Origin of the sequence: Alicyclobacillus contaminans DSM 17975, assembly GCF_000429525.1 — a bacterium.
Taxonomy (GTDB): Bacteria; Bacillota; Bacilli; order Alicyclobacillales; family Alicyclobacillaceae; genus Alicyclobacillus_A; species Alicyclobacillus_A contaminans.
The window spans coordinates 1-57,671 of the sequence record NZ_AUCA01000003.1; the positions used below are offsets into that span (position 1 = coordinate 1).

Annotated in this window: 54 protein-coding genes (1 of these 54 running past the window's edge); 16 read left to right on the plus strand and 38 right to left on the minus strand. The window is 60.3% G+C overall.

The features are described 5' to 3' along the window. Together G463_RS23100 and G463_RS0102030 are read left to right on the plus strand one after the other, a co-directional pair. Positions 1-259 (plus strand): hypothetical protein (locus G463_RS23100; protein ID WP_211227374.1); only part of this gene is annotated, 259 nt, incomplete at its 5' end. A gap of 27 nt (positions 260-286) precedes the next feature. Beyond that, a complete protein-coding gene (locus G463_RS0102030) occupies positions 287-1,822 on the plus strand; it encodes a recombinase family protein (RefSeq protein WP_026973864.1) in 1,536 nt (511 codons plus the stop codon). Here G463_RS0102030 and G463_RS18210 read toward each other — a convergent pair. Continuing rightward, complete coding sequence (locus G463_RS18210) at positions 1,730-2,842, minus strand: YheC/YheD family endospore coat-associated protein (protein WP_084171136.1); 1,113 nt, start codon at positions 2,840-2,842, stop codon at positions 1,730-1,732. The genes G463_RS0102030 and G463_RS18210 overlap by 93 nt on opposite strands. A 95-nt stretch (positions 2,843-2,937) precedes the next feature. Here G463_RS18210 and panD point away from each other — a divergent pair, with 95 nt between their 5' ends. After that, a complete protein-coding gene (gene panD, locus G463_RS0102040) occupies positions 2,938-3,336 on the plus strand; it encodes an aspartate 1-decarboxylase (protein WP_026973865.1) in 399 nt (132 codons plus the stop codon). A gap of 36 nt (positions 3,337-3,372) precedes the next feature. Here panD and queF read toward each other — a convergent pair whose 3' ends face one another. Next, positions 3,373-3,735: a preQ(1) synthase gene (gene queF, locus G463_RS0102045; protein ID WP_026973866.1), complete on the minus strand. Its 363-nt coding sequence runs from the start codon at positions 3,733-3,735 to the stop codon at positions 3,373-3,375. A gap of 221 nt (positions 3,736-3,956) precedes the next feature. On the opposite strand from queF, the gene G463_RS0102050 reads away from it, so the two are divergent. Then, the gene (locus G463_RS0102050) at positions 3,957-5,411 is read left to right on the plus strand and encodes an RsmB/NOP family class I SAM-dependent RNA methyltransferase (RefSeq protein WP_026973867.1); all 1,455 of its coding nucleotides are present in this window, start codon (positions 3,957-3,959) and stop codon (positions 5,409-5,411) included. Between the two features lie 50 nt (positions 5,412-5,461). On the opposite strand, the gene G463_RS0102055 is transcribed toward G463_RS0102050, so the two are convergent. Next, positions 5,462-6,643 carry an acetyl-CoA C-acetyltransferase gene (locus G463_RS0102055; protein WP_026973868.1) on the minus strand — a complete coding sequence of 394 codons (1,182 nt, stop codon included), beginning with the start codon at positions 6,641-6,643 and terminating at the stop codon, positions 5,462-5,464. A 201-nt stretch (positions 6,644-6,844) separates the two neighbouring features. On the opposite strand from G463_RS0102055, the gene G463_RS0102060 reads away from it, so the two are divergent. Genes G463_RS0102060 through G463_RS22685 form a run of 3 tightly spaced genes read left to right on the plus strand, consistent with a single transcriptional unit; the run spans position 6,845 to position 8,413 of the window. Further along, positions 6,845-7,222 carry a DUF2089 domain-containing protein gene (locus G463_RS0102060; protein ID WP_035485225.1) on the plus strand — a complete coding sequence of 126 codons (378 nt, stop codon included), beginning with the start codon at positions 6,845-6,847 and terminating at the stop codon, positions 7,220-7,222. Continuing rightward, positions 7,219-8,223: a DUF4097 family beta strand repeat-containing protein gene (locus tag G463_RS0102065; RefSeq protein WP_026973870.1), complete on the plus strand. Its 1,005-nt coding sequence runs from the start codon at positions 7,219-7,221 to the stop codon at positions 8,221-8,223. Before G463_RS0102060 ends, G463_RS0102065 begins: the two co-directional genes overlap by 4 nt. Positions 8,224-8,272: 49 nt before the next feature. Next, entirely contained in the window at positions 8,273-8,413 is a 141-nt protein-coding gene (locus G463_RS22685) for a hypothetical protein (RefSeq protein ID WP_156900053.1), read from the plus strand. A 21-nt stretch (positions 8,414-8,434) separates the two neighbouring features. On the opposite strand, the gene G463_RS0102075 is transcribed toward G463_RS22685, so the two are convergent. Together G463_RS0102075 and G463_RS0102080 are read right to left on the minus strand one after the other, a co-directional pair. After that, positions 8,435-9,592, minus strand: coding sequence for an aminotransferase class V-fold PLP-dependent enzyme (locus G463_RS0102075; protein WP_026973871.1), 1,158 nt, complete (start codon positions 9,590-9,592; stop codon positions 8,435-8,437). A 6-nt stretch (positions 9,593-9,598) separates the two neighbouring features. Continuing rightward, positions 9,599-10,378: an SDR family oxidoreductase gene (locus tag G463_RS0102080; RefSeq protein WP_026973872.1), complete on the minus strand. Its 780-nt coding sequence runs from the start codon at positions 10,376-10,378 to the stop codon at positions 9,599-9,601. A gap of 166 nt (positions 10,379-10,544) precedes the next feature. Here G463_RS0102080 and G463_RS21495 point away from each other — a divergent pair, with 166 nt between their 5' ends. Next, positions 10,545-11,096, plus strand: coding sequence for a hypothetical protein (locus G463_RS21495; RefSeq protein ID WP_156900054.1), 552 nt, complete (start codon positions 10,545-10,547; stop codon positions 11,094-11,096). Positions 11,097-11,120: 24 nt separating this feature from the next. Here G463_RS21495 and G463_RS0102095 read toward each other — a convergent pair whose 3' ends face one another. Next, complete coding sequence (locus G463_RS0102095; RefSeq protein ID WP_026973874.1) at positions 11,121-11,663, minus strand: peptidylprolyl isomerase; 543 nt, start codon at positions 11,661-11,663, stop codon at positions 11,121-11,123. A 175-nt stretch (positions 11,664-11,838) separates the two neighbouring features. Between G463_RS0102095 and G463_RS0102100 the strand changes: the two genes are divergently transcribed. Continuing rightward, a complete protein-coding gene (locus tag G463_RS0102100) occupies positions 11,839-12,804 on the plus strand; it encodes an aldo/keto reductase family protein (RefSeq protein ID WP_026973875.1) in 966 nt (321 codons plus the stop codon). Between the two features lie 69 nt (positions 12,805-12,873). Beyond that, positions 12,874-14,082, plus strand: a complete 1,209-nt coding sequence (locus G463_RS18215) for a molybdopterin molybdotransferase MoeA (RefSeq protein ID WP_051321815.1) — start codon at positions 12,874-12,876, stop codon at positions 14,080-14,082. A gap of 18 nt (positions 14,083-14,100) precedes the next feature. Here G463_RS18215 and G463_RS0102110 read toward each other — a convergent pair whose 3' ends face one another. From G463_RS0102110 to G463_RS0102140, 7 genes are all read right to left on the minus strand, one after another. Further along, positions 14,101-15,327: an ABC transporter permease subunit gene (locus G463_RS0102110; RefSeq protein ID WP_026973876.1), complete on the minus strand. Its 1,227-nt coding sequence runs from the start codon at positions 15,325-15,327 to the stop codon at positions 14,101-14,103. Further along, complete coding sequence (locus tag G463_RS18220) at positions 15,320-16,270, minus strand: ABC transporter ATP-binding protein (RefSeq protein ID WP_051321816.1); 951 nt, start codon at positions 16,268-16,270, stop codon at positions 15,320-15,322. Before G463_RS18220 ends, G463_RS0102110 begins: the two co-directional genes overlap by 8 nt. A 1-nt stretch (position 16,271) precedes the next feature. Next, a complete protein-coding gene (locus tag G463_RS0102120) occupies positions 16,272-17,288 on the minus strand; it encodes a hypothetical protein (RefSeq protein WP_026973877.1) in 1,017 nt (338 codons plus the stop codon). Continuing rightward, positions 17,269-18,192 (minus strand): ABC transporter ATP-binding protein, encoded by a 924-nt coding sequence (locus tag G463_RS0102125; protein WP_026973878.1) that lies wholly within the window; start codon positions 18,190-18,192, stop codon positions 17,269-17,271. The genes G463_RS0102120 and G463_RS0102125 overlap by 20 nt, the downstream gene beginning before the upstream one ends. Continuing rightward, positions 18,189-18,584 (minus strand): GntR family transcriptional regulator, encoded by a 396-nt coding sequence (locus G463_RS0102130; protein ID WP_026973879.1) that lies wholly within the window; start codon positions 18,582-18,584, stop codon positions 18,189-18,191. The genes G463_RS0102125 and G463_RS0102130 overlap by 4 nt, the downstream gene beginning before the upstream one ends. A 242-nt stretch (positions 18,585-18,826) precedes the next feature. Next, the gene (locus G463_RS0102135) at positions 18,827-20,353 is read right to left on the minus strand and encodes a phosphoenolpyruvate carboxykinase (ATP) (RefSeq protein WP_425387044.1); all 1,527 of its coding nucleotides are present in this window, start codon (positions 20,351-20,353) and stop codon (positions 18,827-18,829) included. A gap of 170 nt (positions 20,354-20,523) precedes the next feature. Next, positions 20,524-20,817, minus strand: a complete 294-nt coding sequence (locus G463_RS0102140; RefSeq protein WP_026973881.1) for a hypothetical protein — start codon at positions 20,815-20,817, stop codon at positions 20,524-20,526. A gap of 292 nt (positions 20,818-21,109) precedes the next feature. On the opposite strand from G463_RS0102140, the gene G463_RS21500 reads away from it, so the two are divergent. Next, positions 21,110-21,541, plus strand: a complete 432-nt coding sequence (locus G463_RS21500) for a DUF309 domain-containing protein (RefSeq protein ID WP_051321818.1) — start codon at positions 21,110-21,112, stop codon at positions 21,539-21,541. A gap of 9 nt (positions 21,542-21,550) precedes the next feature. On the opposite strand, the gene G463_RS0102150 is transcribed toward G463_RS21500, so the two are convergent. Then, a complete protein-coding gene (locus G463_RS0102150; RefSeq protein WP_035485268.1) occupies positions 21,551-22,747 on the minus strand; it encodes an MFS transporter in 1,197 nt (398 codons plus the stop codon). Positions 22,748-23,051: 304 nt separating this feature from the next. On the opposite strand from G463_RS0102150, the gene galU reads away from it, so the two are divergent. Then, on the plus strand, positions 23,052-23,960 hold the full coding sequence (gene galU / locus G463_RS18230; protein WP_035485271.1) for a UTP--glucose-1-phosphate uridylyltransferase GalU: 909 nt from the start codon (positions 23,052-23,054) through the stop codon (positions 23,958-23,960). 79 nt (positions 23,961-24,039) lie between these two features. Here the strand turns inward: galU and G463_RS18235 are convergent, their stop codons facing one another. The 7 genes from G463_RS18235 to G463_RS0102195 all read right to left on the minus strand — a co-directional run bounded on the left by G463_RS18235 (position 24,040) and on the right by G463_RS0102195 (position 36,273). Further along, on the minus strand, positions 24,040-25,188 hold the full coding sequence (locus tag G463_RS18235) for a Gfo/Idh/MocA family protein (RefSeq protein WP_051321833.1): 1,149 nt from the start codon (positions 25,186-25,188) through the stop codon (positions 24,040-24,042). A 78-nt stretch (positions 25,189-25,266) separates the two neighbouring features. Beyond that, on the minus strand, positions 25,267-26,310 hold the full coding sequence (locus tag G463_RS0102170; RefSeq protein ID WP_026973883.1) for a Gfo/Idh/MocA family protein: 1,044 nt from the start codon (positions 26,308-26,310) through the stop codon (positions 25,267-25,269). A 14-nt stretch (positions 26,311-26,324) separates the two neighbouring features. Further along, complete coding sequence (locus G463_RS0102175) at positions 26,325-27,293, minus strand: sugar phosphate isomerase/epimerase family protein (RefSeq protein ID WP_026973884.1); 969 nt, start codon at positions 27,291-27,293, stop codon at positions 26,325-26,327. Positions 27,294-27,305: 12 nt separating this feature from the next. After that, complete coding sequence (locus tag G463_RS0102180; RefSeq protein WP_026973885.1) at positions 27,306-28,085, minus strand: sugar phosphate isomerase/epimerase family protein; 780 nt, start codon at positions 28,083-28,085, stop codon at positions 27,306-27,308. A gap of 54 nt (positions 28,086-28,139) precedes the next feature. Next, entirely contained in the window at positions 28,140-28,592 is a 453-nt protein-coding gene (locus G463_RS18240) for a VOC family protein (RefSeq protein WP_051321819.1), read from the minus strand. 215 nt (positions 28,593-28,807) lie between these two features. After that, the gene (gene addA / locus G463_RS0102190; protein ID WP_026973886.1) at positions 28,808-32,701 is read right to left on the minus strand and encodes a helicase-exonuclease AddAB subunit AddA; all 3,894 of its coding nucleotides are present in this window, start codon (positions 32,699-32,701) and stop codon (positions 28,808-28,810) included. 2 nt (positions 32,702-32,703) lie between these two features. Beyond that, on the minus strand, positions 32,704-36,273 hold the full coding sequence (locus G463_RS0102195) for a PD-(D/E)XK nuclease family protein (RefSeq protein WP_026973887.1): 3,570 nt from the start codon (positions 36,271-36,273) through the stop codon (positions 32,704-32,706). 220 nt (positions 36,274-36,493) lie between these two features. Here G463_RS0102195 and G463_RS0102200 point away from each other — a divergent pair, with 220 nt between their 5' ends. After that, positions 36,494-37,720, plus strand: coding sequence for an MFS transporter (locus tag G463_RS0102200; RefSeq protein ID WP_051321820.1), 1,227 nt, complete (start codon positions 36,494-36,496; stop codon positions 37,718-37,720). Positions 37,721-37,778: 58 nt separating this feature from the next. Here the strand turns inward: G463_RS0102200 and dusB are convergent, their stop codons facing one another. The 8 genes from dusB to G463_RS0102240 form a co-directional block, all read right to left on the minus strand. After that, on the minus strand, positions 37,779-38,753 hold the full coding sequence (gene dusB, locus G463_RS0102205; protein ID WP_035485228.1) for a tRNA dihydrouridine synthase DusB: 975 nt from the start codon (positions 38,751-38,753) through the stop codon (positions 37,779-37,781). A gap of 121 nt (positions 38,754-38,874) precedes the next feature. Beyond that, positions 38,875-39,099 (minus strand): TM2 domain-containing protein, encoded by a 225-nt coding sequence (locus tag G463_RS0102210; RefSeq protein ID WP_026973890.1) that lies wholly within the window; start codon positions 39,097-39,099, stop codon positions 38,875-38,877. 171 nt (positions 39,100-39,270) lie between these two features. Next, a complete protein-coding gene (locus G463_RS18245) occupies positions 39,271-40,623 on the minus strand; it encodes an amino acid permease (RefSeq protein WP_051321821.1) in 1,353 nt (450 codons plus the stop codon). Positions 40,624-40,912: 289 nt separating this feature from the next. After that, a complete protein-coding gene (locus G463_RS0102220; RefSeq protein ID WP_084171138.1) occupies positions 40,913-41,788 on the minus strand; it encodes a D-alanyl-D-alanine carboxypeptidase family protein in 876 nt (291 codons plus the stop codon). A 53-nt stretch (positions 41,789-41,841) separates the two neighbouring features. Continuing rightward, on the minus strand, positions 41,842-42,540 hold the full coding sequence (locus tag G463_RS0102225) for a metal-dependent transcriptional regulator (RefSeq protein WP_035485231.1): 699 nt from the start codon (positions 42,538-42,540) through the stop codon (positions 41,842-41,844). Positions 42,541-42,557: 17 nt separating this feature from the next. Continuing rightward, positions 42,558-43,229 (minus strand): fumarylacetoacetate hydrolase family protein, encoded by a 672-nt coding sequence (locus G463_RS0102230; protein WP_245575658.1) that lies wholly within the window; start codon positions 43,227-43,229, stop codon positions 42,558-42,560. 29 nt (positions 43,230-43,258) lie between these two features. Beyond that, the gene (locus G463_RS0102235; RefSeq protein WP_026973894.1) at positions 43,259-44,314 is read right to left on the minus strand and encodes an FUSC family protein; all 1,056 of its coding nucleotides are present in this window, start codon (positions 44,312-44,314) and stop codon (positions 43,259-43,261) included. A 215-nt stretch (positions 44,315-44,529) separates the two neighbouring features. Beyond that, positions 44,530-44,961: a BrxA/BrxB family bacilliredoxin gene (locus G463_RS0102240; protein ID WP_026973895.1), complete on the minus strand. Its 432-nt coding sequence runs from the start codon at positions 44,959-44,961 to the stop codon at positions 44,530-44,532. Between the two features lie 289 nt (positions 44,962-45,250). On the opposite strand from G463_RS0102240, the gene hemE reads away from it, so the two are divergent. Genes hemE through hemG form a run of 3 tightly spaced genes read left to right on the plus strand, consistent with a single transcriptional unit; the run spans position 45,251 to position 48,690 of the window. Then, positions 45,251-46,318: a uroporphyrinogen decarboxylase gene (hemE, locus tag G463_RS0102245; RefSeq protein ID WP_026973896.1), complete on the plus strand. Its 1,068-nt coding sequence runs from the start codon at positions 45,251-45,253 to the stop codon at positions 46,316-46,318. Further along, positions 46,311-47,237 carry a ferrochelatase gene (gene hemH, locus G463_RS0102250; protein WP_026973897.1) on the plus strand — a complete coding sequence of 309 codons (927 nt, stop codon included), beginning with the start codon at positions 46,311-46,313 and terminating at the stop codon, positions 47,235-47,237. The genes hemE and hemH overlap by 8 nt, the downstream gene beginning before the upstream one ends. A 22-nt stretch (positions 47,238-47,259) precedes the next feature. Next, positions 47,260-48,690 (plus strand): protoporphyrinogen oxidase, encoded by a 1,431-nt coding sequence (gene hemG, locus G463_RS0102255; protein ID WP_026973898.1) that lies wholly within the window; start codon positions 47,260-47,262, stop codon positions 48,688-48,690. A gap of 67 nt (positions 48,691-48,757) precedes the next feature. Here the strand turns inward: hemG and G463_RS0102260 are convergent, their stop codons facing one another. From G463_RS0102260 to secD, 9 genes are all read right to left on the minus strand, one after another. After that, positions 48,758-49,270, minus strand: a complete 513-nt coding sequence (locus tag G463_RS0102260) for a hypothetical protein (RefSeq protein ID WP_156900057.1) — start codon at positions 49,268-49,270, stop codon at positions 48,758-48,760. Between the two features lie 536 nt (positions 49,271-49,806). Further along, entirely contained in the window at positions 49,807-50,439 is a 633-nt protein-coding gene (locus G463_RS0102275) for an MBL fold metallo-hydrolase (RefSeq protein WP_026973900.1), read from the minus strand. 44 nt (positions 50,440-50,483) lie between these two features. Further along, the gene (gene dtd, locus G463_RS0102280) at positions 50,484-50,933 is read right to left on the minus strand and encodes a D-aminoacyl-tRNA deacylase (RefSeq protein WP_026973901.1); all 450 of its coding nucleotides are present in this window, start codon (positions 50,931-50,933) and stop codon (positions 50,484-50,486) included. Positions 50,934-50,968: 35 nt separating this feature from the next. Continuing rightward, positions 50,969-53,152, minus strand: coding sequence for a RelA/SpoT family protein (locus G463_RS0102285; protein WP_026973902.1), 2,184 nt, complete (start codon positions 53,150-53,152; stop codon positions 50,969-50,971). Between the two features lie 20 nt (positions 53,153-53,172). Continuing rightward, positions 53,173-53,688 (minus strand): adenine phosphoribosyltransferase, encoded by a 516-nt coding sequence (locus G463_RS0102290; RefSeq protein WP_026973903.1) that lies wholly within the window; start codon positions 53,686-53,688, stop codon positions 53,173-53,175. A 28-nt stretch (positions 53,689-53,716) separates the two neighbouring features. Further along, positions 53,717-55,687: a single-stranded-DNA-specific exonuclease RecJ gene (recJ, locus tag G463_RS18250; RefSeq protein WP_084171139.1), complete on the minus strand. Its 1,971-nt coding sequence runs from the start codon at positions 55,685-55,687 to the stop codon at positions 53,717-53,719. Beyond that, entirely contained in the window at positions 55,684-56,625 is a 942-nt protein-coding gene (locus G463_RS0102300; protein ID WP_051321822.1) for a cation diffusion facilitator family transporter, read from the minus strand. The genes recJ and G463_RS0102300 overlap by 4 nt, the downstream gene beginning before the upstream one ends. Positions 56,626-56,708: 83 nt before the next feature. Further along, a complete protein-coding gene (gene secF / locus G463_RS0102305) occupies positions 56,709-57,620 on the minus strand; it encodes a protein translocase subunit SecF (protein ID WP_026973905.1) in 912 nt (303 codons plus the stop codon). Beyond that, on the minus strand, positions 57,617-57,671 hold the final stretch of the coding sequence (gene secD, locus G463_RS0102310) for a protein translocase subunit SecD (RefSeq protein ID WP_035485236.1). The gene runs 1,235 nt beyond the window's last position; only the last 55 of its 1,290 coding nucleotides appear in the window; its start codon lies off the right edge, out of view; its stop codon occupies positions 57,617-57,619. Before secD ends, secF begins: the two co-directional genes overlap by 4 nt.

Genomic DNA, 57,671 nt, shown 5'->3' on the forward strand with positions numbered 1-57,671 from the left:
GCAGAATCAGACTCCAACGACTGCACCTGGAGAAAAAAAGAAGTCGTCAGGACTCGGACTAATCGTTAGCATGCTCTGCATCGGATTCGTGATCTGGCTCATTCAGGTCGTGATCACATTCGTGCGCCATCACTGGATCATCAGTGCCGCATCCGGCATCGCCATTGTCGCCGCCATCATATGGACAGTGAGGAGGTCGCGGCGCGCGGCAACCATGCCCGCCAATGGACAGGAGGAAGCTCAGTCACCGACGGAGTAAAACACGCGCACCTAGGAGGAACATCATATGGACTACCCGCGTAATCTCCAACATGTCGCCATCTACCTACGTAAGTCCCGCTCCGACCTCGAAGCAGAGGCTCGCGGCGAAGGCGAAACCTTGGAGAAACATCGGCGTACGTTGCTTGAGATCGCAAAGAAACAGCAGTACGTCATTCGGGACGTTTTTGAAGAGATCGTTTCCGGTGAACGCATCGTGGACCGGCCGCAGATGCAACAGTTGCTCCACAACGTCCGCGACGGACAATACACCGCCGTACTCTGCATGGACATCGACCGTTTGGGTCGCGGCAATATGATAGACCAAGGGCTGATTCAGGACGCATTCAAAACGTCTAGGACGCTCATCATAACGCCGCGTAAGGTCTATGACCTCCAGAATGAACTGGACGAAGAATGGAGCGAATTTGAGGCGTTCATGGCGCGCAGAGAACTGAAGATCATCACCAGGCGCCTGCGGAGAGGCCTGATGGCCAGCGCGAGGGAAGGACGCTTCATCGCGAGAAAGGCGCCGTACGGATACCTGAAAGACGAAAACAAACGCCTGTACCCAGATCCAGAGACTGCCCCCATCGTGCGCATGATCTTTGATTGGAGCGGCCAAGGCTTAGGCATCGTTGCTATCTCCCGACTGCTCCGGGAAATCGGGGCGAAGCCGCCGGAAAACCATCGCGGCCCCGACCGATGGACGCATCCCACCGTTCGCGACATCCTGCGCAATGAGGCCTATTTGGGCAAGGTCGTCTGGAACAAGTATCGGCACCGAAAAGTCAACGGGCACATGAAACGTGAGTTACTGCCGCGTGAAGAATGGATCGTGGTCGAAAATGCTCACGAACCCATCATCACAAAGGAGCAATGGGAGCTTAGTCAGCAAAACCTGTCACGCCGCAAACCTCGCGTGCCAATAAACTATGACCTGGTGAACCCTTTAGCAGGTATCTTGCGTTGCGGTGTTTGCGGACGAGTCATGGGTAAGGTGAAACATACTGGGCGCCAGATGCGGGTCTGTTGCATGGATCGATTCTGTCCGACTGGGAGCGCCATACTGTCGAAGGTTGAAGAAGCTTTGTTGACTAGGTTGTCTGAACTCGCGTCACAGATGCCTCATGTGGCTCTGGCAGCAGAGCGTAAGAATCAGGAACATGCGGTGAAACTCGCGGAAAAGAAGATACGCTCTCTCGAACAGCAAATTGAGTTAAAGCGCGTGCAGCAAAACGAGTTGCACAATCTGTTGGAGCAGCGTGTTTACACTGTGGAAATGTTTTTGGAGCGGAGCCGGATCGTCGGCGATGAATTGAATAACCTGGAATCAGAGTTGGCGCGAACAAAATCCGAATTGGAGCAGTTGCGGGCATCGGCAAACAAACAATATGATATTATCCCTGCGGTCGCTGAAGCTGTTCGGCAGTATCGGATCACAGATGATGTCGAGACAAAAAACGCGATCCTAAAATCCGTCGTCGAAAAGGTTATCTTCCACAAGGAAAAGGGCAAGGGCATGTACAAGCCATTCACTCTGGATATTTACTTGCGTCAGTAGGCGATAACATTGGTGGTTCAATTCTATAAACCACACATGCCCCTCTTCATCCACACCGAGATCAAACCCAATCAGACCAACGGTCGGTAAGCGCTGGCTGAGCTGCCGGGAGATGTCGAGCGCGCACTTCTCCAAATCGTGTCGGGGAATGAACTTCCCTTCGCGCTGCGCCAGAGACTGCAGTTGACCGAACGACATGCGTTCTCCGCCCGCGATGATGTTTGTGACCACGCCACCTGTGGGCGCCAATTTTGGGATGACGCCGACGACATGCCACGCTCCGCGTCCACCGCGGTGAGTGACAATCCGAAAATCGACCTTGCGCCCCCCCACCGTCAACAACTTTAAGCCCTGCTGCAGGAAATGACGTTGTTGCTTCAGACGATGCTGCAGATAGTTCGCCACCTCCTGCCGCGTGAGAACCAACCGCGTCCTCCGTCCATGCCGCTGTCTGTCCACACTGATGCGATACTTCCCATCTGCGGTGGCCTGAATGCGCGTGACCCCCATGCCTCCGTACCCGCCGACGGGTTTTAGATATGCATCGCGCCACCGGTCGATGGTGTGAAGGGTCTGGGCTCCAGAACGGGGCAGAACGGCCGGTGGAACATACTTGCCCGCCTCGGTCGTCTTCAACCACCGCTGCATGACCCACTTGCTGTACATCGGCGGATTGAAGAGGGGAATGCCCTGTTGACGCGCGTAGCGCCGGAGCTTTGCCGTGTATCCCCGAATGGCCAGATGAACAAAGACGTTGTCGTAAATGACGTCCGGCAGGGCGGTCTTCCGGGCGACCCATGGCCCGGAGGGTTGATTTGCCGACACGGGCTCCCATGCCTGGACGGTTCCCTGCGCCCAATCGACCTGCAGCGGATGAAACAGCGCCAATCGAGCCCCAATCTCCGTAGCCCGTGCCGCCATCCGCCGGAACATTAAAATCGGCCGACGTGCTGCCGTCCGCGCGCCCGCTTTCGGCAACACGGTGGTGGCAACGCCAATTCGCACCATTTCTCGACTCATTCATGTCACCCCATCCAAACGCCTTGCACATTATATGTGAGACGCAGGACATGGGCTGGGCAATCGTCCAGAATGAGGAAAAAGGAGGGCTGACGATGTTGAGACAGGTTTGTAAAGGAAAGATTCACCGCGCTACAGTGACGCAGGCGGATTTGAATTACATGGGGAGCATCACATTGGATAGCCATCTGATGCGGGCCGCCAATATCTGGCCATTTGAAATGGTGCAGATCACGAATCTCTCCAACGGCGTCATCTGGCACACGTACGCATTGGAGGGGGCTGCCGGCAGCGGAACGGTGTGCCTCAACGGCCCACCGGCCAGGCATTTTCAACCGGGAGACCTGGTCATCATCCTCTCCCTGGCCTATGTGACAGCGGAGGAGTGGAAAACGCTCAAGCCCTCCGTCGTTTTCGTGGACCAGCGCAACATCATCACCTCTGTCGTTCAGCACCCGATGAGCGACGCGCCAGGGGCATTGAGCCCGGATTGAAACAGCGGGAGTCCAAGGACTCCCGCTCTCGCCAAATCACTCGGTCGGGCGACGATACTCGACCGTCACTTTGGTGGAAATGCCGCCGCGAATGGTGAAATCACTGATCACCTTCGCATAGCGCGGTTTGGCCGCCGCGACGAAGTCATTCAGGATGATGTTCGTCACGTCCTCGTGAAAATGCCCTTCATTACGAAAACTCCACAGGTACAACTTCAAAGATTTCAACTCGACCAGATGATCCGCGGGTTGATAATGTATGGTAATGGTCGCAAAGTCCGGTTGTCCCGTCATCGGACACAGCGTAGTGAATTCCGGCGTGCTCATCTCCACGTCGTACACTTTGTCCGGATGCGGATTCGGGACCACAACCAACTCCCGAGATGGTTGGGTAGCCATGGAATCCCTCCAACATGAAATTCAACGAGCGGCGCATCGACGCTCGCTGGACTAACTATACCGATGTCTCGCCCACGGCGCAATGCCCATGGCGTGACCGCCGGCACCGGTCGCGCGCATCGGGTGGGGACGTGGTAAGATATTGCTCGTTATCACCGCAAACCCCTCCAGACAAGATGGGAGAGTGTGCGGTCATCCATGTCAGAAAGGCCGATGACGTTTTGCTGCTTCCACGTGCGTTTGAACAATCCATGCAACATTGGCTCGGAAATGAATGGCCGGAATTGAAAGCGGCGCTGGCAGAACCGGCCCAACGGGCCGTTCGACTCCACCGCGTGAGCGCCACACCGCCTTCGGGTTCGAATGAGACCTGGTGCGACTTCGCAGTGCCCCGTCCCATTCCAGCAGCAGTCCGAGCGGCGCTGACCACTCCCGTTGCCTGGTTTCCGGAAGCGTTCTACATCCCGCAGGGCGCCCGAATCGGGCGCAGTGTCTATCATGAAACCGGCGCTTTTTACATCCAGGAACCTTCGGCCATGGCGGCCGCTGCGGCGCTTGCCGCAAAGCCGGGCGAGCGCGTGTTGGACCTGTGTGCAGCCCCCGGCGGAAAGACGACAGCTATTGCGAAATCCATGTTGGGACAGGGAGTCCTCGTGGCGAATGAAATTCATCCCGAACGCGTGGTGGTGCTTGCGCAGAACCTGGAACGTCTCGGCGTGTCCGCGGTGGTGTTGAATGAGTCACCGCAGCGGCTCGCAGGTGCTCTCACTGCGCAATTTGACGCGGTGTTGGTGGACGCCCCCTGCTCGGGAGAAGGGATGTTTCGAAAGGATCCGGACGCGGTGGCGGCGTGGAGTGAATCAGCGCCCGCTCTCTGCGCGGATCGCCAGCGCGACATATTGCGCGAAGCGGTGAAGCTGGTCCGCCCCGGCGGACGCCTCGTGTATTCCACCTGCACGCTCAATCCCGTGGAGAATGAACAGGTGATTGCGTGGGCACTGCGTGAACTGCCGGTTCAACCACTGCCTCTGCCGGCGTGGCCGGGGTGGGAAACGGGCCGGCCCGACTGGGCGGACGGCTGTGAACATCTGCTGCACACCCGGCGCCTTTGGCCGCATCGCGCCGCTGGCGAAGGCCACTTTATCGCGAGCCTGCAGGTGGTGTCCAACGACGCCGCGGCACCGCGGCGCCCGCGGCGTCGACCGCGCGGTGAAGCAGCATCCTGGCTCGGTCCCTGGCGAGATTTCCTCGCCGACTTGTTCGAAGAGACAGCGCCCGAATCCTGGTTTCGCCCCTTGGTCCGCGGAGACATCCTGTACAGCGCGGAAAGCCTGGCCGCAGAGGCCCTCGATATGGGGCTCAAGGTACTGCGGCCCGGACTTCCTCTGGCCGAGGTGCACCGGAATCGATTTCAGCCGCACCACGCCCTGGCCATGGCCACGCCTATCGACAACTTCGCGCAGCGTGTGTCGCTGGATGAAGAGCAGGCCGCGGCGTACCTGGAGGGCGCTGCCCTCGGGGCAGCCGCGTCCGGAAAAGGGTATGTGCACATTTCCGTGGACGGTCTGCCGCTCGGTTTCGCGAAATCCGTTCCCGGAAGACTGAACAACCTCTACCCGAAAGGGTTGCGGCGGTCGGGCCTTCTCTGGGATGGGCTGGCGGGGGATGCACCGTGATCCTCCGCCTTTGCTCGTGGAAACCGGCGACGGCCCGCCTCGTGCATCGGTCACACGGCTTCCACCACCATGGCAATTCCCTGCCCGCCGCCGATGCACAGCGATGCCACGCCGAACCGTTCACCGCGGCGATGCAATTCGTAGATCAGCGTCAGCAGGATACGGGCCCCGCTCGCTCCCACCGGATGACCGAGCGCGATGGCGCCACCGTTGACATTGGTCCGTTCCCTCGGCAGTCCCAATTCCCGTTCCACACTCAGGTACTGGGCCGCAAACGCCTCGTTCACTTCCCACAGAGCAATCTGTTCAAGGTCCAGGTTGGCTTGCTGTAACGCTTTGCGAATGGCGGGCACCGGGCCAATGCCCATGTACGCTGGATCGACGCCGGCCACCGCAAAGCTGACAATCCTTGCCTTAGGCGACCAGCCGTGCTGTCGTACCGCCGTCTCCCCCGCAAGTATCACAGCCGCCGCACCGTCGTTGATGCCGCTGGCGTTGCCAGCCGTAACGGTCCCGGAAGACAGGAACGCCGGCCGCAGTTTACTGAGACTTTCCAAAGATGTGTCAGGACGGATATGTTCATCGTCCGAGACGGTCAACGGCCCCTTGCGTCCCGGAACAGATACCGGTACGATTTCCGCCGCGAACCGCCCGGCCTCTCGCGCCCGTGCGGCGCGCTGATGGCTCAACAGGGCGAATTCATCCTGCTCAGCGCGTGAAATTTGGTATTTTTGCGCCAGGTTTTCCGCCGTAATGCCCATCGGAATGTCTCCCCGGCAGTCTGTCAACACCTCATTCAGCATGTCGACAGCCGTCCCGTTTCCCATGCGCATCCCAAATCGCACACCGCGCAACAGGTACGGTGTCATGCTCATGGACTCGGCACCGCCCGCCAGTGCCACGAAGCTCTCCCCAAGCAGAATGTCCTTGGCGGCGGTGACCACGGCCTGCAGACCGGATCCGCACAGCCGATTGACGGTGAGTGCCGGTACCGCCACCGGAACCCCCGCGTCAAGCGCCACATGGCGCGCGAGATAGGCTGAGCCATTGTGCGATTGAATCACATTTCCAAACACCACGTTGTCCACCAGATCCGCGGCAACGTCGGATTTCTCCAGTGCAGCGCGGGCCGCCGCGGTCCCGAGCGCTGTGGCGGTGACGCCAGACAACGCCCCGCCAAACCCTCCAAACGCCGTTCTGGCCCCATCCAACACGTACACGGCGCGCTCCATCACGTCAATTCCCCCTTTTCCGTCCCGAAGGACGGTGTCAATTCCATTATGGCACGCCCCCCCTGAATTCGAAAGGTGAAATGAAAAGGGATTCATATTCGAAGAGATGCAGAGATGTGCCAAAGAACATTGACAATGTTTATCCAAAGATCAAAAATGTTTATGTTCAAATTGAATTTATGCTGAAGGAGGGACCCCGTGATGAATCGTGTGGCTCCCCTGGCGTGTCCTGCCTGCTCCGGTGAAATGCGGGTTACGGAACTCACTTGCCCCCATTGCGCCACGCGCGTGCAGGGCCAATTCGACATCCCGGCGCTCCTGCGGCTGAACCGCGAACAGCTGCAGTTTGTGGAAGTGTTTCTGCGCTGTCGCGGCAACATTCGCGAGGTGGAGCGGGACTTGAAAATTTCTTATCCGACCGTCCGGGCGCGGCTGGATCAAGTGATTCAATCGCTCGGCTACCCGGTGCAACCGACATCCGACATACCGGATTCACTGGACGCCGTCCTGGACGAACTGGATCGCGGCACGCCCTACGAAGAAGCGATCAAACGGGTGCGGGGAGGAGATTCCTTGTGAATCAGCGGATGCGCATTCTGAAATTGTTGCAGGAAGGGAAAATTTCGTTGGAACAAGCCGAGCATCTGCTCGAGATGATGGATCAGAAGTCGTCCGCCGCTGATCGCGGCGGTTCGTTTGACCGATGGAACCTGAGAGAACTCAGACAACTGGGGACCCAGATCACGTCTGCGGTCAGCCAGTCTCTGTCGGACGTCCGCAAGACCATCGAACAGCAGGTGGAACAATGGACGGGCCCGTGGACACAGCACACCCTGTCCGTGAGCACCGTCGTATCCGTGCCGGAGGGGGTTCGGGACCTGTCGCTGGAGACGGTCAACGGAGGGATTCACGTGTCCGTCGCGGACCAGTCCGCAGGTCACATTGAGGTGCGCGGCCAGGTGAAGGCGGACCAGTGGAGCGTGGCGGCAAAAGTGTTGGAGGACGCTGTCAAGACACACCACAGCGGGGAGCGATTGGACCTCGCGGTCATCCACGGGAAAGTGGGCGGAGACAGTCCGGGCGCCGTCGTCAGCGCACAGCTGCACGTGGTGTTGCCCGCGTCGATGGGCGTGCTCGCTCTGCGGTCGCACAACGGCAGTCTGAACCTAGATTCCGTCCGAGCAGAGGAACTGCGTTTGGACACCGTGAACGGGTCCGTGACGGTGCACGACAGCACCTTCGCTCGACTCTTTGTGACGACGGACAACGGCAGAGTCGAGGTGTACGATAGCATCACCACGCGCTGCCAGTCGGTATACGCATCTGCCAAGAGCGGCACATTACGGATACACGGCAAACACCCGGATGTGCGGATGGAGGGCACAGCGCGGACCGCGTTCGGCCGGATTGACATCCCGGTTTCCAGATTCGAGGTTGTCGCAGACGAAGATGCTCGGCCCACCTTTGTGCGCTTTGCGGAGAAGAACGCCGGTGACGGCGTGCATCGCATGCGCGTGCAGCTCGAGACGAGGAGCGGCAATATTCGCATCAGCCCTGCGGCGGCCGATTCACCGCTGTAACCCTCATCCTCTCATCTGCGCCACACATCCGGCGCAAGGAGGGATTCGGATGCACAGGAGTCATCCATTGTACGTGGCGGCCGCCTTGCTCGCCGCCATGGCGATTCAGCTCATTTTAATGTGGCGCTTGCGCCGAGGCGTTCGGCGCAACCCATCGGCGAACTCCCGCCTTCATTCGGACGATCCCTGAAGGCGGCCCATCAACGGCGGGTCAACGCACGCTGCGGAGCACGGCCAGCAAGCGCTCTATGTCGTCCTCGTGGTTGTAAAAACCGCAGCTGACACGTATCAGGTTGCGATTGGGAACCGCCTGTACGTGCACCGACCGCTCGTCGGCCGCAGCCACGAACGCCTCCGCTGATGGATGTGGCAGGCGAAAACTGACAATCCCGGCCCGAGCTTCCCGCGGTGTGACAATCTGGACGTTCGGGAAGTCCAGCAGTTGATCGAACAGGTGCGCGGACAATCCCTGAATGCGCGTGTACGCGTAATCCCAACCCACGTGCACGCGCAAGAATTTCAGGCTCTCATGGAAGCCAATCCACTGCACTCGGGCGGACGCGGCGTATTCGAACCGCTGCCCCGTTTCCGCCGCCAGATGATGGCCCAACGCCGTATACGCATGCGGCGACGCTAGGGCCGCAGGGCCGATGAAGGTCGGATCGAGCACCGATTGCAAGGTTGGAGCGACGTACAGCGCACCCGTTCCGTCCGGGCCGCACAGCCATTTTCGACCGGACACCGCATACAGATCCACTCCGCTCTGCGCCAGTGAGAACGGCTCCGCGCCGGCCCCCTGCGCCCCATCCACCAAGCAGTATCCGCCGTGCCGGTGAATGAGCTCGCACAACGTCTCCACCGGTAATCGCTGTCCAGTGGCTGCCGCCACGTGCGGAATGACGAGCAGACGGGTTCGCGGCGTGAGCAAGCGCTGTACCTGCGTCAGCCACTGGTCTTCAGACGTTGCGACGGGCACTTTTTGCAACACCACGCCACGGCGCTGTTTCAGGATTTGCAACGGCAGCAGCACCGCCGGATGTTCGAGATCCGTGTACAAAATTTCGTCTCCGGCCCTGAGCGGCAGCCCCCACAGCGCGATGTTGACGGCGTGGGTGGCGCCGTCCGTCAATGCAAACGCTTCCGGCGGGGCGTCCAGCAACACGGCCAGGTGCTCGCGCACCTCTGCGCGAATTTGCTGAAAGCGCGTGTCCCAGTCATCGTGCAAGCGCCCCTGTTCCAGCTGCCACCGGAGCTCCTCCTGCATCGCGGACACCGCCGTGTCCGGCAGCGCGCCAAATTCCCCCGTGTTCAGGTAAGCCACCGTGCGGATGGCCGGAAAGTGCCGGCGCAAATTATCCACGTGAGCCATACCGTGTCAGCCCCCTCGCTGTCCGTCGTCATCCGACCAATTGGTGCGTAAAATCTCCGCGCCGCCGGTGACTTCCATGATGGTCCCGCTCAATTCGCCGCTGAGCGGGTGGCACAGAAATGCCACCACGCGACCCACGTCCTCGCCGACGGCGGGGCGGCGCCCGCCCACAGACACCGTCACATCCGATATGCGGGACGTCTTGTGGATGCCGCGGATATCGCCCGGACAGACCATGTTCGCGGTGATTCCGTAGTCCCTCTCCTCTTTGGCGATGGTGCGCGTCAACGATGCCAGTGCCGCCTTCGCCGCGGCGTACTCGCCGCGGTATCGCCACCCCGCAGCCTCTCCGGCTCCGGCGAATCCCACGGTGACGATGCGCCCAAAGCGCCGCCTGCGCATCTCCGGAACCAGGCAGCGGCAGAGCGTCAGAAAGTTGGTTACATTTCCGTGCACCATCTCCCGCCAGTGATCCGGCGTACTGTCCGCGACCCGCACGTGTTCAAAGATAAAGGGCCCAAAATTGTGAACCAGCGCGTCCACCCGCGAAAACGACCGCATGCATCCATCCGCCGCGGCTTGGACGGCCTCCATGTCCAACAGATCGACCTGCCAAGGGACGGCGGTTCTCCCCAAGGACGCGGCGTACTCCACCAGCTCCCGTGCCCGTACGCCGCTCGTTCGATAGGTGAAAAACACATCCCATTCCGCTTCCAACAGCGCCCGGACCATCGCCAGCCCAAGCCCGGAAGCGCCACTGGTCACAAATGCGACGCGGTCAGCCATGTCGTCTCTCCTTCCGTCACCCTTCATCCTATCACAGGTCGGCGGGCACCTGGCCGCGAATTCTCACGCAGGCAATCTCCAACACCCGTCCGGATGACGCGTTCACCCACTGTTGCGTGATCATTTCTGCCTCGATTCCCGACAGTCCTGCCTCCGCGAACCAGCGATGGACCTGCGAGAGGTCTGGCAGATTGTGCTGGGGAACGCCGTGCCCTCACATCCGCGCCAACTCGGGGAGCGGGTAGAACCACTCGTGGAAAAATGGCTGATGGAATTGAAACGCCAACGACTGAAGACAGCGACCGTGTCCCCCGCGCGCGACCTGTTGTCTTCGTGCACGTCCTCCCCTATGATGAAACTGAGCAGCGTGACAAGGATTCCATCCATTCAGGGGAGGCTTCCGATGCATTTCGCCTACGACGAGCGTCTCGGCATCCGCACACCGCGCCAAGCCGAAGACTTCGCGGATCTCTCGCACGAGGTGCAAGTTCAGCTCCTCGCGGAGTGGGAAGCCATTCGAGCCGCCATACCCGATCAAATCCATCATTTCGAGACGAGGATTCAAGCGCTGTTGGACGCCATTCACGAAGAGGAAGACTGGGATTTGATTGCCGCGCACTTCGACCGGATCACCGATTACGCCAGTCGCATCCACGACCTGAATCTGTGGTCGCGCGTCCACCCATCCGTCCTTCTGCCGGACGCCGAGGACCCATGAGGCCTCGGCTGCGCCCGACTCTGGTCACACCGCCCGCTCGACAATTTCCACCGATTCCATGCGCACCTCTTCGGTGGGACGGCTGACCTCTCCGGACGCCGAGCGTGTGACCGGGGTGGCCGCAATCTGTCGGACGGTATCCATGCCTGATTTCACGCGGCCGAACACCGTGTAGTTCGGATATTGATTGAGGTGCTGACACTGGTTGCCCGTGCAGATGAAAAATTGACTGCCGTTGGTGTCGGGCCCCGCATTGGCCATCGCCACCACGCCCGGTTCATACGGGAGTGCCGGTGGAAGTTCATCCGCGAACCGATATCCCGGTCCCCCCATCCCCGTGCCGGTGGGGTCCCCGGTCTGAATCATGAATTCGCGAATGATGCGGTGAAACACCACCCCGTCAAAATATCCTTCCTTCGCGAGAAAGACGAAGTTGTTCACCGTCCGCGGCGCCTGCTGGCTCAGCAATTCAATGGTAAAATCGCCCTTGTTGGTGTGAACGACTGCTTCGTACGCAATGCCTTCCTGCAGCTGCATGGCCGGCGGTTGCGCGTATTGTTTCCTCACCGAGCCTCTCTCCTTCCTCTCGAATGTCGGTGGCCGTCTGCGCGTATGCGCTCGCCACGACGCCTGCCGCATGTTACCATACATCTCCCGCAAACTCAAAGTGCCGAAGGCGCCAAGTATCGAAATTGCAACAGTGTTCGCAATCCCTTTACAATGGACTTGGAGGTGGATTCACATGGAATATCGCCGATTGGGCAAGAGTGGCTTGCGCGTCTCCGAGATCGCGCTCGGCAGCTGGCTGACTTATGGAACCGTCACGGAGCGGGAGCAGTCCATCGCCTGCGTGAAGCAGGCGTATGAACTGGGCATCAACCACTTCGACTGCGCCAACGTGTACGGTGCTGAACCGCACGCGGCAGAGAAAGTGCTGGGCGAAGCGCTGGCGCCATATCCGCGCGAGAGTTATGTGCTGACTACGAAGGCGTTCTGGCCGGTGGGCGATGGCCCCAACGACCGCGGACTCAGCCGCAAGCACATCGTGCAGGAAGTGGAGAAGAGTTTGCGAGCGCTGAACGTCGAGTACGTGGATATCTTCTATTGCCACCGGTTCGATCCGGACACCGATCTGGAGGAAACGCTCCGGGCGATAGATGATTTGATCACACAGGGTAAAATTCTGTACGCTGGGCTGAGCGAATGGCCGGCCGACGCCATCGCGGAAGGCGTGCGGCTGCAGCGCGAGCTCGGTTTGCATAAATTTGCCGCGAGCCAGCCGGTCTACAATATGTTCAACCGATACATCGAATCCGCCGTCATCCCGATTTGCGACCGCGCCGGCATCGGCCAGGTGGTCTTCTCACCGCTCGCGCAAGGCGTGCTGACCGGAAAGTACAAGAAGGGACAACCGGCTCCGGCCGGATCGCGCGCGGCCACACCGCAAGTCAACCGATTTGTTGAGCGGTTCCTGAAAGACGACTACCTGGACAAGGTGGACGCCCTGCAGCGGATTGCACAGAATGTCGGCATTTCGTTACCGCAACTGGCCTTGGCGTGGGTCCTGCGGCTGCCCAGTGTCAGCAGCGCGCTGATTGGAGCCAGTCGGCCGGAGCAGGTGGTGGAAAACGCCAAGGCGTCCGGCGTACGGTTGGACGACTCGACACTCGACGCCATCGAAGAGATATTGACGGGAACCCCCGCCTAAACCAGGTGTAAACAACGAGGGAGAAACGCGCGCCGCGTTCTCCCTCGTTGCGCCGAAAGGAGAGACGCTGTGTTGCCCACATCACTCTGGCCGCTCGACGAGGCCATTCAGCGGGTGCATGCGCTCGGCCGACCATCCGGCACCGAGCGGATTTTGGTTCGCGCTGCCCTCGGCAGAACGCTCGCGGACTCGGTACACGCGGCCGTCGCCATTCCCCCGTTCCCACGAGCCATGATGGACGGATACGCGGTACGAGCCGCCGACACAACGAGCCCGCGGCCACTGGCGGTGGTGGACACGCTGGCTGCGGGAGCGTGGAGTACAACCCGTGTAGGTCAGGGGGAAGCCGTCCGCATCATGACCGGCGCGCCAGTGCCGGAAGGAGCGGATGCCGTCGTCCGCTTCGAGTGGTGCGACGCGTCCGACGGCAAGCACGTGACGGTGAGACGGCCCGTCGCGCCGGGGGAATCCATCCAGCCCCGCGGCGAGGACTGCGAGGTCGGCAGCCATCTGCTGCCCGCCGGCACCTTGCTTCGCCATGCCGAAGTGGCGCTGCTCTGCGCTGCGGGCGTCGCCGAAGTGGACGTGTTCACCACACCGAAGGTCGCCGTCGTGGTCACCGGCAGCGAATTGGTCCCGCAGCCATCCACGCCGCTCGGTAAAGGCCAGATCTACGCATGCAACGACCTGTTGGTGGCCGCTATGGTGGAGTCCTGCGGCGCCGTGGTGGCGGCCGTCGAATACGTTGCCGACCAGCTCGAGTCGGTTCAGGCGGCGATTCGCCGCGCTGCCGAAACGGCGGACTGCGTCATCACCACCGGCGGCGCTTCCGTCGGCGACTTTGACTGCGTTCCACAGGCGCTGCGCCAACTCGGCGCGACCGTGCACATGGAAAAAGTATGGATGCGGCCCGGAACGCCGTTTGTGGCTGCGTCGCTTGGGAACACCCCCGTGTTTGGGCTGTCGGGCAATCCGGCCGCGTGCAGCATCCAAGCGGAAGTGTTGGTGAGGGCCTTTTTCGACGGCTGCTGTGGGAGAGCCCCCAATCCGTTCCCGTGGACGGGGATTTTGAAGGACGACATCGTCCTCTCCCCCGTGAAACACACGCGCGTGTTGCGAGCCCGGGCCCTATCCGCGAACGGCCAGCTGCTCGTGGATGCGTCCCTGGCGCAGAGCCCGGGTGTCCTGCGAAGCCTGGTGTCGGCCAACTGCCTCATCCGCGTACCTGGCGGAGGTGCAGAGCGGGGCAGCGAAGTGCCGTTGCGCTGGCTTTGGTGAAGTTCGCACACGGCGTCCTCACGTATTCAACACGTCGCGATGGCGGAACTGCAGTATCGCCACCGCCAACGCCAAGACCGCCCATACGCCGAGCACGAGGAGGCCCGTGGCGAGACCCACCGGTTGCCACAGCGCATTCGACAAGTCGCCATTCCAGTTGTCCATGAGGTTGAGATGGGTCGGAAACAGCCATGCCACCCATCGCTCGTGCTGCGCCATCTGCATCACAATGAATCCAACGACAATGGAACCCATGGCTGCCGCCGTACTCACCATGGCCGAACGGAAGAGCGTGGAGCACAGCATGGCGATGGTGGCAACAACCATCATCGCGAGGGCGGTGTACAGAAAGCCAAAGCCAACAAATTGCCAGGCCGGCAGCACCTGCGCGTGTTCATAGTGCGGAATGGTCAGGGTCCCAGGTGATCCCACACCTTCCATCGGCGGCATGGTGACTGCGGTGTAGTACACATTCGTGAGTATCGGTTGGGCGGCGCCGCGGACGCCCATGATGGAAAACCCGATCAGCAGCAGAGCGACACACAGCAGCAGCGTCCAGCCCGCGCTCGCGACCAGGCTCACCAGCCACTTGCCCACCCAGATGTTCACCCGCGACACCGAACGAATGAGCAACAATTTAATGGTCCCGTCGGTGGCTTCGCCGGACACCATGTCAGCCACCAGCACAATGACCAGCAACGGCAAGAAAATCCGCGCCCCCACATTCATGAATTGAATCACCTGTTGAAAAACGTTCACCGTTGGCCAGGTCAGCGGCTTCACGTTGTGATCCAATGCGTACCGATCCTGCATCAAATTCGCGCGGGCGCCTTCCACCTGTACCACATCCTCCGGCTTGGTCGAAGACTGCAATTGGCGGATGGTCGCCTCATCCACCGAAATCTGGCGCTGCAGCTCGGTTTTCCAGCCGTCTCCCTGAGCCTGTTGATTCTGGTTCAACTGGTCCTCCACCGCAGCCAATTTCTGCTTTTGCTGCGTCAACTGCATGTCCCGGTCTTTCGACGACGGCTGCTGTTGGAGCTCGGCAATCTGCTGCTTCAGTTCTGCCTCCTGAGACTGCAGTTGGCTGGTGGGATTATAACGCAGGTCATCGTGGTACCTGTGATACGCAACCAACCCGAACAACGCCACCACAAACAGGCTAAGCACGGTCGTCACCAGAAAGCGCCGCCGCCGCACCAGCTTCATCCACTCGTTCACAAACACCGCAGCCAATTCACGCATGATGTCCACCTCCTGCGGCGATTTCCGTCCAGGATTCCACCGACTTGCCCTCCGTCAGTGCGAGGAACGTGTCCTCCAGCGACTCCTGCTCGCGCTCCACCGCGTACACATCCACCTCGGCCTTCACCAACGCCCGCACCGCTGCGGCCACCGCGACATCCTCCGCCGCCGGCAGCGAGATCCCTTCCGGGTGCGGGTGCACCGTGTAGCCCGCCGCCACCAGCGCTTGGTGCGCGGCGTCTGGATGATTCACCCGAATGAAGGCAGATTTGTTCGCTCCCCCGACCAAGTCCGCCATCGGTTGCTCGGTCACCATGCGACCGGCCTTGATGATCCCGACGCGATCGCACATCAGCTCCAATTCGCTCAACAGATGGCTGGACACAAACACCGCCATCCCTTCTCCCGCCAAGCGCCGCATCAGTTCGCGGAACTCGCGAATACCGGCCGGATCGAGCCCGTTGGTCGGTTCATCCAGCACCAGCAGTTTCGGCCGCGCCAGCAACGCCTGCGCGACGCCCAAGCGCTGGCGCATGCCGAGGGAATAGCGCTTCACTTTGTCATCCAATCGATCCCCAAGGCCAACGATGGCATTCACCTCGTCGACGCGTTGGGCGATGTCGCGAAGGCCGGCCAGGCGCGCATAGTGCACAAGATTTTGACGCCCCGTCAGATACCGGTAGGTCTCCGGATTTTCCACAATCGCGCCGACCTGCGCCAGTGCCTTCGCACGCTCGCGTTGGACGTCGTACCCGTCAATGCGGATAATCCCTGCGCTTGGACGGATCAGACCGACAATCATCCGGATGGTTGTGGTTTTGCCGGCTCCGTTCGGGCCAAGGAACCCGTACACCTCTCCGGCCTCGACGTTCATGGTCAAGCCTTCCACAAGTTTCTTGCCTCCGATGGACTTTGCAACCCCCTCCAAGGTGAGGACGGACATCTCATGACACCTCCAGGAACTTTTTTCGATACCATCGAATGAGCCACCGCACGAGCAGCCAGAGGAGCACGGTGAATACGGCGTGTTTCAGCAGCATCTCCGGTGCGGGAACCTGCTCATCCACGCTGCTCTCCTCGGCCATCACGAGACCGACGAAGCAACACCCTCCGAACACCACCCAATGCCAAAGGCCGGGGAACAGAAAGAAGTTGTCCATCCGCTCCAAAGATATGGCGCGAAACAGTTGCTGCACTCCAAAGTAGCCAACCAGTATCCAGCAGCCGGTGCAAACGAAGAACATGGCCGACGGGCCGCTCGGAAAACCCCTGGTGTAGTAGAGCGGCGCAAACTGTTCCAGCAGATGGGTCATCGTGAATACCCAGTTGGCACTGTTCGGACCGGTCAGCAACTGGACATAGACGGACAGTGCCAGGGGCAAACCGCCTATCAACCATCCAGCCAGGGGCGCCACGTACACCTGCCCCACGAGCGTCGCGCCCATGAGCCCGCACACGAAGCAGGCCAATTGAAGCAACGCTTCACAGCCGAGCCAACGCAGGAACGCGTGAACCGGAAGCCCCGCACCCGCGCCGAGGTTGAGTGCGTACAGGAGAACGGCGAACACCACCAGGCTGGCCATCAGGAAGAGTGCGCCCAGTGTCGCCTTCACCCGCAGCACCTGACGGCGCGTGAACGGTCCCGACAGCGTGTACCAGAGTCCGCCGTGGCTACGGTCGTAGCTGAGAATAATGGACCCGAACGCCGCCGCGGCAAACGCGTAATATTCGAGTCCACCGCTGTCGTTGTCTGCCTGGCCCGTCATCGCGGCCAACGTGAAACGAATCATTTCCAGCATCGTGAGGCGAAGCTGCGCATCCTGCTCTGACCAGATTCGCATCAGTCGAACGGTCAGCACTAATACTTCCGGTCCGGCCAACACCAATAGGAACAGCAGCCCCCACCATCGTTGCTGCCGCCACTCCTTGAACACCAACGCCTTAGGAAAGAAGGATGCCATCGCGGGTGTATCCCTCCTTGGACAGCGTCAGACGCAACAGTTCCTCCACACCCACATTCACCACCTCGGTGTAGGTCGCACCGGCGGTGCGCAACGCCTGAACCATGTTTGCCGCCGTCTCACAGCCCCCATCTACGACGAGCGCGCAGAATTGGCCGCTCTCCTCGACCTGAACGACATTCGGGTGCTGGCGCAGTTCGAACGGCAAGCCATCTGGCAACACCGCCTGCACGCGCTTCATGAACTGCTGCAGCTGTGGCAGCTCGCCAGTCATGACCACGCGACCGCTGTACATCATCGTCACCGCGTCCGCAATGCGCTCGAGCTCGTCCAGATGGTGCGTGGCGAACACCACCGACATCCCCGTGTGCGCCACTTCCTGTACAATCAGCTGCAGGAATTGCCGTTTTACCACCGCATCGAGCCCATTGGTGGGTTCGTCCAGCAGCAGCACCTGCGGCCGCGCCGACAACGCCATCAACAGCCGCAGCTGCATCTTCATTCCCCGCGACAAACTGCGGATGAAGGCCCGTTCCGGCAGTTGCAGCGCCTTCAGCAGCGCTCGGCAGCGCCCCTCGTCCCAGGTTCGATACGCGAATCGACCGTATTGAATGAGATCCATGACGCGAAATGAACCCGGGAGGGCGACGTCCTCTCCGACGAGGTGCAACCGTTGGCGAAGCGCATCGGCGTCTTTGCGAACGCGCTGGCCAAGTACCTCCACCCACCCGGACGTCGGCTCCATCAGGCCAACCATCATTCGCAGCAGCGTGCTCTTGCCCGCGCCATTGGCCCCAATCAATCCATGGATACTGCCTGGGGCCACGCGCATGGTCACACCATCCACCGCCAGCTTGCCCGCGAACGCCTTGCTGACGCGCTCGGTTCGGATGACGGTACTCATTCGTGCTCCCTCCCGTTCCGCCACTCTTGCAGCACTGTTCGAAACAACTCAAGCAGCGCTTCCTCATCCATTTGCATGTGATGCGCTTCAACAATCCATCGGACCATCGCATGTTTGAGTTCGCGCATTCTGTGGTCCCGGTCCGCCGGCACCGGCTCGGCGGCAATGAACGTCCCTCGACCGCGAATGACTTCAATCACGTGCAGACGCTCCAATTCCTGGTACGCCTTTGCGACCGTGTTGTGATTAATGGTCAATTCCATCGCCAGTTCCCGAACGGAGGGCAGTTTGTCCCCCGGCTTCAGGACACCTCTCGCCACTGCCGCTTTCACTCCCTCCACGACCTGTTGGTACACCGGAACTGCGGAACGAGGGTCCACATGCAGCCACATGCACAGCACCTTCCCGTCTCTCTGTATGTATATCAGCGTTCCATGTGTACTAGTTATCATAGTACACACAGACAATACATAACCGCTGCCGCGTCTGTCAAGCCGATGGCGCATCCACACAGGAGGAGGGCGAGAGCGGCGCGTACAGACTGCAGACGCCCTGCAGGGAGAATCCAAAAAACAGGCGCTTCATCGCGCCTGTTTGGTCAGATCAACATAAAGATGGATGGGTGTCGGTTGGTTCAGCGCACCGTCAGCGGTTCATAGCGGCCAAGCGCCTGGCGAAACAACTGCACCAGGGAAGCGCGCCGCTCGCGGAATTCCTCGGCGGACGCGAATCCCAACTCCGGTCGCAGATACTTGTCAGGGATACCCGCAATCTGCACCGGCACGTTGAGAAACAGTTCGTCGTCCCGTCGGGTATCCACCTGGTTCAGGGCGCCGCTCAACACCATGTTCACCAACTGGCGGGTGAGCGAAAGCGGCATCCGGTCCGTGGCGCCGTACCCGCCGCCCACCCAACCGGTGCTGAGCAGGTACACGGCGACGTCGTGGCGCTGAATGCGGTCCATCAACATGTCCGCGTAGCGCGTGGGCGAATCCGTCAGGAACGGAGCACCAAAACACGCCGAGAACGTCGGTTCCGGGTTCACCACGCCGCGCTCGGTTCCCGCCAATTTGCTCGTGTAACCGAGCAGGTAATGCCTGCGTGCGTCTTCCGGTGTCAGCCTGGCGACAGCCGGAAGCACCCCTGACGCATCCGCCGAAAGAAACACAATGACGCGCGGGTGGCCGCCGCGACCGCTCGGTTCAATGTTGCGGACATGGGACAGTGGGTAAGCGGCACGGGTGTTTTCCGTAAGCCGACTGTCGTCGTACAGAGGATGGCGGAATGGGTCGTACACGACGTTCTCCAGCACCGCGCCAAACCGGATGGCGTTGTAAATGTCCGGTTCTTTTTCCGCCGACAGATGAATGCATTTGGCGTAACAGCCATTCTCCATGTTGAACACCCCGTCGTCTCCCCAACCGTGTTCATCATCGCCAATCAACTTCCGGTTTGGGTCCGCGGACAAGGTGGTTTTTCCCGTGCCGGATAAGCCAAAGAACAGTGCCACGTCACCCTGCTGCCCGAGCGAAGCGGAACAATGCATGGGCACCACACCGCGTTCCGCCAGGTGGTGATGCATCAACGTGAAGATGGATTTCTTCAACTCACCCGCGTATTCGGTGCCACCCACCAACACGATGCCGCGCCCGGGATGCAGAACGATGAACGTCTCCGACCTGGTGCCGTCCAGTTCCGGATTGGCCTTCAGCGTCGGCGCGCTGTACACGGTGTACAGCGGCTGCGTCGTTGCATCTCCTTCCAAGAACAATCGTTGAACGAACAGATTGTGCCAGGCGAATTCCGTGTAAAACCGCACCGGCACCCGATGGACCGGGTGTTGATTCACCGCCCCGTCAAACACAAAACTCCCCGTTTTATCAAGATGTTGAACCACTTTGCGAAACAGGTTCTCAAACTGTGCTTCGCTCAACCATTGATGTTGCTCGTGCGGGAGAGCGCAGCCCGGATAGTCAACGAAGTATTTATCCTTGGGAGAACGTCCGGTGAACTTTCCGGTATGCGCGCAGAATGCGCCATTCGCAAGCAGCACTCCTTCCTTGCGCTGGATGGCGACTTCAATCAACTCCGCAGGCGTCAGGCGTTGCGATGGGTTCAACATCAGTCCATTCACTCCTCGTGTCATTCTTACACCACGTATTATGACATACTATATACGTTTTAAACATCAATTTTGACATACTTTTTATCAAAAAATCGACCTAAAATCAATATCCCGGCCACGCTATATGCGCAGCCGGGATGTCACGGATTCACGTAGGACTCCTCTGATGACACGCCGTCTGATGGAGATGTGATGTTTTCGACGGATTACCCGTTGTCCCCGCGAACGCGCTCTATGTCCCGCCACACATCCAGTTTCCAGGACTGCAGCGCGGCGCCCGGGTTCACCAACTCCGCTTCCGGGAACACCGACCGCCACGGTCCCGCACGGAACGAAGCCACATTGTGCGGTGCGATGCGGACTTCGTAGAATCCATCCCGCGAAGGCCATGGGCGGAAGGTCCGTACCAGGACGTTGGCGACATCGGGCGGAATCGGATCGTTCGTCAACTCCACCTCAGCCAGCGGAAATTTCGTGAACAACCATGTCCATTCTCCCAATGCAAGGCCCTCCCTTGACACTTTCCATTATGCCACAAGCCCCATCCCGACAACGGACTGGCGGAGGTTTTGCGACGCGCTTGGATGGATATTGTTTTTTCCCCCTGCAACTGCCACACTGTGATCAGCCATCCACTCGGATGGCCCTTTGCTCGCGCCTCACACCGCTGACCCCTGTGCGGGTGAACGGTTGAACATCCGAACAATCTTGCTCGAACAGAGCGTCCCATGGTGGACGCATCACCGCGTTCTTCGCCATATCTTTGCACACAGCAGCGTGGGGGGATGCAGGATGGATCACCGCTTGGTATCGTATCTCTATTTTTTCAACCTGGTTGGAGACTATTATGAATGTCACGAATACGGGGAACACCTGTGGCTGGACAGCGGACGCCCCGTCATCCTGAAGGGTCTGATTCAGGCGGCGGTGTGCCTGTATCACCTGTACAACGGCAATGTTCGCGGCGGCTGGCGTATGTGGCAGCGCGCCCGCCGCTATCTGGAGACCGGTTCGCCGGTGTACCAGTCTCTCGATATTGCAGGGCTCATCCGCGACATCGACGAGGTGTTCGCGCGCGTCCCCGCGGACTGGTACACGGAGCACCGCCCAGCCGAAGAGATTCAAACGCTGCACCTGCCCACAGTCCGAATTCGGATTCTGGACGCGGCGTTGACCAATATCCTCTCCACCTGGAGGCCGGAGCCGCTGCCCGACCACGGCTGAACGCATCCCTCACGAACGCAGCGTGGGGGGCGACACTCCCCCTGCGGCTTTCGATGAGCTCCATGCGCGCTGGCCGAAATACGCCATGCCCGTGGTGACCAACAGGAGCAGGCCCGTCACCAAAAAGACACTGTGCGGACCGAACGCGCTGCCCAGCGCGCCGCCTGCGAGCGGTCCGAGCAGGGTGCCCGCTTGGTTGGCCGTTTGGTTCAACCCAAACGCCCGCCCACGAAACTCGGACCGCGTCTGCTGAACCACGAGCCCGTTCAAAGCTGGGAATACCGCGCAGAAAAACGCTCCGTACAGAAATCGAATCCCGGAGAAGCCCCAGATTTCGTGAAACGGAATCTGGGCGATGTTGCCGAGGGCACCACCCATGAGCCCCACCAACAGCACCCGCCGAAAGCCGATTCGGTCGGCGAGGCGTCCCCAGCGGGCGGCAAACAGGACGCTCGCGATGCCTGCAATGGAAAACACAATGCCCGCCAGCAGGCTGGCATTGTTCAACGATCCGCCGATTTCCGCAATGTACAGAGGCAATACGGGCTCAATCGTCATGATGGAGAACGCCGTCAAGCTGGTGATGCACAGCGTCATCAGGAGCGGCTTGTTGTCCAGCACCTCTTTCCACGCCCCGAGCACGGAACTGCGCGTCTTGGCGGGGACAAACGCATCCTCGCGAACCCACAGCCAACACAACAGCGTGGCAATCAACATGATGGCGCCGGCGCTGCCAAAGGCGACGCGATCGCCGAACAGGCGGGACAGCACGCCGCCGACCAGCGGCCCCACAATGTTGCCCGTGGACGATGCGGTCGACACCATGGCCAGCGCATACCCCACCTTCGACTCTGGGGTGTTGGTGCCGACGAGCGCAATGGCACTCGGTATGTAACCGGACAGCAGCCCCTGAAAGGCGCGCAGGGCCAACAGTTCGTAAGGATTCGTGGCGAAGGCGGTGAGGGAGTAGGTGATGAAGAGCGCAATTCCGGATCGCAAAATCATCGGTTTGCGACCGTATTTGTCAGCCAGCGATCCCCAGTACGGGGACATGATAGCGCTGAACAGAAAGGCGATGCTGAATAAGAGACCGGACCACATCTCCACGTGCTGATGGACTCCAATTTTCAACAAGAACAATGGCAAGAAGGGTACCACCATCGAAAAACTGGAAGAGGTGATGAGAACGCCGAACCATAGAACCATCAGATTTCGCTGCCAACACTCATGCACGTTAGAACCCCCGCTTCTGTATGGTCCTGATTGTACGCTCTTTCGAGCATCGAAGGAATCAGCGATTTCCTGCAAATCTCGCCGATTTTTCGGAAATGGGCTGAAGAGGAGCAATCAGGTGAAGCGGATGAGGATACACGCGCAATCCCATCGCAACGTACCACCTGTCCGGCAATCCGGTGTATACTGTAGGTTGTAGATTCTGCACAACCTGGCGGTTTTGCAGCCATATGAGGAGGAACCACGAGATTCGGTCCTTCTGACAGAGAAGGTGTGTCTGTTGAAAGTCCGCAAAGCGGTAATCCCGGCGGCCGGTTTTGGGACGCGCATGTTGCCGGCGACCAAAGCGGTGCCGAAGGAAATGCTTCCAATCCTGAACAAACCTTGCATTCAGTACATTGTAGAAGAGGCGGTGTACGCCGGGATTGAAGAAATCCTCATCATCACCGGCCGTACCAAGAAAGCCATCGAGGATCACTTCGATCGGTCGCCTGAATTGGAGTTTCATCTTGAGCAAAATCGAAAAGATTCCATGTTGACTGAGGTGAAGGCCATTTCTGACCTGGTGGACATCCATTATGTCCGCCAAAAAAGTCCTCTGGGGCTCGGTCACGCCATTTTGTGTGCGAAGTCGTTTGTGGGCGACGAACCGTTCGCAGTATTGCTCGGCGACGACATCATTCAAGCCGACATCCCGGTGACCAAGCAATTGATGGAGCAGTATACGGATCCGTCGCGCGTATTGGTTGGGGTTCAACGGGTCCCGGAACAGGACGTCTCCAAATACGGCATCGTCGAACCCATGAGCGTCGTGCAAGGCGCGGTGATGGAGATTCGAAACATCATCGAGAAGCCGGCGCCCAATCAGGCGCCGTCCACCCTGGCTGTGCTCGGCCGATATATCCTGCCGGCCGAGATCTTCGATGCCCTGGAGCACACCGCCATCGGCCACGGCGGTGAGCTGCAGCTGACCGACGCCATTCAGAAGTTCGCGATGGACGGTCGGCTGCAGGCATACGCGTTCGCGGGGATACGACATGATATCGGCAACCTGCAGGGGTGGTTGAGCGCCAACATCTCGTTTGCGATGGATCACCCGGATTTGGCTGCGTCCGTCATTCAACAGATAGCAAAAGATGAACGGTTTATCCACGCCGTGCAGAACCAGGTTTCCGCGCGGGGCTGACGTCGCCGGTCCGGGTGGAGCGATGACCAGTCGAGCAACACAGGACTGGTCATCGACCACGCGGAGGAATCGGGGTGTATCAGCACTCCCCACCTGTTGCGGGGTTCCCCGTACCTTCCCGGGACACATCCATCCAGCGCCTCTGTTCCGCAGATTTCTCAATAGCTTCCAGCACACGCTGGTTTTGGAGACCATCGCGGAAATCCGGCCTGCAGTCGGTCTCATCTACCAAACTTTGAAAGAACGCCGCGAACAGGTTGAGGAACGTGTGCTCGTACCCGATGATGTGTCCAGGCGGCCAGTACCTGTCGGCAAACGGATGATGCGGCTCGGTGCAGTTGATGGTTCGAAACCCCTGCAGGCCAGGCTCATCCTCCGCCAAATACACCTGCAACAGGTTCATGTTCTCCAGATCCCAGCGAATGGACCCTTTTTCCCCGTTGATTTCAAACCGATTTCCATTCCGGTTGCCACCGGCGAAGCGCGTGGCTTCAAACACACCGAGCGCCCCCTGTTCGAAGTGCGCCAACCACGCGACGGCATCGTCGACATCCACCAACCCCTTGGTCTGGTTCCCCATCGGCTCGGCGAGGGGGCGCTCGCCGATGAACGTTTCGAGGGTGGCGGTGAGATCCGTGATTTCCCCCACCAAAAAGCGCGCCAGGTCGACAATGTGTGCCCCGATATCGCCGAGCGCACCGGAACCGGTTACGGACTTCTGCATGCGCCAGACCAGGGGGAAGTGCGGATCCATGACCCAATCCTGCAGGTACTGTGCCCGAACATGGTAGATCCGGCCGAGCCGCCCGTCCGCAATCAGCCGCTTGGCGTACTGTACCGCTGGGGCAAATCGATAGTTGTGGCAGATGAGCGCTCGAACCCCGGAAGATTGAACCGCCTCCAGCATTTGCTCCGCCTGCTCGACGCTCATGGCGAGCGGTTTCTCGCAGATCACATGCTTGCCGGCTTTTGCCGCGGCCACGGCAATCTCCGCGTGCATGTTGTTGGGCGTCACGATGTCCACCACATCGATGTCGTCCCGTTCTACCAACCGCCGCCAATCCGTTTCATACGAGGCGAATCCGAACCGGCGGGCCGCCTCCCGGACGGCTGACTCATCGCGCCCTGCAATGGCTGTGAGCACCGGAACAGCTTCGCTATCGAAAAAGAAGGGTAGGTCTCGAAACGCGTGACTGTGCGCCTTGCCCATAAATTTGTATCCGACCATGCCAATTCTGAATTCCCGAGTCACCGGTCAGAGCGCCTCCTCTCATGCCAATCCGTTCCTCCGAACGCAAATCTCGCCTCACAGTTTGACCGTTTCGCCGCTCTCCGCCGCCGCGTACAGTGCGTTGATGATGCGTTGAATGATGACGCCCTGCGCCGGTGTGGACAACGGCTCGGGCCCGCCCAAACACGCGTCGACAAAGCGCTCCATTTCCACTTCATAGGCCGACTTTTCCGGCAGGTACGCCGGTCTCACGTCAATCAATGAACCGAGTTTCTCCTGGTACATCGTCAGCGGAAACACATCGGCGCCGCCGAGATCCCCCATGATTTTCACCTGCATCTCGTCACGCGGTGCGATATTCGCCGCAAACGCTGATTCAAGAACGAGGGTAGCCCCGTTTTTGAACCGGATGAACCCTCGAGCCATGTCTTCCACCGTGTAATGCTCGTGATCCCAGTCGCCGAGCAGTCCCACGCCTGGTTTGATGCCGAGCTTTTGATAGGTGGCCCCGATGACGCAGTCCGGCTCGGGAAACCCCATGAGATACAGCGCGGTATCCAGCATATGGACGCCGATGTCAATCAACGGCCCACCACCCTGCAGTTCCTTGTTCGTGAAGACGCCCCACCCGGGAATCCCCCGCCGCCGCATGGCAATCGCCGTCGCTGCGTAGATCTCGCCGAGTTCGCCGGCATCGATGAAGCGTTTGAGCGCCTCTACCTCCTGCGTGTGCCGATAGTGAAAGCCGTAGGTCAGGTATTTCCCGGCCCGCTCCGCAGCCCGCGCCATCGCTTCCGCCTCGGCCACCGACATGGCCGGCGGTTTCTCACACATCACGTGACATCCCGCTTCGAGTGCCGCAATGACCGCTTCGGCGTGAAATTTGTTCGGTGTACATACGCTGACCGCATCCAGGGCAACGGCGGACAGCATCTCCGCCACGCTCGTGAAGTGATGCGGAATGCCATTCGATTCCGCAACCGCTTTCGCTTTCTCGCGCACAACATCCGCAATGGCCACAATGTCCACTCTGTCTCCACACTTCCGGTAGTTTGGAATGTGCACCATCTGCGCGATGCCGCCCGCCCCCACAATCCCCACCCGCAATGGTGTCGTCATGTCCGGATTCCCCCTCATGTCCACCAGACGTTCTTCAGTTTCTCACGAATCAAGAGCGGTTTCAGAAAGGCGACCGCCTTGGACAGCCCTTCTTCGGTGGACATCAGACTGTCCTCGTGCTCAATGCTGATGGCGCCGTCGTACCCGCCCAATTGCAGCGCGCTGATGAGATTGCGCCAGACTTCCTCCCCGTGACCGTAGCCGACCGTGCGGAAAATCCAAGAGCGCGTCGGCTCGTCCCGGTACGACTTGGTGTCGAGCACCCCATTCTCCGCCACATTGTATGGGTGCAGTGCGGTGTCCTTGGCGTGCACATGAAAGATGGCCCCGGCTTCAGCCAATCGCTGTGCGCACAGCACGGGATCCATGCCCTGCCAGAACAGATGGCTCGGATCGAAATTCACGCCAACGCGCTCCCCACAGGCGTTGCGCAGGCGCAACACGGTCTCCGTATTGTACACGACAAAGCCCGGATGCGGTTCAATGGCCACTCGGACGCCGTGCTCCTGAAGGAACGCATTCTGTTCTTTCCAGTACGGAATCACTTTTTCCTCCCATTGCCAGCGCAACACTTCACTGTGCTCGTTGGGCCAGGGACAGGTCACCCATACCGAATGCCGGGAATCTTCGGATTCGCCAGGACAGCCGGAGAAGGTGATGACCGTGGATATGCCGAGCATTTCGGCGAGCAAAACGGTCTCCCGGAATGTTTCGTGTGCTTCCTTTGCCACACGCTTATCCGGATGCAGTGGGTTTCCATGGCAACTCAGCGCACTGATTTGCAGACCGCGCCGCTCCACCTGATCCATGAACGCGGTACGCTTCTCTTCGCTTGCCAACAGCGCTGTGCGGTCACAGAACCGATTTCCTGGAAACCCTCCCGTCCCAATTTCCACGGTCTCAAGACCGGCAGAAGCCACCGTGTCAAGCATTTCCTCCAGCGTTTTGTCACCAAACAATACCGTGAATACGCCCAGTTTCACTCGAGTCACTCCTCAGGTTCCAATGGGATGCTCGTCTTGGAATTGGCTAAACTGTTTCCGGAGAAACGTCAAACTGGCTTCAATACTCGCGATTGGATCCCGCGGACAAACATCCTGCTCGACGATGTACCAACGGACGCCGGCAGCCCTGGCGGTGGACAGCAGTTCACGCCAGGGCAGGACCCCCTGCCCCACCTCCGCGAACGACCCGTCAGACGCATGGACGTCTTTTACGTGCAGCAGATGCAGGCGTCCGGCGTAGCGTTGGATGTAGTCCACCGGATTACAACCCGCTTGGTGTATCCAAAAGAGGTCCAGTTCGGCCTGAACGCGGTCGGGCCGTGTTCGCGTCAACAGCCGATCGAGCGCCACCGTCTCGCCGAGACGGGCGAATTCGAAATCGTGGTTGTGATACGCCAACTGCACGCCCGCTTGTGCGGCCGTTTCCCCCACCCGGTCCAGCAGGTCCGCCAATCGGTCGTAGTCGTCAGGCGTGCGGCGGCGTTCGGGCGGAAGCCACGGGCAGACGATGTAGTCCAAGCCGATGGTGTGCGCTTCCTCCAACACGTTGCCCAGATCCTGTTCCAACCGCGCCAGAAGAACGTGGGCGGAAACCGCGCGCAGTCCCAAATCATCCAACCGCTTGCGCAGATCTTGCGGAGATAAGCCGCCGTACGAATACAGTTCCACCGCCCGGTAGCCCACCGCCGCGACGCGCTGTAAGGTACCGACAAAGTCCCGTTCCAACAGATTTCGTAACGTGTACAGCTGTACGGCAATCGGATCAACCATTCCGCGTTAGCTCCTCTCGCACTGTGGTGACGAACGAAGGATGCAGGCAGGGGTTCAAACAGATTTTCCTGTGCCAGGGGAGTGTTCTGTCAGCGCGCGCCGGGCTCTGGCCTGGGGTGAATCGGGGTGGATTTGCATGAACTCAATGCGATTGCCGTCCGGATCGTGCGTCCAACACTGAAGGTTCAAATCGAGTCCCCGCTGTGGGGCGATGTCGAGTGGGGCACCGGTCCGCCGCAGGAAATCGGCGATCTGGTGGACATCGTCCACCTCGAAGCAGAGGTGATGGAATCCCACCGCAGTGTCATGTGACAGCGCTTTCTCCAAACCACCGTAAAACAGTTCGAGGAAACGGCCATCCGGGACGCGAACGTACACAATCCACGGCGTGCCATCCTCTCGGTCAATTTCGAAAGCCCTTTCGCAGCCGAGCACAGAGCAGTAGAAGTCGAGCGATGCGGCCATGTCCTTCACCGTGAGCGCGACATGCCCCAGGGAATGGACCATTGTATCCCTCCTCGCAACAACGAGTTCTATTCAGAATCATTCTACCGCAAGAAGACTCCAAATTTTCCATGCTTTTTGGTGTCCATCATTCTCTGACCATACGGTGAACGCGTGTCGCACGGGCCTTTAATCCGTATTTCATGTGCACCACGGAGCGGCCATTCGGGGCGTCCGGTCCAGGCCGGACGCCGAAAGCCAGCCGCCGAAGCGCGGGATCACCGGTCCCTGCGACGAAACAGCGTGGATAGGTCCAATCGTTCCATCGGGACGGGGCGGCGGGCGCGCACAAAGTACAGATACGCCTCCACCGACGCTCCCATGGTGACAGTGGTCGCGGCTTCGAGATACACCGCGACCTGGGCCGCGTATTCCCGCGCCCGTTGATTCAGTTGATGCGGCGGAACGTGATCCGTCTTGTAGTCAATGAGAAACCACCCTTCTTCGTCGCGAGCCAAACAATCCATGACGCCCTGCACCACCACGTACGAAGCGGACGTCTTAGGATGTGCGACCGAGTTTGCTGCGGGCGCGGCGATCTCTAGACGCTGGAAAAAAGGCTGTTCGCGCAACACCGTCTGCGCCCGAGCCAATCTACGGCCGAGGGGAGACGACAGGAACGCGGCCACTTCCACGACTACCAACTCGCTGACCGCTTCACTCGGCAGTGTTCCGCGTTCCACCAGTTGGCGTACCGCGTCATTGATTGCCGATGCGTCCGGAGCAATGTCGAGGGGAATGTGCTGCATGACGGCGTGGAACAGAACGCCCACTTCCCGCGGAGATATCGCTGCTCGGGAGAACCGCGGACCTTCCAGCAGCCGTTCCGCAGCGCCGGTGGATGGTTTGTCCGTACCGTTGCCGCGTGAATCCGCATACCGGGCGGCCCACAGTCGGCGCAGGTCGGTTGCCGAGACCTTTCCGGGCACAAACCCATCGCTCCCCGTGTCCGCGGATTCAATCACCCAGTCGCAGGGCTCGGTGACGCTCGCCGCCTCCTGGCCGAGCGCCCGCAGGACGTCGTCGACGGTCGTCATCCGCTTGTGGTGCACCGGGTGGGTTGACGCGGCGGCGAGTTCTCGTTGCGGCAGCGTCACCTGTGGCCAACCGGGGACATCCCAGAGCCGAATGCAAAAGGATGCCGGGTGATCCCAAAGGGGCAATCCAGACGTTCCCCCTTGAACGTCCGCCGCGTCGGCGGCGCGCCTCAGCACCGTTCCGTCGCGGTGCCGGACCAGGGCGGGCAGCAGCCAGTCCAAATACGTCCTGGCCTCCGTCAGCACGTCGTCCGGCAGCACCGTATCTGCGGCGGTCAACACAGACACCGCCCGTTCCAAACGGCGGTGCAAATCGCGAGCGGATCCAACCAGGACCAATTTTTCTCGAGCACGCGTGCACGCTACGTACAGCACCCGTGCCTCTTCCGCCAGAAACTCAGTCCATTCGAGGTCCTCGATGGTCAACGATGGGAGTGTCGGCCAGCGTTGGTCGTTGTCGGCATCCACGCGTTTCGGACCAAATCCGAGACTGCGGTGAATGGGCACCGCCCGCTCCAGGGGATTCCGATAAAACAGCTTCCCTAAATCAGCGACGAAGACCACCGGGAACTCGAGCCCCTTGCTCTGGTGAATGGTCATGACCCGCACCACGTCCTCCTGCTCGCCCAAGGTGCGCGCTTCACCCACGTCGACGTTCTGCTGAAGTATGGCTTCCGCAAATTGGACAAAACCAAACACGCCGTCTCCGGACTGCCGATCAAAGGCGCGCGCTCTGTCCAACAATGCCTGGAGATTGGCGCGTCGAACATCGCCGCCCGTCATGCCCGCGACGTATTGCTCGAGCCCCGTATCATCCAACACGCGGCGGATGACGTCTTCCACGCCCGACTTACGGGAGAAACGGCGCCACTCTCGGAACTGGTGCAAGAACTGTCGGCACTTCGATACCAGCGCCTCCGCTGTCGGCACGGAACAACCGAGGGTATGGGCAGCCTCCTCGGGCGCCACGCGCGCTGCGTGAACCAGTCCGTCGTACAACGTGCCGCGATGCAGAAGCCGCAGGCGCGCCAGATCCACGTCCTTGAACCCCGCCATGGGCGACCGCAGCAACGCCGCCAGGTCGAGATCGCGCCTCGGGTTATCGAGCGCGTTCAAGGTCGACAGGATCCACCCGATTTCCAACGCCCCGTAAAACCCGGTGGACGTGGCGCCATAGGCGGGGATGCCATGCTGCCGCAGAACTTCGAGCACGGCGGTCATCCGCCCCTTCACGGATCGGAGCAGAATCACAATATCGCGGTATTGCAAGGGACGGTACATCCCCTGGGCCGGATCCCACACCACCTTCTGCGTACTGTCGGACGCCTGTCCCATCCATTCGCGAATCTGCTGGGCAATCACCGCCGCCTCCCGTTCGATGGCCAACAGCTCCGCTGCGGACGGCATGTCGTCGCCCAGAGACAGCCCGTCATCGCCGTCTTCATCCGCGTCCGCCGCGGCTTCATCCTCGCTGGTTGCATCCTCGACTGCCGCCTGGCTGCGTTCCAACAGGAATACATCCACGGGGCCGGCCAATGTGTGGAGAGCTTCCTCAGGATAGCGCGCGCCGACTTGCATCCGCGCGCGTTCATCGTAAACGAGCCCCCCCATCGCCGGAGAGAACAGTTGCTCAAACAGGAAGTTGACGGCATGGACCACCTCCGGACGACTGCGGTAGTTTGCCGTCAGGTCAATCACTTCTCCCGGTTCCAAGCGCCCGAGCATCTGATACTTATCCAAAAACAAGTTGGGTTCCGCCATTCGGAAACGGTAAATGCTCTGTTTCACGTCACCGACCACAAACTGGTTTCCTTCAGGCTTCGTCAAGCACTGAACAATCGCGTCCTGAATCGGACTAGTGTCCTGGTATTCGTCGATGAGCAGCTCATCGAACTGTTCTCGCAGCCTGTCCGCTTCGCCGCTCGCCGGATTGGACAATACCGCCAGGGTGAAGTGCTCCAGGTCGTAAAAGTCGAGCTGACCATTCGCCCGCTTCACCTCCTGATACCGCGCGTGGAAGGCGCGGACAAACGCCACCAGCGTGTGCACATGCGGCCGCAGCGCCAACACATCATCGCAGAGCGCGTCCAATCCGCGCTCAAACCACGGCAGCACCCGCTTCACGCGCGCCAGTCCCGCGTTCCGGCGGGCCGTCACCCACTCCTTGTCCCATCCTTTCGCACTCGTACGCGGCGTCTTCAACCCGCGTATCGCGAGCAGGGCGTCCGCCGCTGCCGAAAAGTCGCTGACCTCGTCAAGCGCGGCACGGGTGGATTGGCACAGATTCAGCAGTGCCGTCAGATTTTCCGCGTAGGACGACAGTCCCTCCGATGTCGCCGCCACGCGGTGAGCCTGCTCGAAATCGCGAAGGGCGGCGTCGAGCTGCCGCTTGGCCCAGCGGATGAACGGTGGGTACCAGGGCAGACGCTCCGCAGCGGGTGCACCGGCGCTGTCATATAAGGCGGCCATGGCGGCCAACCACGCCAGCGGCTCCGGCTGGCTGACCGCGAAATCGTGCAGGCGCAGCACCAATTGCCGGAACGTGTCCGGGTTGCCGCCGGCCAGGTGCGTGACCGTTTGGGCCAACATGGCCCCGTTCTCCCCGGCCAGTTCCGCCTCCAACAGCCCCTCAAGCACCTCGGCCCGAAGCAGCACGCCATCGTCTTCGGACAACAGCGAGAACACCGGATTAAGCCCGAGGAACGCAAAATTGTCGCGAACGACCTGCATGCAAAAACTGTGCAGCGTCGAAATCTGCGCCTGCTCCACCTGACTCAACAGACGTTGCAGACGGGCCGCGGTTCGCGCGTCCGCGTTCGCCCTCGCCTCCTCCAGGAGGCCGCGTAATCTTTGCTCGATGCGCCGCCGCATTTCCGCCGCCGCCGCCTCCGTGAACGTGACCACCAACAGACGGAGCAGATCCGTTCCGCCAGGCTCCATCACGTGCCGCACCACGCGCTCCACGAGCACCGATGTTTTGCCCGATCCGGCCCCGGCCGAGACCAGGACGTTGTGCCCGGAAGCCTGAATGGCTCGCCGCTGTTCCGGAGACCAACGCGTCAAATCCAATGCCATCTTTACCCATCCCTCCGACCGGATTCGTCCGTTGACCAACGCGCCAGCACCTGTTCGTTGCTGAGGTTGTCCAAGGTTCTAAACGGTGTGCCGTCCCACCGTGGATCAATCTGGCAGACGCGCTGCAGCCCGCACTTGTGACACGCCGTCTCCTGCCTGGACTTTCGATACGGCGCGATGTCTATCACGCCGCGCTCCATCTGCGCGACCGCCTCCCCAACGCGGCGGCTGGCCACGGCGAGCAGCCTTCGCCAGTCGTCCGGGCTGAGCACGGGCGCGTTGGCGTACAGTTCTCCGTTTTTCTTGTAGACGGTGGCAAACAGATCACTTTTCGCGTCGGGCTGTGTCAATCGCTCATCCATGCCCGCCACCACATCCACGTGATGAACCATCAGTCCCCGCGCCTGCATCGCCCGGATGCGCTCCGCGCGCGCGGCCTCGGCGGCGAGCGGTGCCGAGCGGGTCGTCCATTTCCGCAGCAACGGAAGGTAGATGAGCCCCACCGGGGTGGCCTTCGTCCCCATCAGCGACGGACTGATCTGCTCAATCACCGCAGCGTACAGCGGCAGCTGCAATTGAAGACCGTGATCCACGTCGGACAGCTTGATGTTCAACTGCCTGCTCTTGTAGTCAACGATTCGGAACACGGTGCCGCTGTCCGTCTCGAGCACGTCCACGCGGTCCACGCGCCCCCGCAGGTGGACAGCCGCGTCATCACCCAGCGCCAGGTGCAGATCGCCGCCGGCGGCGGACATGTGCACATCAAACTCCGCTTCGAGCAGCGCCGGCGTGAACCGGCCGTGTCTGGCATGCCGCGTGAGCACCACCGCTGCGCGCGCGAGCACGCTCCACGCCTCGTCGGCGAGGTACTTGCGAACCGCTCTGCGCCGCCACATCGCGGCCTTTGGCAGTTCAATCCATTGTTCGAACACCTGCCGCATGGCCGCCACCGCCGCGTCATCCTCCATTGCTCGCCAGGCCTGCATATCCCGAGACATGCGGTCGACAAACCGATGGATCACATCGTGCAGCAGAGTGCCTCGCAGCGCGGCAGTGATGTCCAATCCGACCTCTTCCTTCAACCTCAATCCGAAGGTCACAAAGTGCTGATACGGACACTTGTAAAACGACTCCACCTGGTATGCGCTGAGGTGCACCGGCGCCCCGTAGAGCCGACGCGCCGTCGCCTCGTCCAGCGGCTGGGCTTTGGTCCGGTGAATCACCCCCGCCAGAGCCGAAACCAACTGCTGCCTCCGCTGTGGCGTGGCGCTAAACCAGCGAAAGATGGCGGCACGCTGCGCGGGTTGGAGCGGTCGCTGGCCATCCGGGCGCAGGTCCTCCAGCAGGCGATCCAGCGCCGATGACGCCGTCCACCACCGCCACGTCTCATCGCCACCGTCTCCCACGCTGGTCCACAACGCGTCCGCTTGCAGCCGGTCCCCGAAGTGTTCCCGCAGACGCGCCACAACGGCCGCCGGCCGCGCTTCCTTGCCGTCAACGTCGGCCAGCGGTGCCGTCAGATACAATCGATGTTCGGCTCGCGTCAACACCGTGTAGAGCGTTTTCCGCTCACTCAACTGCCGCTCTTCTGCAGTGTCGGCGAGCCACACCCCCATTTCCTTGCGAAGTCGCAAATAATCTCCATCCGCAAAGAGTCCGCCCGATTTCCAGCGCCGCGGCAACCTGCCATCCACCGCGCCCAGGACAAACACGACCTCGGCGCGCGCCCCCTGCGCCCGCTCGTATTCGCTGACCAATACCTGGCCGACGCCGGCGGGGATGGTGGTCATATGTTGATGCTGCACGTCTGTTCGAACCATGTTGACCAGAAAATTGCGTGGAACCGGGCGCTGCACCGGGTTGTCGTGCAAGTCGGACAACAGCGCCATCATCCGCTGCCATGCCTGTTCATGGAGGCTCGCGGCAAGCGGAGAGGTCTCCACAGTGTCCGTGACCATCCACTCGGCCACCGTCCGCCTGGCATTGACCGCCTCCAGCAACGTCCACAGCGCTGCAGCAAAGTGCTGGGGGGTACATTCCGGCGACGCCAGCTGTTCGGATAGGGGCCGGATGTATTGGAGCAGCGTTTGTCTCAATTGCTCCGCGCGTTGGTCCACGGCGTCCGCGCTCGATTCATCGTCCGGCTGTTCCCGGTTCTCCCAGGCAAACCGCCATGGTTCGCCCTGCAACCAAGCGGTTGGACCGGCCACCTCGTATTTGCGCAAATAGGTCTCCAACCAATCGGCCGCTTCGGGCGTCAGCTGACAAAAATCGGTCTTCAGCAAGCGCAGCATGGATTCGAGGGAAAATCCATCCTCCACGCACCGCAGTGCGGCCAGGAGAAACCGAGCGGCGGGATGATTGGCGAGGGATGGGAATTCGTCCAACAACGCCGCCACGCCGTGGCGTCGAAACGCCTCGCGCAGATACGGAAAATACAGCTGCCAATCCGGCACCAGGACCATCACCTCGGCGTAGGGCACCTGTGCCTCGCGGTGCAGCCGCAGAATTTCTCGAGCCACACCGTCCGCCTCCACGCGGATGTTCTGCGCGGCAGCCAAGCACACCCCCTGCCCGTCCGCCGCGTCCGTGTCCTTGGCGCGCGGCGTAAAGACCGCGTCATGCAGGCGAGCGGCCAACCCACCGGCCTCCGGCGCCGGATGAGCCAGCCGCACCTCGTCACCCAGCGGCAACTTCCGACTCGCCGCAGCGGCGCGCATGCGCGCGAACAACCGCAGGGTCTGCGGGGCAAACACCCGTTCCTGATCCGGTATGTATCCGAGCAGATCGGTCAGCGTCATGCGGTTCAGTTCATCCATAGACCACACGGGCAACGCGTCCGTCCATTCGGGGCAGAGACAAAAACTGACCACCGTCTCTTCCGCCCGTTCCGCCAGCGCGAGCACGAACGCCAACTCACTCGGGGTCATGTCGGCGTAGCCGTCGATAAACAGCCGAGCTCCTTCCAGCATCGGATGATGTCCGAGATGTTTGCGCACCAAATTCAGCAAGTCCGACGGTTGATACAATCCGCCTTCCGACTTGGCCTGCCGCCAGCGCTGATACAGCTTGAGGACATCGCGCTGCTTCGCCAGCCACAGGGAGGAGTCCGCAGCATCCGCCCATCCCAGGGCATTCGCTGCCTCCGGCCCGGCGCCGGGGACCTCTCCGACCTCCGCTGCCGCAAACGCGTCGAACGTATCCAACAGTGCATCCAACAGCCCCACTGTGGGCTGACTCTTGCCGAGCACCGCCAGCTCCGGCTGGGTGGCGCGAAACACTTCCGCCAGGAGGAGTCGGCTACCGGTCGCGGTCAACGGATGCCATGAACTCTCCATCTCCTGGCTCTGCAGCCGCAAAGCCAGCCGTTGCAGCGGAATGACTTCTGCGCGGAGCACCGTAGGCACGGTTTCCAACAGCATTCGCTCGGTCGTATACGACAGGACGTCCGGTGTGATCCAGAACAGCGGCGGCCCCAGCGGTGTCTGGCGCAACGTCTTGCCAATCTCGTCTCGAATCCACGTTGACTTCCCACTGCCACTGGGACCCATCAACCAGCGAACTCGTCCCATACGCACGTCACCTTCCATCCTCGGAATTGCGCAGCCGGCTCCATCATCCGAACCGATGTTCTCATTTCTTCACTCTATCCCATCCACTGCCCGGTTGCAATTTCCAATGGTCTCCATCTCTTCGCCATTGGCGCATTCCTGCACACTTTGTCGGAATTGGGCATAAGTCGATACATGCAACATTGTCAGCCAGCATCTCTCCGGAAGGAGTGAACGCAACATGTCCACGCAAGAAGTCTCCCTGGAAATGAATCCGCGCGCGAAACCTGTCTCCAAGACGCGTCTCCTGCTGCTGTCCGGATTCGGACTGTTGTTCGATTCGATGGACGTGGGCCTGTTTTCCTTCGTCCTGGTGGCGTTGACCAAACAGTGGCACCTCACGCAGGGTACAGCGGGCCTGCTCGGGAGCCTCGGGTTTGTCGGTATGGCGGTTGGTTCCGCACTCGCAGGTCTGTTGGCCGATCGGTTTGGACGCAAGACGATGTTCATGTGGACCCTGCTCGTGTACAGCATTGCCACGGGTCTCACCGCGTTTGCCTGGGGTATCGGCATTCTGATGGTGTTCCGATTTCTCGTCGGCTTCGGACTCGGCGGGGAGCTTCCGGTGGCCACCACGTACGTGTTGGAGTCGTCCGACGAATCCGAACGCGGACGCCGCGTGGTGCTGCTGGAGATGTTTTATGCGTTCGGATCGCTTGCCGCGGCCATCATTTCACGGGTGATTATCCCGTCCATCGGCTGGCGCATGGTGTTTCTCATTGGCGCACTGCCCGCGCTGTACGTGCTCGTGCTGCGACGACACCTGCCGGAATCGCCGAAGTTCTCCGCCGGCCCGAAACCGTCTCTGGGGGCAATGATTGCGCGGCTGTGGCGGCGCGATGTGGCGCGCGGCACCGTGGTCACCTGGCTGTTGTGGTTCGCCATGAATTTCACGTTCTACGGCGTATCGTTGTGGCTGCCATCCATTTTGGCGCAGAAGGGATACTCTGTGGTCAACAGCCTGAGTTACGTGCTGGTGATGGACCTGGCACAGATTCCGGGATACCTTGCGGCCGCCCGGCTGGTGGAACGCTGGGGACGCAAACGCACCCTCGTGCCCTTCATGCTGTTGGCCGCCCTGGCCACGCTCGGGTTTGGCTTTGCCGAAGGCACCGTCTGGCTGCTCGTATTCGGCATTCTGCTCAATTTCTTTCTGTTCGGCAGCTGGGCCAGCACGTATATTTTTACCGTCGAGCAATTTCCTACAGAAATTCGGGCATCCGGCATGGGTTGGGCCGCAGGCTTCGGTCGAATCGGTTCCATCATCGCGCCGTACCTGGTTGGCGTCATGCTCGCAAACGGCAGCAGCTTCACCACCGTCTTCGTCGTGTTTTTCCTGGCACTGATTGTCGGTTTCCTCGTGGTATCAGGGTTTGGCCGGGAAACCTTGGGACGAAACGTGGAGTAACCGCCCATGTAAATGAAAACGGCGCCGCACCCCCGCGGCGCCGCACGCACTTTGATGTTCAGCCGGCCAGCCGTTGCCCTTCGAGGAAATGACGGAGTACATTCTCCATTCCAGCTCGGGTCGTCTGCTGATTGATCTCCTCCCGCAGCTGCGCCGCGCCCGGCATTCCCTTGATGTACCATGCAGCGTGTTTGCGCATCTCACGCACGCCAATCATTTCTCCCTTGTCCTCCACCAACAGATTCAGGTGCAGGATGGCCACGTCAATTCGCTCTTCAAAGCTGGGCCTCGGCAGTTTTTCGCCGGTCCGAAGATAATGGGTGATTTCCCGGAAAATCCACGGATTCCCGAGGGCGGCCCGCCCAACCATCACGCCATCGCAGCCGGTCTCTTCAAACAGACGCTTGGCATCCTCTGGCTCCACCACATCGCCGTTGCCAATCACCGGAATGTCCACCGCTTCCTTCACCTTGCGAATGATGGACCAATCCGCCTTCCCACTGTACATCTGCTTCGCCGTACGGCCGTGCACGGCCACCGCCTTGGCGCCTGCTTCCTGCACAGCGAGGGCCACCTCGACGGCATTGACGTGATCGTCATCCCAGCCTTTACGAAATTTCACCGTCACCGGCTTGTCCACGCGCTCGACCACGGCGCGGACAATGTCGGCAGCGTAGTTCGGATCACGCGCCAGCGCCGCACCGGAACCGTTCTTATATATCTTCAACACAGGGCAGCCCATGTTGATGTCAATGATGTCCGCATTGGTTTCGCCGACCATTTCCGCCGCCATTACCATGGACGCCTTGTCGTATCCCATCAGCTGCAGGCTGACCGGGTGTTCATCCGGGAGAATGGTCAACATGTGCAAACTTTTCTTATTACCGTGCACCAGCGCTTTGTCGCTCACCATTTCGGCGCAGACCATACCGGCGCCGAGGTGCTTGGCAATTTTTCGAAACGGCGGGTTGCACACGCCAGCCATCGGCGCCAGGATCACCGGGTTGTCAATCACCACATTGCCGATTTGCATGCGTTCCCCTCCTTGGATTTGGTCTCAGCACCCATCGGGCATACTGTTCTTACAGTACCAAACGTCAACGGTTCTCTGCAAATCAATGAATTTCCAGGCGTGCCGTGACCCTGGCTCCGTTTCAGCTCCCGGCCATTCGCGCCGTGAGAAACAGATCCACGAGCCACCATATGCCGACCACAAACATCAGAAGGTGTCCAATCAGAATCGGGAATGTCAGGCCGCCGATGACCGTCAGCGCCAGCATCGTCACGCCGCTGCCAACTCGCCCGCAGTACATGCGGTGTATCCCCAGATAACCGAGAAAGAACCACAACACGTACGCCAGCGCCACCGATTTGCCCATACCGAACCGACCACCTGTCCGCAGGAGTTGTGCGGCGTGTGCCGCGCCTGGTCTACCGTATGTCGGGAACGGTTGTCTGGATTCCGTATGGCTCAAGGCGTATGACAAAGGGCCGCGGAGATGTGGACCCCGCGGCCCTCGTTCCCTGTATCCACAGACGAATCTGGTACCCTACTGTGAACCATCGCGTCCGGACCGGATCGCGAATCGATACGGAACGTACAGCAGCGCGATGAGGCAAATCGCCGCCAGGGTCAGGGCCGATCCGAACCATGGGGATGTGGCCACAATCCCGATGAAGATGACGAGCAGCGCCAGCACCGCAAACAGAGAACCCAGCGGGATGGATTGCCCACTCCGTGTGCGGGTCCTCACGTGCGCGAGCGCCAGCAGCGTCCAGACGAGAACGACTGAATATCCGGGAATGACCATCAGGTCATCAAACGTGTGCCCGCCCGCGAACATCGCGACCACGACGCCGACGTACAGAAAGGACGTGCTGACCAGCAGTGCCCGCACCGGCACGCCGTTCCTGGACAAACGGGCGAACCACCGCGGCGCCTGCCCGTCCAGCGCCTGACTGTACAACACCCGCGACGCGGCGAACATGCCCGAGTTGGCGGTCGAGAGAACCGCCGTCAGAATGACGAAATTGAGAATGTCGGGCACCGCAGGAATACCCATGGCTTGAAACACCGTCACGAAGGGGCTGCCGACAGCGCCCACCTGGTCCCACGGAACCAGGCTGATAATGACCAAAATTGGCAGCACGTAAAAGAGCAGAATCCGAACCATCACGCCGCGGGCCACGCGCGGAATGACGCGTTCAGGATCGTGTGTCTCGCCCATGGTCATGCCCACCATTTCCGTGCCGCCAAAGGAAAACATGACCACAATCATGGCGGCAAACCATCCGCCCATCCCGTTGGGAAACAGCCCGCCGTGACTCCATACGTTGTGAAATCCGGGGGCGGGATGATGGCTGTAGCCGGTGAACAGCAGCGTTCCACCCAGTAGAATGAACAGAATGAGAACGCCAATCTTGATACTCGCCAACCAGTATTCCGTCTCCCCGTAGATCCGCACCGGATTCAGGTTGATGACGGTGATGGCGATGGAAATGATCAATGACAGCACCCACAGCGGGATGGTTGGCAGCCATCGCTGCACCAGTGACGCCGCTGTCGTGGTTTCCACGGCCATCACGAGCACCCAGTCAAGCCAATACATCCATGCGGCCACATGCGCTGGAAACGGTCCCAAAGCCGCAGCCAGCAAATCTCGAAACGTTCCGGCCTGCGGCTGCTGCACCGTCATGTCTGCAAGTCCGCGCATGACAAACAGTAGGATGATGCCTCCGACCACGTATGCCAACACGACAGAAGGTCCGGCCAAATGAATGGTGTCCGCCGATCCCTTGAACAATCCCGCGCCGATGGCGCCGCCAAGGGCCATCATCAGGATGTGCCTTGCTCTCAAACTCCGCTGCAACCGCAGGGTTTCCTCCTGGCTGCCTCCGCTCATATGAACTCCCCTTTTCTCTATCTCCTCTGCTCAAGCGCCCTTGGGACGCCTGACAGGCCCATCCCCGGGTCTCCCAAAGACATACCGAATTCTGGACGATTTTGCAATGTAATATTTTGGTTGTTGGAACCCACCCTGTCTACGCGGGCGTTTTATCGACGATAACACCACTCAGTTACACCTCGTCGATGCGCACGCCGAACGCAGACACCACCGGAACGTGAAAGGGCTTAACGCCTCACCGCACAAAAAAGAGCCCTACTCAGGGCCCTCTTCAGCATGTGTTTCGCTATACCAACACGACCTGTCTTTGCCTATCCGCAAACTCGAGCAGTCGGCGCGTCTCACGGTACATGTAGCTCTTTCTCGGTGCGCCGAGCACCACGGAAATCCGGACATGATCTCCCTGTTTCGCCGCAAAGGCCAGACAGTACATGGCTTTCGACGTATACCCGGTCTTTCCACCAATCACATCGCCGAAGGTCGTGTGTTCCAAGTACATAAAACGATTGCCGTTGCGAATCGTCTTGCCGGCCACCGTGTACGATTTGGTTTGCATGGCGGCGACAATGCGCGGATATTGAATGGCGGCCCGTAGAATTTGGGCGATGTCGTGCGCGGTGGACTTGTGGTCATCATCGTGCAATCCGTTCGGTGTGATGAAATTCGTATGCGTGCAGCCAATCAGACGTGCCTGCAGATTCATCATGCGGGCGAACCCTTCCTGAGAGCCGCCCACAGTTTCAGCCACCGCGTACGCCACGTCGTTGGCGCTCTTCATTAACAATGCGTACAACGCTTCCTCGGCGGTCATGGTGGTTCCCGGCGCCACGCCCAGTCGCACCCGGTCCTGCCGAGCGGCCTCCGGACTGACATAGACCAGATCTTCTGGCTGCAGGTGCGTGACCAACAGGATGGCGGTCATCAACTTGGTCGTGCTCGCTGGATACACCGGCAGATCCGCGTTCTTGCTGTACAGCGTTTTGCCGGTCTCCGCATCAAGGACAATCGCCGCCTTTGCGTTCACGAACACCCGTTCCGCAGCGTTCGCGGACAGTGGCACCGCCACCCACCCCAGGACCACGAGCGCCGCCAAGACCCAGCGCAGGACCGCCCCCGGCCTCGTCAGAGGTCCGTTCACCGCCCCTTCCAATCCGACTTTCATGGAACCACTCCTTCGCTCACGTTCTCCTATAACGTGAGCGACGCCGGTCCCTTTTATGTGGTCGAATCCGCCGAGGAACGGATCGTCGACGTGAGCAGACGCACCAGGATGCGCCGCGCGACGTTCTCATCCAATGAGTAGGACGATCCGCCGACTTCGATGGGTACGCCCGCTTCAAACGCGGATCTGCCGTCGGGAATGAAAATGTCCGCGCCCGGCACGATACCTGCGCGATGCAGGAAGCGCAAGAGATCCAGATCTTCCTCCGCCTGCTCGTAAATGCGCACCACCTGAACCCTCGCGGGCGGCGCCACGTCGGTTAACGGAATACCTTTTTCCCACTGCGCCCCGGAGCCCGGAATAATGTTGCCGTGCGGGCAGGTTTTGGGTCGGCCGAGTTTTTCAAACAGTCGCTCCTCCACCAGAGGAGACAGCGCGTGCTCAAGTCGGCCGGCTTCCACATGGGCGTCCGCCCAGTCCAACCCCAATTCATCGCTCAACCATCGCTCCAGCAAACGGTGCCGGCGAACAATCACCTCTGCCCGCCGCGTTCCCTCCGGCGTCAACACAATCGCGCGGGACTCGCCGGGCGCCACCAACCCCGCGGCGGTCATCCGTTGCACCGTTTGCGTGACCGTTGGCCGAGATACATTTAAATAGTCGGCCAGTACCGACGGAAGGACCACCTCCCCTTCCGTGGTCAACACATAGATGGCTTCAAGGTACTCTTCCAAGCCGTGCGTTCGAGGCATCCAACGCAACCCCCTTCCTACGCCCGCCGCACGCGACAGCGCCCCAGGGTTGCATCCGCAAACTGCAAAACCAACTCATCTCCATCCTCCAGCGGCCCAACACCTGCGGGCGTTCCCGTGTAGACAACGTCACCCGCACCGAGGCCAAAGTGTTCAGCAATGAAGTCCAGAAGCGTTTGCCAATGGAACAACATGTCGCGAGCCACGCCCTCTTGAACCGTTTGACCGTTGCGAATGAGTCGGAACGGCGTGTGGAGCATGGCATCCCAGTCGTTGACCGCGTAGACATCCGTCATCACCGCCGCGTGGCGGAATCCTTTCGCGAACTCCCACGGTTGCCCGGCCTTCTTCAGGCGATTCTGCGCATCTCTGTCCGTCAGATCGAGCCCAAGCGCCACGCCGCTCACGCGGTTCGCGAACGGCTCTCCCGGCCGGTGAGCGTCTCCCATCACCAATACAATCTCCACTTCATGATGAATGTTTTGACGCCCGGCCGGCAACATCAGGTCTCCCGCCGCCGCCGTCAACGCGTGCGTGGGCTTGCCAAAAACCATCGGCGACTCCGGGACCGCATTTCCCAATTCAACGGCATGGTCACGGTAGTTTCTGCCGATGCAGTAAATGTTCCGAACCACGTTCGGCAACTGTTCGATGGTGTAAACCACATCCCCTAATGCGTGTCCCGCCAAGTTTTCCATCTCCCTAGCCAGCAATGGCTTTATTCTACCATACCCGAAGTTTTCGGTCCGTTCGGCGGATCGACTTCGAGGCGAAAATCTTCCATCAATTGGCGGTAATCGTTCCACAGAGCCGCTTCACGGACGGCGAACGGCAGAGCGTTGCCCACCTCACGCGGGTGCAACGGTGCCTCCGCCAAAGCCGCCACCACTGCCCGTTCACTCGCACAGAGGACTGCGGACCACGCTCGCACCTGACGGGCGACTTCGTCCAGCCGTTCGGCCCATGCGGCCATGTCCGCGCTGTCCATCCCGTCCGCAGCCTTCCATTCCAACAGCGTCCGCATCATCCCTGCGGCATGCGCGTATCCCTGGCGGAGATGGAACAGGGCGTCGTGAATGCGCTCCAACCCCATCCTGCGACGACGAACCAGCGGACTGAAGCGCACGGCGCGGATGGCCTTGCCGACCTCTTGTGCCGTGTCATGCAATTCGTCCAGATAACGGCGTGTCTCCGCCTGCAGCGCCTGTCCATCATGGTCGTCCGCTCCCTGCCGCAGCCACGTCCCCATGCGGAGGAACCGTTGAGACAACTCTCTGCCCGCAGCTTCCACCGACGCACGGGCGGCGGGTGTGTAGTCGGGAGGAAGGACAAACATGTTGGTCAGAATGGCCACCACCGCCCCGAGGAGGGTATCGACGATGCGCGCCATACCGTATCCGTACCCGTGTCCTCCCACGGTCATCACCATCATGGCGCTGACACCAACCTGCGGAATCGCCTGTTCCCCCAGACGAATCCACGTGGCCAATCCCGTTCCGAGCAGCACAATCAATGCCAAGCTCCAGCCGTGCAAGCCAAGCCATCGAACAATGCCCATGGCAAGCAGCACACCAACCACAATGCCAATCACCCGCTGGTAGCCCTTCCAGATGGACTCTTCCACGGTGACCTGCAAACACAGAATCGCCGCCAGCGGCGCAAAGTACGGGCGCGTGGTGCCGAGCCACCGCGCCAGTTCCCAGGAGATTCCAGCCGCCAACGCCGTTTTCCAGATGGAACTGTAACGTACGAGCCATGTCCAGACGTTTTTCATGACGTCAGTATGTCCGCACCGGTCACCGACTAGCACGCGCGGAACGGATCGACAAGCGGAGGGATTGTCCGAAGGTGCATGGCGAAGATGAGGGTGTGTAATCAGACGCAAGCCGTGATTGCCGGAGCCCGGCTTAGCCTGGTGCACCTGTGATAAAAACATGGGCCGCCTCTCCTTTGCCAGGCGAGGCGGCCCTTGCAGTGCCAAACGCAATCTCAAGCACAGTGTTGCTCAAACATCTCCTTGAGGCGGCTGGCCACATGTTCAGCACTCGTGCCCTCGATGTCGCTGCGGTGCAACACACCGACCAGCTGACCGTCCTTGAACAGGAACATCGATGGCGAAGACGGCGGAAGGTTTTCGAAGTACTCGCGCGCCCGCGCCGTTGCCTCCTTGTCCTGACCCGCGAACACGGTCACGAGGCGATCCGGCTTTTTGTCGCCCTCCAGCGCCAGGGCCACGCCCGGGCGGGCAATGCCGCCGGCGCACCCACACACCGAATTGACCACCACAAGCAGGGTGCCGGACTTGTTGGCGAATTCCGCATCCACCTCTTCCGGTGTGCGGAGTTCGCGAAAGCCCAATCCCGTCAATTCGTCGCGCATGGGTTGTACCATCATCGCGTAAAAGTCGAGTTCCAAACTCATTTTGGAATGCCTCCTTTATCACCTGAAGCCAGTGGATGCGTGGAATGGATTTTTCCTTCTCATTATACCCCTTCCAACAAACAATTGACAGTTTGCGAAACGTCCCCATTTTGCCTTGGAATTTGGTTGCATCCCGTTTTCCGGTATGGGTATAACTTGAGTTGTACTGATATTACGGTCATTTTTCGGTGGCGCGGTGCAATCCTGGTTCATTTCGTTCACGCGGTCTTCCCGAACTCGTTCAGACACCGTGGCGCCCGTCACCAGAGTGGCGACAAGGAGACACGACATGGCCCTTCCATCTACGTTTCTTGACGCGTGCCGCAGGCGTCCGGTCACACACACGCCTGTGTGGTACATGCGGCAGGCAGGCCGATATCAGCCTGAGTACCGCAAAATCAGAGAATCCTATTCACTGGTCGATATTTGTAAGACTCCGGAACTGTGTATGCAGGTCACCAAACTTCCGGTGGATCAATTGGGCGTGGACGCAGCCATCCTGTTTTCAGACATCATGATACCCGTGGGTGCCATGGGCGTAGAATTCGATATTCAGGAACACGTTGGTCCGGTGATTGCGTCGCCCATCCGAACAGAAGCGGATGTGGCACGGCTGCACACATTCGTTCCGGAAGAGAGTTTGCCTTACGTGCTGGAAACCATCCGCCTTCTCAAGGCCAACCTGAGCGTACCATTGATTGGCTTTGCCGGAGCCCCGTTCACCCTCGCCAGTTATCTGGTCGAAGGCCGTCCCTCGAGGGACTACGTGAAGACGAAGCAATTGATGTGGAGTCGCCCGGATCTCTGGTTCCAATTGATGGACAAACTAGCCGATTCAACCATTCCGTATCTGCGGGCCCAGGTGGCGGCTGGAGCCGCAGCGTTGCAGATCTTCGACTCCTGGGTGGGCAGCCTGGCCCCGGAAGATTTCCGGACTTTTGTGCTGCCGACCATGCGGCGTATCTTCAGCGCGTTGGCAGATCTCGACGTTCCGCTCATTTACTTCGGGAAAGATACCGCCGAACTGCTGGCCGACTTCACCGAAACGGGTGCAACGGTGATTGGCGTGGACTGGAAGATCCCTCTTTCTGAAGCATGCCGCCGCGTAGGCCGGGAGTTTGCCGTACAGGGCAATCTCGATCCCGTCCTTCTCTTCGCCCCGTGGTCCGCCATCGAGCCTCGGGTCCGAGCCATCATTGATGCGGGCCTCCGACACAGCGGCTTTGTGTTCAACCTGGGCCACGGCGTAACCCATCACAATCCGCCCGTTGATCCGGCAATCCTGCAGCGGCTCACGGCGTTTGTTCACGAATACAGCATGGAGCGGATGGGCATGGAGGTGGCGCAACATGACTGAACCACTGGGCGTCCTCGTGATGGCATACGGTACACCGAGGCGATTGCAAGATGTGGAAGCGTACTACACCCACATCCGCCGCGGACGCAAACCAACTCCCGAATTACTGGCGGACTTAATCCGACGCTATGAAGCCATTGGCGGTGTTTCCCCCCTGAACGAAATCACCCAACGCCAGGCGGAGGGCCTCGCGGACTGGCTGAATCGCGACGGGGGCAGACCTTGCAAAGTCTACCTCGGGATGAAACACACGGCGCCTTTTATTGGCGACATCGTGCGGAAGATGACGGACGACGGCATCCGTGAGGCGGTGACGCTGGTGCTGGCCCCGCATTACTCCAGTATGAGCGTCGCCACCTACCAGCGGGCGGCGGACGAGGCCGCTGCGGGAACCAATCTCCGCTTGTGGCACGTGGACAGTTGGCACCTGCATCCGCGGTTCCTGAACGTGCTCACCGAGCGGGTCCGCACGGCCGTGGATGCGCACGGGAATGCGGATTCCGTCACCGTACTGTTCACCGCCCATAGTTTGCCGGAGCGTATTCTCAAATTCGGAGACCCGTATCCACAACAGCTTCGAGAAACCGGCCTGGCCGTTGCCGAGAAACTGAACCTGCCACACATTGACTTCGCGTGGCAAAGTGCTGGCCGAACCAATGAACGCTGGCTGGGGCCGGACATTCTGGAGAAACTGCGCGCACTCCGGGCAGCGGGCCATCGGAATGTGGTCGTCTGCGCCGCCGGATTTGTGTCGGATCACCTGGAGGTACTGTATGACATTGATATCGAGGCGCAGGCGGTGGCTCGCGAATTAGGATTGCGTCTCACGCGGACACCATCGCTCAACGATGATCCGGAATTTCTGCGCGCCCTGGCGGAAGTGGTTCGGCAAAGAGCGGCAGCCATGAACCACGCGTGACAGCGAAAGGGAGGATGAGAAGATGAAGCCGCGACACATTGTCATCATCGGTGGAGGCATCACGGGCCTGTCGGCCGCGCACACCCTCTATCAACGGATGCGCGAGCTGGGACCGGAGCTCCAAATCACGGTGCTGGAACGAGAGAACCAATTGGGCGGCAAAATTCGGACCCATCGAGAAGGTGGATTCGTGATGGAAGAAGGGCCGGATTCCCTGCTCGCCAGAAAGCCTGCCGGAGTGCGGCTGATTGAACAGCTCGGCGTGACGTCCGAGATTGTCAACAGCCGCGAGGAGGGCATGAAGACCTACATCGTCCACAACGGTCGGTTGCAGACACTGCCGGCCAGAACCAATATGGGGATTCCGGCGCACTGGCCGTCGTTCTTCGACACCCCGCTGTTGTCGTCTGCTGGAAAACTGCGGGCGCTCTTGGACCTGGTCCTGCCGCCGATGGAGATTACGGGAGATGTTTCGATCGGTGCTTTCCTGCGCCGACGCCTGGGCGACGAACTGGTCGATCACCTGATTGAACCGCTGCTCGGCGGCATCTATGCCGGGCGCTTGGACGATTTAAGCCTGCTCTCTACCTATCCTCAGTTTCGTCAGTTGGAACAAAAATACGGATCGCTCATTCGCGGTTCCATGCGCCAGCGTCAAGCTGCACCGACGCTGACGTCCAATCACGGGCGCAGCGTGTTCATCACGCTCAAAAACGGCCTGCAAACACTCGTCGAGCGGTTGCACGACGAGTTGCACCCGCACATCTCACTGCTCACACAGGCCGAGGTCACCCGCATCGAGCCAACCGAAGGCGGCGCGTACCGTATCGCCGCGAACGTGGCGGGTGAGGTGCGCACCTTTGCCGCCGATGCCATCATTTGTACAGCGCCAGCCCAGGTGGCGGCGACGCTCCTGTCTCCCATTGTCAAAGAGGCGCAAGCGTTGGCAGATATTCCGTACGTGTCCACCGCGGTGGTGCTGCTCGGCTACCAGCGGGCGCAGTTGAACGTCGACTTGGATGGGGCTGGATTTTTGGTGCCGCGCAAGGAAGGACGAACCATTACGGCATGCACGTGGACGTCCAGCAAATGGCCGCATACGACACCGGAAGACCAAGCGTTGGTCCGGTGCTACGTGGGACGTGCCGGACAACAGGAAGCTCTCGCGTTACCGGACGATGAACTGCTGCAACGCGTGATGCGCGATTTGGCCGACATCACCGGGCTCACGGCCAGACCCTGGTTCACGCGCGTGGTTCGCTGGAACGCCGCCATGCCGCAATTTCTCGTGCACCATCAAGAAAAACTAGCCAGCGTGACAGAGGCGTTGGCGACCCACGCCCCCGGACTGTTCCTCGCAGGTGCCGGATATCACGCGGTCGGCATTCCGGATTGCATCGCCAATGGAGAAAAAACGGCCGAGGCCGCCCTTGCCCATATCCAGTCGCTGTAAACTCGTGAACACACCACGGAGATGGACGAACCGGCAGCTCACTGATTCACAACGCCGACCGTGCGGCCTACCCGGGTTGCACCGTCGGCGTTTTGACCGTCTTTGAGATGATGAGGAAATCCAAGATCTCCCCATGCGCTCCGGATGCATCGGACACCACCGCATAGTCTCCCGGTTGCGCCGACGAAAGGGTCGATCCGTAGCGCACCGGGATCGATCCGAACGGATACTTGACAATGCCCACGCCCAATGCGCGGCGCGCATCGCTGGCCGTCACCCGAATCCTCCAGCCGGCAGGCACCACGACGCGCTGCGTCCGGTACGTCAGCTGCGGTCCGTGATGCGCGCCGCCCACTTTCGATCCGGGTTGTCTCACAATCCGTATCTCCACCGTCTTTGTGCGCGGATTCACCCGCGTCTGCTGAACAATATCCAATCGCCGATCTTCGGCCGGCACGTCCGCGGTTCGCCCGGCGAATCCCGCCGCATTCGATGCGTTGTTTGATGCTCCTTGCCCGCATGCCGCCAACGGAAGCACAGACGAGCATGCCATTGCCAAAACAACCATCCAACGTCTCACAGCTCAGGCTCCCTCCACCGTGGTTCTGGCATTACCATCCCCCGCGGCGGGTCAACCTATGCCATGAGCCGTTGGAAACGAAAACTGCGTGAGTACGTCTCGCGCACTCACGCAGGCAGGGTCGGTCCATACCTCAGACCACCGGTGTGGTGGTGACCGTTCCATACGGAACCAACAGCATGAACAGGACGAAGATAATCAGAAACACGACGGCCCAACGGGTGTATCCGCCAAAACAACCATACATTCGGACGCCCTCCCTCCCCGTGCCTGGTACCATCGTATGCGCCCGGCTCCAGGTGCATACGGGTGATGGCCCAGGGAGACAGAGTATCCGGGCTATTGCCTACAGGCGTCCCCGCCCATTCTGAAGTGCATGCACGCCGTTCAAAATCAGCCATCGTTCCAACAGACTCAAACGGCGCCAATCGCTGACACGAACGCGCATCGTCATCCTCCTCGTTTCGCATCCGACGTTCCCTGCTGCGCTTCAGTCTATGCGGATTGCGGGAGGATTAGTCCAAGGCCAACAACCGTCAGCCCTGCAGAAACGGATTGGTTCGCTTCTCGTGCCCGATGGTGCTGTGTTGGCCGTGCCCCGGATAGATGACGAGATCGTCGGCAAGCTGCTGCAGCCTGGCCAACGACGCCTCCATCTCACGTGGGCTCGACAGCGGAAAATCAGTTCTGCCAATCGTACCGGCGAACAACGTGTCGCCTGTGAACGCGACGCCGTCACCCACGATGCAAACGCTGCCCGGAGAATGTCCCGGCGTGTGGAGAATGGTCCACTCCAATCGCCCCAATTGAACGCGTGTACCGTCGTTCCAAAACGAATCCGGATGCCGGACCGGTGGCACGGTCTGCCGCAGCCACATCTCGCAGACCTGCGGCGCACTGTCCCACACGGGCAGATCCGCCTTGTGAAGGTACACCGGGACGGGATAGCGCTCCCGAGCCACATCCACACCGAGCATATGATCAAAGTGTCCGTGCGTGCACCAGATGGCGACAATCTCAAACTGATGCTTGGCGATGTGGTCAAACACCGGCTGCAGGTCCCGATGCCCGGGATCGATAATCACAGCCTGTGCGCCTGGCGTCTCGGACTCCGCCAGAACATAACAATTGGAACCAATGGGGCTCACGACAAACGCCTGAATGTGCATGGATATCGACACTCCCTTTCTCTGCGGACGCTGATCCGTACAACCTAGAAGGTCCGCTCACTGTCCAGCAGCAGGGTGACCGGCCCGTCGTTGACCAGAGAAATGTCCATCATCGCGCCGAATACACCGGTCTCCACAGGCACACCGAACGACCGCAGCGCATCGTTGAACTGCTCGTACCGCATGCGAGCCTCGTCTGGGCGAGCCGCATTCATATAATTCGGACGTCTTCCCTTGCGAGCGTCTCCGTACAACGTGAACTGTGAGACCGAAAGGATGGAGCCGCCCGTTGTGAGGATGTCGTGATTCATTTTTCCGGTCTCGTCGCTGAACACGCGCAGATGAACGACTTTCTCCGCCAGATAGCGTGCGTCTTCCTCACTGTCGCCGACCTTCACGCCCACCAGCAACAGCAGTCCGCGGTCAATGGCGCTCACCTGTTCTCCCGCCACCGACACCGAAGCCGATGAGCAACGCTGCAGAACGACTCGCATACTCGCCCCTCCCTCTCACCTGGTCTACCGCGGTCTCACTGAATGAGTCGGCGCACCGCGTGGACGTCTTTGATTCGCTTGATTCGCTCCACCACGGTCCGCAGGTGATCCAAGTTTCGAATCCGCACTGTGAGATTGATGTGAGCCACCCGTTTGGCATCCGCTCGACCGCTCACGGCCGTGATATCCGTCTTCGTCTCAGCCACGGCGTTCATCACTTCATTGATGAGCCCCGGCCTATCCAACGCTGTAATATCGAGGTCCACCAGATATGACAAATCGGCACTCCCCGTCCACTCCACGTCAATCACGCGATTTTCGTCCGCAGACAACGCGTTCACGTTGGGACAATCGGTCCGGTGCACGGACACGCCTCGTCCGCGCGTGATGAATCCAATGATGTCGTCGCCCGGAACCGGGTTGCAGCAGCGTGCGAAGCGAATCAATAGATTATCGATACCGCGTACGCGCACGCCGTTGTGCGTCGATTTTCCTTTGTCCCGTAATTCCAAGGAAATTTTGTCGAGAGGTTGGCCCGCGTGGTCCTTGCGATACTTGTCCACCAACCGCGTGACCACCTGTGCCGCGCTGAGCCCACCGTATCCGACCGCGGCGAGGAGATCCTCCTCCTTGCCGAAGTTGAATTTCTGCAGCACGTCCTGCATGGCGGCCGGCGTCATCAAGGCGTGTGGTTCCAAGCGCTGTTTGACCAATTCTTTTTCAATCAACTCACGCCCTCGGGCGACGTTTTCCTCACGCTTCTCGCGCTTGAACCATTGGCGAATTTTACTCTTCGCCTGAGATGATTGGACAATTTTGAGCCAGTCGCGGCTCGGACCGTAACTGTGTTTCGACGTGAGCACCTCGACGATGTCGCCGGTGCGCAGTCTGTAATCCAGCGGAACGATTTTCCCGTTCACCTTGGCCCCGATACAGCGGTTGCCGATATCGGTGTGAATGCGGTACGCGAAGTCAATGGGCACGGAACCCGCCGGCAATTCCACCACGTCGCCCTTCGGCGTGAACACGAACACTTCATCGGAGAACAAATCCAGCTTCAGCGTCTCCATGAACTCCTGCGCATCGCGGAAGTCCTGTTGCCACTCCAGCACCTCGCGGAACCACGCCAGCTTCTGCGAAAACTTTCCGTCCGCCTTCTGGGCGCCTTCTTTGTACAACCAGTGGGCCGCAATCCCGTATTCGGCCGTTTGGTGCATCTCCCAGGTACGGATCTGAATTTCCAAGGGCTCACCGCGAGGGCCAATCACCGTGGTGTGCAGGCTCTGATACATGTTCGCCTTCGGCATCGCAATATAGTCTTTGAACCGGCCGGGCATCGGCTTCCAGAGCGTATGAACCACGCCCAGGACGCCGTAGCAGTCTTTCACGCTGTCCACAATCACCCGCACCGCGAACAAATCGTAGATTTCATTGAACTCTTTGTGCTGTGTGAGCATTTTTCGATAAATGCTGTAGATGTGTTTGGCCCGCCCGGAGACTTCGGCGGTGATGTCGAGGGCGCTCAGTTTTTCGCGAAGCAGATCCATCACGCTGTTCACGTACGTCTCTCGCTCTTTCCGTTTCTGGGCCATCAGGTGCACAATTCGATAGTATTGCTGCGGATTCAGATAGCGCAGTGCGGTGTCTTCCAATTCCCACTTCACGGTGTAGATGCCGAGACGATGCGCGAGCGGCGCGAAAATTTCCAAGGTTTCTCGGGCGGTCCGAGCCTGCTTCTCCGGCGGCTGGTACTTCAACGTGCGCATGTTGTGCAGCCGGTCAGCCAACTTGATGAGCAGCACGCGAATGTCCTTGGCCATGGCCATGAACATCTTTCGCAAGTTTTCCGCCTGCTGCTCCTCCGTCGAATCGAACTTGATCCGCTTCAACTTGGTCACGCCGTCCACCAACGCTGCCACTTCCGCACCGAATTGGCGGACGATTTCCTCATCCGTTACCTTCGTATCCTCCACCACATCGTGCAGCAGCGCAGCGGCCAGGGTCACCGCATCCAGTTGGAGTTCCGCCAAAATCGTGGCGACCGCCACCGGATGGGTGATGTACGGCTCGCCGGATTTCCGCAATTGTCCGCGGTGCGCTTCCTCCGCATACGCGTACGCCCTCCGAATCAACGCCAGGTCTTCCGCCTTTCCATCGTAGGTGGCGACCAATTCACACAGTTTGTCAATGCTCAGCGCGTTCACCCCCTCTCTGCTCATCCGTTTCTCCGGTGCGGCGGTCATGAGTACTGGGCCAGCGCCTCAATGGCGATGCCCTTCAGTTTGTCTCGTCCCCGCAGCGCCTGCAATTCAATGAAGAACGCCGCACCGACCACCTGCCCCCCCAACTTTCTCGCCAATTCGACGGTCGCTCCAATCGTACCTCCGGTCGCGAGCAGGTCGTCCGCAACCAGGACCCGCTGACCGGGCCGCAGCGCATCCTTGTGAATTTCCAAGACATCCGTACCGTATTCCAGCTGATATTCCACGGACACCGTTTCTGCAGGAAGCTTCCCCTTCTTCCGAACCGGAACAAACCCAACGCCCAGGTGGTGCGCGAGGGGGGCACCCACCACATACCCACGCGCCTCAGGTCCCATGACCACTTCCACCTGGAGTGTTTTCGCAAAATCCGCTAGATGAGCGATCGCCGCGTGATACATCGGCCCATCCGCCAACAGAGGTGTAATATCCCGAAACAGGATACCGGGTTGGGGAAAGTCAGGGATATCTCGAATTTTACTCTTCCAGTCCATAGATACGCTCCTCTTCACCATCACCGCATTACAACGAAAGTGCCTCTGCACATCGCCGAAGATGACTTTGATAATGTACGGAATCGCGCAAATCGCGCTGGACAACCGATTCAACAACATGATACGCGCTCTCCGAAGCTTCAGCAAACCCGAGTTCCGCAAAGGTGTCCAGGGCGACCTGGATTTCTGATGGCGTGCGTTTTGGCACGGATTCGGCAACCTCGTGAATGGTCAACTTCCGACGCGCACGCAACAATCGATAGAGGAGCGCCAGTTCCTCTCGCAGCCAGGGGTGTTTCAGCAACCGACCATCCAACACGCGCAACTGGGCCGTGGTCCGCCCCTGCCACGTGTTTCGCTCCATCTCCACGACGGCCGCAAACGCCGTGCCGGACGGCCAAGACAGCACTTCCTCCGGCACGCGAAACCAGACCAAATCCGCCTCATGCCGCCCTTCCCTCACGCGCAGGCGAGCATGCCGGCCGCCGGCCATCTCCGTAACCCGCACCAGTTTGACCGGTCCCACGTAAAACGTCAGCGGCGGATTATCCGGGCCGTGGGGCGCAAACCGTTCCACCCATCCCAACATTTCTAGGTTCGCCTCGGCGAGCGGCAGATAATCATCGGCCACCGGCTTGTCCGCCTCCGACGCTCCACCTACCCACGCCGAGGCGGCATGGTAGAGGTCAGCGCGAAACGCGTCGAGCAAGTGTGGATGTACCGCGCAACCAATGGCTGCTTCGTGTCCGCCGAAATGGGCCAGGTGCGCCGAACACTGCGAGACGACCTGATGCAGGTCAAATCCCGTCGTGGCCCGGCCGGACCCACGCCACATCCCTTCTCCGTCTCCGCACAGAACCACTGCCGGCTTTTGCACCTGATTGACGAGACGCGCGGCCACAATGCCTGCCACCCCGAGGTGCCATGGCCCCGCCACGAGCACCACCGGGGCGTCGTCCGCCGGATGCATCTGGGTGTACTGCGCGTACGCTTCCTGGTATGCCCGCTCCGTCTCCGCTTTGCGCAGCTGGTTCCAAGTTTCAATCTGGGCTGCGCGTGCCGCTGCCTCCACCTCGTCTTCCGCCATCAGCAGCTCCAATGCGACACTCGCGGTCCCCATCCGCCCCGCCGCATTCAGACGCGGAGCGATGGTAAACGCCACCTTGATGGGGGTGATATCCGCCGTGTCCAAGCCCGCCGATTGACAGAGCGCCAACCAGCCGGCGCGCCGACACCGCCGCAGCGCGGCCAGCCCGGTGCTTACCAATTTGCGGTTCTCCACGCTCATCGGCATCATGTCGGCGATGGCCCCAAGAGCAGCCAGGCCCACCAGCCAGTCCTCCAACTCCGCTGCATCCCAAAGATCTGCGGCAGACAGCAGTGCCTGTGCCACTTTCCAGGCAACACCCGCACCGGACAGCGTCCGCGCATCGCCATGTCCGCCAGCGTATGCCCAGTGCACCACCGCAACAGCACCCGAGGGCCGCTCATCGCCAGGTTCGTGATGGTCGGTGACAATCACATCCAAACCGAGATCTGTGGCATAGCGGATGGCGTCGTCCGCGCGGATCCCGTTGTCCACGGTCACCAACAACTGAGCTCCGGCCGCCCGCGCTCGATCGACCAGCACGTTCGATAGCCCGTACCCATCCTCTGTGCGGTGCGGAATCAAACAGACGTGTGAAACGCCGAGCCGTTGCAGGGCCGTGGCCAGAATGGCGGTGGCCGTCACTCCATCGACGTCGTAGTCGCCAATCACAGCCACCAGTTCGTTCCGACGCGCTGACGCGAGGATTCGTTCCACCGCCGCTGGCATATCGCAAAACACATCCGGCGCCATCCAGGCTGCGCTTTCCGGCCGGAGCCAGGTCTCTGCGGTGTCCACCGGAATTCCGCGAGCGCACAGCCAACGCGCGACCCGCAACGGCACGCCGCACGCCGCCGCCATCCGGTTCGCGTCGTCCACCGGCACGCCCGACGTCTTCCAAAGTCCATTCAACGCTGTCTCTCTCCCCCTTGACGCGTGCTCACCACACCCGGATTCACGTGCACCAGCACGTCCTGCACGCGCGGAAATTCCTCCATCATTCGACGCTTGACCTGCGTTGCGATGTCGTGGCCGTCCTTGACGGAGATAGCCCCGTCCACTTGAATCTTCACGTCCACCAAAATGTACGTCCCGTGATCCCTGGCCCGCAGTTCATCCACGCGAAGTACGCCTGGAACGGCTGCAATCAGCCGGTAGTACGGCTGCAGATCTTCGGCCGAAACCGCCCGGTCCATCAGCAATTGGATGGAATCAGACGCCAGTTCGCTTCCCATTTTCACCACCAGGAGCGCGACCAAAGCGCCCGCCAGCGCATCCATGTACAGCAACCAGGAAAGTCTGAGCGCCTGTCCCAACAGCGACAGCAAGATGCCAATCAAAGCCGCCATCGACGAGTACACGTCGGATCGATGGTCGGTGGCCGAAGCCATGAGGCTCGGGCTGTTGAGTTTTTTCCCGAGTCGATATGTATAACGGTACAGCAGTCCTTTCACAACAATGGCCGCCATCGCCGCGTAGGCGGACAGCCATTCAGGCTTCTTCGGCGGTTCCCAGAACGCGCGGAGCGACTGAAATCCGACATCGAGACTGGCGCCAATCAGCAAACAGGACACCAGCGCCGTGCTGATCAGTTCGGCCTTGCCGTGGCCGTAGGGATGGTCTTCGTCCGGCGGCTTGCGCGCCACCCTGAGCCCAATCATGACGGCCACACTCCCCGCCAAATCCGCCGCCGAGTGCGCCGCGTCCGCGACCAATGCCCGACTCCCGGCCCAAAGGCCCACGCTCCCTTTGACAATCATCAACAACACATTGACCACAACGGACACCCACGCCGCCACGGTGGCCGGACGCCCATCCGCTCTGGGCCGGGTCGAATCGTTCGGCTGCAAACCGAAATCCTCCTTCAGTGTGCCTTCTCCCGCCGGGTCGAACGAATAAAGAACGCGCCCCCGGAGGAGCGCGCCTCGTTCCATTACTCCGCCGGGTCCGACGGTTTGGCATCCGGCAGCTGCCTGCCGCGCCACGCCACCCAAATCGGGCTGGCGATGAAGATGGAACTGTAAGCTCCGCTGATGAGTCCGACAATCAGCGCAAAGGTGAAGTTGTGGATGGACTGTCCGCCAAAGAAGAACAACATCACCGCTGCAATCAATACAGTCACAACCGTGTTGATGGAGCGGGACATGGTTTGCCACAGACTCTTGTCCACCAATCGCGCCAACTCTCCGCGCGACCTGGGCTTGGCGATTTTCAGGTTTTCCCGGATGCGGTCGAATATCACAATCGTGTCGTTGATAGAGTACCCCACAATCGTTAAAATGGCCGCGACGAATGTGAGGTCCACTTCCAAGCGAAGCATGGCAAAGACCGCCATGACGATGAACGCGTCATGCAGCAGTGCAATAATCCCAGAGATGGCGAAACGGTACTCGAACCGAATGGCCATGTAGACAACAATGAACAGGGAGGCCAACAACACGGACCAGACCGCTTTGCGGGATGTTTGCTGAGCAACGATGGGATCGACCGTGGAAATGCTGTACCCGCTCGATTTTGGGAACGTCTTCGCCTCCGCGGCCCGAATCTGCTGTTGCTGGGCCTGCGTCAGCGTGGTTGGGAAACGGATGATGACCGTATCGTTCCGTGTTCCCGCCGTGGTGATGGCGCCTTCTCCAACAGACAACCCGATTCCGGTCAACATCGACCGCACCTGAGCCGTGTTCACAGGTTCATTGAGCTGCAGCTGGACGCGGGATCCCGCTTTGAAATCGGTGCCCAGGTTGAACCCGAATACCGCGAACATCACGAGGCCAATCACCGTGATGGCCGTGGACACACCAAAAAACCAGATGCGGTGGCGAACGATGTCAAAGCGCTGTTTCACTTCTGCACCACCCCTTTCCCAATTCCATACCACCAGGGGCGGTTGACCAAA

Bases quoted from the DNA above. Each gene is read 5' to 3' on its own strand.
- addA (WP_026973886.1), bottom strand. From the start codon at position 32,701: ATGGCATTGGATTTGACGCGTTGGTCTCCGGAACAGCGGCGAGCCATT.
- G463_RS18220 (WP_051321816.1), bottom strand. From the start codon at position 16,270: ATGTCCGTCCTCACCTTGGAGGGGGTTGCAAAGTCCATCGGAGGCAAG.
- G463_RS18245 (WP_051321821.1), bottom strand. From the start codon at position 40,623: ATGAGCGGAGGCAGCCAGGAGGAAACCCTGCGGTTGCAGCGGAGTTTG.
- queF (WP_026973866.1), bottom strand. From the start codon at position 3,735: ATGGCTACCCAACCATCTCGGGAGTTGGTTGTGGTCCCGAATCCGCAT.
- G463_RS0102130 (WP_026973879.1), bottom strand. From the start codon at position 18,584: ATGTGGCTGCATGTGGACCCTCGTTCCGCAGTTCCGGTGTACCAACAG.
- G463_RS0102220 (WP_084171138.1), bottom strand. From the start codon at position 41,788: ATGAAAGTCGGATTGGAAGGGGCGGTGAACGGACCTCTGACGAGGCCG.
- G463_RS0102110 (WP_026973876.1), bottom strand. From the start codon at position 15,327: ATGCGTGAATTGGCTGCGGTGTTTGTGAACGAGTGGATGAAGCTGGTG.
- G463_RS18235 (WP_051321833.1), bottom strand. From the start codon at position 25,188: ATGGTCGGATACAAATTTATGGGCAAGGCGCACAGTCACGCGTTTCGA.
- G463_RS21495 (WP_156900054.1), top strand. From the start codon at position 10,545: ATGGACCTGCGAGAGGTCTGGCAGATTGTGCTGGGGAACGCCGTGCCC.
- G463_RS0102200 (WP_051321820.1), top strand. From the start codon at position 36,494: ATGTCCACGCAAGAAGTCTCCCTGGAAATGAATCCGCGCGCGAAACCT.
- dusB (WP_035485228.1), bottom strand. From the start codon at position 38,753: ATGCAAATCGGCAATGTGGTGATTGACAACCCGGTGATCCTGGCGCCG.
- G463_RS21500 (WP_051321818.1), top strand. From the start codon at position 21,110: ATGGATCACCGCTTGGTATCGTATCTCTATTTTTTCAACCTGGTTGGA.
- G463_RS18210 (WP_084171136.1), bottom strand. From the start codon at position 2,842: ATGAGTCGAGAAATGGTGCGAATTGGCGTTGCCACCACCGTGTTGCCG.
- G463_RS0102075 (WP_026973871.1), bottom strand. From the start codon at position 9,592: ATGGCTCACGTGGATAATTTGCGCCGGCACTTTCCGGCCATCCGCACG.
- G463_RS0102210 (WP_026973890.1), bottom strand. From the start codon at position 39,099: ATGGGCAAATCGGTGGCGCTGGCGTACGTGTTGTGGTTCTTTCTCGGT.
- hemG (WP_026973898.1), top strand. From the start codon at position 47,260: ATGAAGCCGCGACACATTGTCATCATCGGTGGAGGCATCACGGGCCTG.
- G463_RS0102080 (WP_026973872.1), bottom strand. From the start codon at position 10,378: ATGGCTGACCGCGTCGCATTTGTGACCAGTGGCGCTTCCGGGCTTGGG.
- G463_RS0102170 (WP_026973883.1), bottom strand. From the start codon at position 26,310: ATGACGACACCATTGCGGGTGGGGATTGTGGGGGCGGGCGGCATCGCG.
- G463_RS0102060 (WP_035485225.1), top strand. From the start codon at position 6,845: ATGAATCGTGTGGCTCCCCTGGCGTGTCCTGCCTGCTCCGGTGAAATG.
- dtd (WP_026973901.1), bottom strand. From the start codon at position 50,933: ATGCGAGTCGTTCTGCAGCGTTGCTCATCGGCTTCGGTGTCGGTGGCG.
- G463_RS0102055 (WP_026973868.1), bottom strand. From the start codon at position 6,643: ATGGAGCGCGCCGTGTACGTGTTGGATGGGGCCAGAACGGCGTTTGGA.
- G463_RS0102290 (WP_026973903.1), bottom strand. From the start codon at position 53,688: ATGGACTGGAAGAGTAAAATTCGAGATATCCCTGACTTTCCCCAACCC.
- G463_RS0102275 (WP_026973900.1), bottom strand. From the start codon at position 50,439: ATGCACATTCAGGCGTTTGTCGTGAGCCCCATTGGTTCCAATTGTTAT.
- G463_RS0102180 (WP_026973885.1), bottom strand. From the start codon at position 28,085: ATGGTTGATCCGATTGCCGTACAGCTGTACACGTTACGAAATCTGTTG.
- G463_RS0102030 (WP_026973864.1), top strand. From the start codon at position 287: ATGGACTACCCGCGTAATCTCCAACATGTCGCCATCTACCTACGTAAG.
- G463_RS0102235 (WP_026973894.1), bottom strand. From the start codon at position 44,314: ATGAAAAACGTCTGGACATGGCTCGTACGTTACAGTTCCATCTGGAAA.
- G463_RS0102150 (WP_035485268.1), bottom strand. From the start codon at position 22,747: ATGGTTCTATGGTTCGGCGTTCTCATCACCTCTTCCAGTTTTTCGATG.
- G463_RS0102120 (WP_026973877.1), bottom strand. From the start codon at position 17,288: ATGGCATCCTTCTTTCCTAAGGCGTTGGTGTTCAAGGAGTGGCGGCAG.
- G463_RS0102285 (WP_026973902.1), bottom strand. From the start codon at position 53,152: ATGAGCAGAGAGGGGGTGAACGCGCTGAGCATTGACAAACTGTGTGAA.
- G463_RS18240 (WP_051321819.1), bottom strand. From the start codon at position 28,592: ATGGTCCATTCCCTGGGGCATGTCGCGCTCACGGTGAAGGACATGGCC.
- hemE (WP_026973896.1), top strand. From the start codon at position 45,251: ATGGCCCTTCCATCTACGTTTCTTGACGCGTGCCGCAGGCGTCCGGTC.
- G463_RS0102100 (WP_026973875.1), top strand. From the start codon at position 11,839: ATGGAATATCGCCGATTGGGCAAGAGTGGCTTGCGCGTCTCCGAGATC.
- G463_RS0102225 (WP_035485231.1), bottom strand. From the start codon at position 42,540: ATGCCTCGAACGCACGGCTTGGAAGAGTACCTTGAAGCCATCTATGTG.
- G463_RS0102125 (WP_026973878.1), bottom strand. From the start codon at position 18,192: ATGAGTACCGTCATCCGAACCGAGCGCGTCAGCAAGGCGTTCGCGGGC.
- G463_RS0102195 (WP_026973887.1), bottom strand. From the start codon at position 36,273: ATGGGACGAGTTCGCTGGTTGATGGGTCCCAGTGGCAGTGGGAAGTCA.
- G463_RS0102240 (WP_026973895.1), bottom strand. From the start codon at position 44,961: ATGAGTTTGGAACTCGACTTTTACGCGATGATGGTACAACCCATGCGC.
- panD (WP_026973865.1), top strand. From the start codon at position 2,938: ATGTTGAGACAGGTTTGTAAAGGAAAGATTCACCGCGCTACAGTGACG.
- hemH (WP_026973897.1), top strand. From the start codon at position 46,311: ATGACTGAACCACTGGGCGTCCTCGTGATGGCATACGGTACACCGAGG.
- G463_RS22685 (WP_156900053.1), top strand. From the start codon at position 8,273: ATGCACAGGAGTCATCCATTGTACGTGGCGGCCGCCTTGCTCGCCGCC.